This window comes from Isoptericola sp. MSGPD8_1_ISO-PGPR-S23-394, assembly GCF_058072785.1.
In genome coordinates this window covers 2,662,826-2,720,496 of sequence record NZ_CM176517.1, presented here as the reverse complement: position 1 = coordinate 2,720,496, position 57,671 = coordinate 2,662,826, and the positions used below count along the sequence as shown (strand labels likewise).

The window sequence follows — 57,671 nt, the reverse complement described above, 5'->3', positions numbered from 1 at the left end:
TACCCCGCCGGGGACTTCCTGACCGGTGACGCGGACGTCCACCTGGGCGACCTGACCGTGGCGGACACCTCCGGGGCCGACGGCACGGCGACGTTCACCGTGCCGGTCTGGATGAGCCGGGCCCAGTTCGCGTACTGGAGCCACACCCACCTGACCATCGACGTCGTGCCCGGCCGCGGCGCCGGGTTCAGCGTGGAGGCGCCCGAGGGGGTGCGGTTCCTCATCCGCTCGCGACTGTTCACCGACGCCGAGGCGGAGGCGCTGCGCGGCTGAGGTGCGGCTCACGAGGTGCCGCCGCGGGGTACCGCAGCAGGGCCCGGACCGGCTATGTTGCACTCCGTGAGCACCGAAGCAGAGGCCTTCCCGTCCGTCTCGTCGCTGCCGGCATGGCTCGTGCCGTCCGTGTACCTGAACTGGTCCACCGACTGGTTGAACGAGTCCATCGCGATCGCGACCCGTTCCCACGAGCACTCGCTGCCCGGCGGCCCGGACGGACCCAAGCGGGGCGACGTCGTGGTCACCGTGCTCGGCGACGCGGGCGTCGTGGCGTCCGTGGAGCTGATGGGGTCCTCCGACGGCGACTCCTGGGTGACCGACGAGCTGTTCGGGCCGGACCGGCCCATCGTGTGGGCCGACCTGTTCGACGGCGCGGACGCCTACATCGGCTCCTCGGGGTGGCTGCCCGCCGAGCACGCGCGGGCGGTGCTCGACGGCGTGGCCAACCAGTTCCACGACGGCCCCGTCCACACCATCGACCCGGGCGACTGCGCCGAGGGCACCGCGGCCCCCGACGTGCACGTCCTGCGCGTGCTCGGCCACCGGGCGGTGTCCGGCTGGGCGATGCGCCGCGAGGAGCGCTGCGCCACCTGCGAGCGGTTCGTCGACGTCCACGAGCTGCAGGCGCACGACGACGGCGCGGTGCGGCTGGGCACGACGACGGCCGGCGGGCGCACCCTGGAGCAGGTCATCCGCGACGTGCACCTCATGTGCCCGCAGTGCCACGACCTCATGCACGCCCACTCCGTCTCCGCCCAGCGTGCCCGGCTGCGGCCGCAGTGCCCCGGCTGCGGCGTGCGCGGCAAGACCAAGCGCATCGTGTGGGGCATGACGTTCTCCGACGACGTCGTCAGCTCCGAGCCCGACGTCGTCTACGGCGGCTTCGAGGTGCCGGTGCCGGCCCCGGACTGGTACTGCACCGAGTGCCACGCCAACTTCGGCTCCACCGTCGTCGCGTCGCGTGTGCTCGACTCCGAGGGCCCGGCCGTGCCGCAGCCCGTGACCGGGGCGATCGCGCGCGTGGGCGACAACGACCTCGGTGCCACGGCGGACGAGCCGGACGCCGCGGACCCGCGGTGGGAGCCCGTCGAGGGGATCTGAGCCGCGACCGCCGCTCAGGCGGCGACGGGCCGGGCGCGCCGGTGGCGCCGAACCAGGCCGTGGTCGAACGGCGGGACGTAGGGCGCCAGACGCAACGGCATCCCGGCCTCCAGCGGTGTGCGGTCGGCCTTGCGGTGGTTGCAGGGCCGGCACGCCGCCACCAGGTTCAACCACGAGCTCTCGCCCCCGCGCGACCGGGGGACCACGTGGTCCACCGTCTGCGCCGGACCGCCGCAGTAGGCGCACGCGCCGTCTCGCCGCTTGATGCCGTCCTTGGTCACTGCCGGGCGTCCGCCGCCGCGGTAGAGCCACCGCATGGTCACGTACCGCACCAGTCGCAGGACACGGGGCAGCGGGTACGGGCCGAACGACTCGCCCTCGACGAACTCCTCGACCACCGCGACCTCGCGCACGAGCATCGTGATGGCGTGCTTGACCGACACTCGGTGCAGCGGCTCGTAGCCGGCGTTGAGGACCAGCACGTCGGCCACGGTCCTGCTCCTTCCTGCGGTGCACCGGCCTGGCCGGGCCGGTGCGGTCTGGGCGGCTCCCTCGACGTCTCGGTGTCACGGTCGCGACGGGCCCGGGCAGGCCCGCCGGACGGGCGCGCTGTGGCGTCCGTCACGGAAAATGTAAGGGTCCACGGCGCGGAGGTCCAGGGCTTTGGCGGTGGGTCTGCGTCCCCCCGGTGGCCGAACGTCCCGGTTCGGCACGGTTTGGGCTCCAGAACGGCCCGGACCGATGCGTGCGGCGTGGCGAGCCCGGCATTCCGGGCGTCGATGAGCGACATCGAGTTGACTGGGTCGATGGACACCGATCACGGCACGGTGCGCGCACGCACCAGCGCATGGTTGCGGTCGCCGACGAACCAGGTCGACATCCTGCAGACCGCCAAGGCAGCCGTCGCGGCGATGGTCGCCTGGGCGCTGGCCGAGATGGTGCTCGAGCTCCAGCAGGCCTTCCTCGCGCCCTGGATGGCGCTCCTGACGGTGCACGCCACCGTGTACCGCACGTTCTGGCGCGGCACCCAGACGGTGCTGGCCGTCGGCACGGGCATCCTGGTGTCCTTCGTCGTCGTGCAGGCGTTCGGCACGACGGTGCTGTCCTTCGGGCTGGCGCTCGTGGTGGGGCTGGTCCTCGCCCGGGCCAAGATCTACCGCGACGAGGGCATGACGATCGCCACCACGGTGGTGTTCATCATCACCGTGGGATACGACTCCTCGACCGAGCAGACGATCGACCTGCTGCCCGAGCGGCTGCTCGCGACCGCCATCGGCGTGCTCGTCGCACTGGTCGTGAACGTCACCGTCCTCCCCCCGCTCAACGACCGCAGCGCCCAGCAGCAGATCGACGCGATCGACCGCGGGCTGGGGGAGCTCCTCGGCGACATGGCGACGCAGCTGCGGCAGCCCTCGGAGGAGCAGGAGGAGGACGACTGGATCGAGCGCACGCGTGACCTCTCGACCGACGTCGACGACGCCTGGTCGCTCGTGCGCACGGCCCGGGAGAGCGGCTCGTGGAACCCTCGACGACGGCGGCATCCCGGCGACGAGCTCGAGAGCTACCCGCAGGTGCTCGTGCGCCTCGAGGAGGGGGTGTCGTACGCGCGCAGCATCGCCCGGCTCGTCCGCGAGTCCGACCGTGACGCCCAGACGTGGGAGCCGATGTTCCTCGAGCGCTACACCGACCTGCTCGCGGAGGCGGGGCGCCGGGTGGCGCAGCCGGAGCCCGAGCTCGCCGCGCTGCGGGACGATCTGCAGGCTCTCGCGAACGACCTGTCGACGGAAGATCTCTCGGGCAAGCTCTGGCCGCTCTACGGCGCGCTCATCGCGAACCTGCAGATGATCGTCGACGTGGTGGACGACGTCGCCACGGCTCGGCCGGTGCGGACCTGAGCCGGCCGCCCGCCACCGACGCCGTCGCGGCCCTGCGCGGGCGGTCCTGGAGATCAGCGACCGGCGGCGACCTCTCGGAGGCGCTCGACGGCCTCCTGTGCCGCGTCGAGGTGCTCGAGCCCCCGGCGGGCCGCTGCCCGGGCGAGCCTGTCGTACGGGGCGCGGTCACCGCCGTCGTCGGCCACCGTGTCGGCGAACGCAGAGACCTGGGCGCTGAGCAGCAGCGCGTCGCGGTGGTCGCCCAGAGCGGACTGCACCAGCTTGCCGGCAGCACCCAGCTCCCGCGCGGCCCTGCCGAGGACCCTGGTGGGCTGCCGCGTCACCGCGCGTGCCGCGTGGGACACGCGACGACCGGCCTTGCGCAGCTCGTGGGCCGTGGCGGACAGCTCCTCCAGCTCGTCCGTGGGCGCCTCCCGCAGCCGGTCGAGGTCGACCTCCTCCGCGGCCCTCAGCGCCTTGGTGACCGCCTTGTCGAGGCGCTTCCGCGCCACCTTGCGTGCCGGCTGGTCGGCCTTCGGGCCCTGGGGAGGGTCGGCCACCCAGCGCACGAGGTCGGCAGTGAGGTCGGCCATCACCGGCCCGTTCGCCCACTCCACCAGCCGCCGATGGGCGTCGTCGTGGCGGACCGTCGGGTCATCGATCAGCCGAGTCCGGGCCTGCCGGGACACCCGCGCGTGCGCGCCGACGGCGTCGACGTCGGCGATCCGGACCTCCAGGTCCCGCACCGCGCCCAACAGGTCGCCGAGTACCCGGAGCCGGCCGCGCAGCGCGTTCGCAGGTGCCTTGCCGAACACCGGGCGATAGACGGAGAGCACCGTGCGCAGCCTGCGGACCGCGGTCCGCAGGCGGTGCACGGCGTCCGGTTCGTCGGCCAGCGCGGCCGGGACGCGCTGCTCGATGCGCCGGACGTGGTCGGCCACCACCATCGCGAACAGCTCGCCGGCCCTGCTGGAGCTCCAGGGGTTCGACACCCGTCCACGCTACGTCGGGATGCGGTCCACGGAGGGGTCAGCCGGCGTCGTCCATAGCCAGGGGCCGCACTGCGCCGCCGGCGGCGACGAACAGCCCGTGCAGCCGGAAGCCGTGCTCGGCGGCCTGGGCGCGCAGGGCGTCGTTCCAGGCGCGGTCGGCCGCGGAGACGGACCGCTCGCCGGGGCGTTCGAGCATGGCCACGACGGAGCCGCCGGGGACGGACTGCCGCGTGACGGAGGCGATCACGCCCCCGAACCGGGCGGCGTCGTCGTCGCTGGGGCGGTCGGGGACGTCGCGGACGGGCACGGCGATGCCGGTGACGCGGTCGTCGGCGTCGAGCCAGGCGAGGGTGAGCACCCGCTGTCGGGGCAGGACTCCGCCGCACAGGAAGGTCGCGAGCTCGAGGAGGGCGGCGTCGTCGGCGACCTTGTCGCCCGGGTGGAAGGAAGCGGTGGTGAGGTCCATGACGTCCACCCTCGCGAACCCGCGCCCACCCCGCCGCCGTCATCCACAGCCTGTGGACAGCCCCCTCCAGGTCCGGTGCCGAACAGGAGGTTGGGCCCGCTTTGCAAGGTCAAAGCGGGCCCAACCTCCTGTTCGGCACCCGCTCAGAAGTAGCGGGCGTACGCGCTCGTCGTGAGGAACGGCGGGAACTCGTCACCCATCGCCACCTCGCGGAAGATCGCCGCGGCGTCGTCGAGCCGGTCGCCGGCCGTCCGAGGTGTGGAGCGCAGCAGCTCGCGCAGCATCGACTCGCACAGCGCCCGGGTCACGGCGACGCCGTCGTCCGTCACCGTGCCGCAGTGGATCCACTGCCACACCTGGGACCGGGAGATCTCCGCCGTGGCGGCGTCCTCCATGAGCGAGTCCAGGGCCGCCGCCCCGCTGCCCCGCAGCCAGGAGGCGATGTACCGGACCCCGACGGAGATGTCGGTGCGCAGCCCGGCCTCGGTGATCGTGGCGCCCTCCCGCCGGGCCGAGGCGACGTCGAGCAGCTCCGCCTGGCCGACCGTCACGTCGTCCCGCAGCCGCTCGACCTGGTTCTCGCGCTCCCCGAGCACGGCGTCGAACGCCCCCCGCGCGACCGGGATGAGGTCGGGGTGGGCCACCCACGACCCGTCGAACCCGTCGCCGGCCTCGCGCTCCTTGTCGGCGCGGACCTTCGCGAAGGCCTGCTCGGTCACCTCGGGCGACCGACGGTCCGGGATGAAGGCGCTCATGCCGCCGATGGCGTGCGCCCCGCGACGGTGGCACGTCGCGACCAGCAGCTCGGTGTAGGCCCGCATGAACGGCGCGGTCATCGTCACCTGGGCGCGGTCGGGCAGCACGTAGGAGTCGCCGCGGTTGCGGAAACACTTGATGACGCTGAACAGGTAGTCCCAGCGGCCGGCGTTGAGCCCGGCGCAGTGGTCGCGCAGCTCGTAGAGGATCTCCTCCATCTCGAACGCGGCCGGGAGCGTCTCGATGAGCACCGTGGCGCGGATCGTGCCGCGCGGGATGCCGAGCGCCTCCTGCGCCAGCTCGAAGACCTCGTTCCACAGCCGGGCCTCACGGTGGCCCTCCAGCTTCGGCAGGTAGAAGTACGGCCCCCGCCCGCGTCCGATCAGCTCGTGGGCGTTGTGGAAGAGGTAGAGCCCGAAGTCCACCAGCGAGCCGGACGCCGGCTGCGTGGAGCCGTCCGTGCCGGTGTAGGCCAGGTGCGACTCGAACAGGTGCCACCCGCGCGGCCGGAACACGATGGTCGGCATCTCGGTGAGCTCCGCGGTCCGCAGCGCGTACCGCTTGCCCGGCGTCCGTCCGCCGTCCGACGACGCTGCCTCGTACGTCAGCTCGCCCCGGATCGCGGAGCGCAGCGCACGCTGGCCGCCGACGACGTTCGCCCACGTCGGGCTGGAGGCGTCCTCCGCGTCGGCCAGCCACACCTTCGCCCCCGAGTTGAGCGCGTTGATCGTCATCTTCGGGTCGGTGGGCCCGGTGATCTCGACACGGCGGTCCGAGAGCCCAGGCGCTCCGGCGCAGCCCGCGACGCGCCACGACGGGTCGTCGCGCACCGGGCGGGTGACGGGCAGGAAGTCCGGGTCCGCGCCGTCGGCGATCTCGCGGGTGCGGCGCTGCCGGGTGAGCAGCAGCTCGGTGCGCGCGTCGGCGAACTGGTCGTGCAGCAGGGCGAGGAACTCCAGCGCCGCCGGGGTGAGGATCTCCTCGGAGCCGGGCACCGTGGGTCCGACGACGTCCATGGTTCCTTCAGCGATGGTGGCGGAGTCGGCCAGGGCGGTGCCGCGCGGCGGCGTCGCGGGCGAGCCGGTCGAGCGGGCCAGGGTGCGGGGAGGGTCGGCGATCGTGGTCATGGTGTACCTCCAGGGTGCCGCGGCGGGACGCGGGGAGCGTCCCGCCGCGACGGGTGGTGAGCGAGTCAGAACTGAGCGGCCTCGGTGGAGCCGGCGAGCGCGAGGGTGGCGGCGTCGGGGTTGAGCGCCGTGGACACGCGGTCGAAGTAGCCGGTGCCCACCTCTCGCTGGTGCTTCGTGGCGGTGTAGCCGCGGGTCTCGGCGGCGAACTCGGCCTCCTGCAGCTCCACGTAGGCCGTCATCTGCTCACGGGCGTAGCCGTGGGCCAGGTCGAACATGGAGTGGTTGAGGGCGTGGAAGCCCGCCAGGGTGATGAACTGGAAGCTGAAGCCCATGGCGCCGAGCTCGCGCTGGAACTTCGCGATCGTGTCGTCGTCGAGGTGCTTCTTCCAGTTGAACGACGGCGAGCAGTTGTACGCCAGCATCTGGTCGGGGAACTCCGCCTTGACGGCCTCGGCGAAGCGCCGGGCGAGGTCCAGGTCCGGCGTCCCGGTCTCCATCCAGATGAGGTCGGCGTACGGCGCGTAGGCGTGGGCACGGGCGATGCACGGCTCGATGCCGTTGCGCACCTCGTAGAAGCCCTCACCGGTGCGCCCGCCGGTCAGGAAGGGCCGGTCGCGCTCGTCGACGTCCGAGGTCAGCAGGGTGGCAGCCTCGGCGTCGGTGCGGGCGATGATGACGCTCGGCACGTCGGAGACGTCGGCCGCCAGGCGCGCCGCGTTGAGGGTGCGCACGTGCTGCTTGGTGGGGATGAGCACCTTGCCGCCGAGGTGGCCGCACTTTTTCTCCGAGGCGAGCTGGTCCTCCCAGTGCACGCCCGACGCGCCGGACGCGATCATCGACTTCATGAGCTCGTAGGCGTTGAGCGGACCGCCGAAGCCCGCCTCGGCGTCGGCCACGATCGGCGCCAGCCAGTTGCGCGACGGAGGGTTTCCCGCGCTCTCGGAGACGTCGATCTGGTCGGCGCGCAGCAGCGCGTTGTTGATGCGACGCACGACGGCGGGCACGGAGTTGGCGGGGTAGAGCGACTGGTCGGGGTACGTCTGCCCGGACAGATTGGCGTCACCGGCCACCTGCCAGCCCGAGAGGTAGATCGCCTTGAGGCCCGCCTTGACCTGCTGCACGGCCTGGTTGCCGGTCAGGGCACCGAGGGCGTTGACGTAGTCCTCGGTGTGCAGCAGCTCCCACAGGAGCTCGGAGCCGCGGCGGGCGAGGGTGTGCTCCTCGCCGACGGAGCCTCGCAGGGCGACGACGTCCTCGGCCGTGTAGTCCCGCGTGATGCCGGCCCAGCGGGGGTCGGTGGCCCACTGCTCGGCGAGCGCGGCGGCGGTGGTCACCTGGTCGCCGGGACGACGCGTCGTCGCGGTGGTGCCGGCCGTCTGGGCCTCGGTCTCGAGGATCGCGGTCATGGTCCTGCCTTTCGTCGTTCGGCCTGCCGAGGGAATCGCCCTCGAGACCGACTCTGCGGCCTGCACAACCCCTGCGGCGAGGATCTGGGGGAAGAAGTTTCGCGGTTCTTCTGGTTGGCAGAAACCGTGGCGCATGTCACGCTGGGGCATGGCCATGACGACGACGTATCGGCCGCCGGCGGCGCCTCCCGCGCCGTCCCCGGCCACGGACGAACCGGACGCGCTGACGATCGGGCGCCGTGTCCGGCACCTGCGTCAGCAGCGGGGGATGACGCTCGAGGCGCTCGGAGACGCTGTCTCACGTGCTCCGTCGCAGATCTCCATGCTCGAGAACGGCAAGCGGGAACCGACCATCGCCCGCCTGCAGGCGATCGCCCGCGCGCTCGGCACCAGCGTGGACGACCTGCTCTCCCCGGAGGCCCCCTCGCGGCGCGACGCGCTCGAGATCGAGCTGGAGCGTGTGCAAAGAGGGCCGCTCTTCTCCGCGCTCGGCGTCAAGCCGGTCCGGGTCGGGAAGTCGCTGCCCACCGACGCCCTGGAAGCGATCGTGTCGCTGCAGGCCGAGCTCGAGCGGCTGCACTCCGAGCGCGCCCTCACCCCCGAGGAGGCGCGACGGGCGAACACCGAGCTGCGTGCCGACATGCGAGCCCAGGACAACTACTTCCCGGACCTGGAGATCGTCGCCCGCTCCCTGCTCGACGACGTCGGGCACACGCGCGGTCCGGTGCCGCAGCGGGCGGCGGTCGACATCGCCTCGCACCTGGGGTTCTCGATCCACTACGAGTCCGACCTGCCGCACTCGACGCGCGCCGTCATCGACCAGCGCCACCACCGGGTCTACCTGCCGAGCAACGGCATCCGCGGCCGGTCCGACGCCCGCTCGGCGCTGCTGCAGGCGCTGGCCTCGCACGTCCTCGAGCACGCCGAGCCGCGCGACTACGGCGAGTTCCTGCGTCAGCGTGTCGAGGCCAACTACCTGTGCGCGGCGTTGCTGCTGCCCGAGCGCGAGGCCGTGAAGCACCTGCGCGAGGCCAAGGACGCCCGGGCGATCTCCATCGAGGACCTGCGCGACGCCTTCGCGGTGTCCTACGAGACGGCCGCCCACCGGTTCACCAACCTCGCCACCCGCCACCTGGGCATCGGGGTGCACTTCATGAAGGTCCACGAGTCGGGAGCGATCCACAAGGCGTACGAGAACGACGGTGTGCGGTTCCCGGGCGACGCGCTCGGCACCGTGGAGGGTCAGCACGTGTGCCGGCACTGGACGGCCCGGGTGGTGTTCGACATCGCCGACCGGCTCAGTCCCTACTACCAGTACACCGACACCCCGACGGGGACCTACTGGTGCACCTCCCGGGTCTCGGACACGCCCGACGGCCGGTTCTCTGTCAGCGTGGGTGTGCCGTACGCGCAGGTCAAGTGGTTCCTGGGACGCGAGACGACGGCGCGCTCCACCTCGCGCTGCCCTGACGAGTCGTGCTGCCGCCAGCCCTCGCGCCCGCTGGCCGAACGGTGGGACGGGCACGCCCTGCCCAGCGCGCGCCCGCACGCCTCGATGCTCGCCGCGATGCCCTCGGGGGCGTTCCCCGGCGTGGACACCACCGCGGTGTACGAGTTCCTGGAGCGTCATGCCCCGCGCGACGTCTGACCCTCCCTCCCGAGCTGTCAGGCCCTCGTCGGCGTCCACCCCGTCCTCGTCCTGACAGCTCGGGGCAGTGCCCAGTTGTCAGACCCACGACCCGGTACGCACCGACCAGGATCTGACAGGCCGGGAGGGCTGACCGGTGGAGAGAGCGGCCCTTGGATAGCATCGAGACGACCCAGCCACGGTCGGCACCACCGATGCAGAACGAAGAGGTTCATGACCGACGACGCCGCCTCGGACCCGCAGATCCTCCGAGCCCTCGAGGCGTACCCCGACGAGGTGCGCCGCCGCGCGCAGCAGCTGCTGACGGCCTATACCGCCGAGGACCTCGCCGAGCGGGAGCCACGGGACATCGTCGGCGCCGTGGTCTCGACGGTCCGCTTCGCCGGTCACCGCGAACCCGGTCGGACGCTCGTGCGGGCGTTCACCCCGACGCTGCGGGAGGACGGCTGGACGTCGCGCCGCACGGTGGTCGACGTCTGCACCGACGACGCGCCGTTCCTCGTCGACTCCGTGGATGCCGCCGTCACCCGGCACGGCTGCACCGTCCACCTGCTCCAGCACCCCGTGGTCGGGGTCCGCCGGGACGAGCGCGGCGAGCTGCTCGAGATGGGCGCGCACGGCGGCCGACCCGAGTCGTGGATGCACCTGGAGACGGACCGGATCGCCGGGGAGGAGGACCGCGACGCGCTGGTCGAGCGGATCCAGGGCGTCGTCGGTGACGTGCACCGCGCCGTCGGCGACTGGTCGGCGATGCGGCGCGCCTGCCTCGACATCTGCACGGACCTGCGGGTCCAGCCTCCTCCCACCGCCGACCCGGACAGCATCGCGCCGACCATCGAGTTCCTCACCTGGCTCGCCGAGGACCACTTCACGTTCCTCGGCTACCGGGAGTACACCCTCGACACGCTCGACGGCGAGGACGTGCTGCGCCCCCTGCCCGACACGGGCCTGGGCATCCTGCGCCGGCCGACCTCCGCCGTCGTGCACCTGCGGCCCGAGGCGCGGCGCACCGCTCGCGAACCGCGGCTGCTGACCATCACCAAGGCGAACTCCCGCGCCACCGTCCACCGGGACGTCTACCTCGACTACATCGGCGTGCGCACGTTCGACGACGCCGGGAACGTGACCGGTGAGCGCCGGATCCTCGGGATGTTCACCTCCGCGGCCTACGCGTCCTCGGTGCTGACCGTGCCCATCGTCGCGGCCAAGGCGCGCGCCGTGCTCCGCGCGTCCGGGTTCGCACGCGACTCGCACTCCGGCAAGGACCTCCAGCAGGTGCTGGAGCTGTACCCGCGCGACGAGCTCTTCCAGGACACGCCGGAGCACCTCTACGAGGTCGCCAGCCAGGTCACCCGGCTGCGCGAACGTCGTCGGACACGGATCTTCCTGCGCAGCGACGAGTTCGGCCGCTTCGTCTCGGCGATCGTCTACCTGCCGCGCGACCGCTACAACACCACCGTGCGCCTGCGTATCGAGGCGCTGCTGCGGGACGCCTTCGGTGCAGAACGGGTCGAGCACGCCACCCGGGTGGGCGACTCCCCGCTGGCCCAGCTGCACTTCGTGGTGCGGGTGCCCCGGGACACGGTCGTGGGCGAGATCGACGACGAGGAGCTGCAGCGGCGGCTCGAGGACGCCGTGCGCACGTGGAGCGCGGCGCTCGTGGACGAGCTGCACCACGTCCACGGCGAGGAGGAGACCGCCGACGTCCTGGCCCGCTACGGATCGGCGTTCCCGGAGGCGTACAAGGAGCAGGTCGCACCCTCGGCGGCCGTCGGGGACATCGCCCGGCTCGACTCGTTGTCCGAGGATCGGCCCATCGCGGTGCACCTGTACGACCCGAACGACGACGACCCGCGCGAACGGCGCCTCACGGTGGCCTCCCTGCACGAGCAACGGCTCACCCGGGTGCTCCCGCTGCTCACCGACCTCGGCGTCGACGTCCTCGACGAACGGCCCTACGCGCTGCGTCTCGCGGACGGCACGACCCGGTACATCTCCGACTTCGGGATCACCGCGCCCGACCCGGCGCTGTGGGAGGCCGACGACGCCGCCGAGGCGCTCGAGGACACCTTCCGCGCGGTGTGGTCGGGTGCCGCCGAGAGCGACGAGCTCAACGCGCTCGTGCTCCAGGCGGGGCTGTCCTGGCGGGACGTGGTGATCCTGCGGGCGGTCGGGCGCTACCTGCGCCAGGCGGGCTCGGCGTTCTCCATGGAGTACATCGACGAGGCGCTGATCGCGCATCCGGACAAGGCTGCCGACCTGGTCCGGCTGTTCGCGCTGCGGTTCGACCCCGAGCTCGCCGACGGTCGGGACGAGGCGGTCCGGCGGGCCACGGACGCGTTCGTCGACGCCCTGGACGACGTCGCGAGCCTCGACCACGACCGCATCCTGCGGTCGTTCGTCGGCGTCGTCGACGCCACGCTGCGCACCAACTACTACACCCGGGACGCCGCCGGGTCACCGAAGCCCTGGGTGTCGATGAAGCTCGACTGCGCCCGGGTCCCCGACCTGCCGCTCCCGCACCCGATGGTGGAGATCTGGGTGTACTCGCCGCGGGTCGAGGGTGTGCACCTACGGTTCGGCAAGGTCGCGCGCGGCGGTCTGCGCTGGAGCGACCGGCGCGAGGACTTCCGCACCGAGGTGCTGGGTCTGGTCAAGGCGCAGATGGTCAAGAACGCCGTGATCGTTCCCACCGGCTCCAAGGGCGGGTTCGTGGCCAAGCGGCTGCCGGACGCCGGCGACCGCGCGGCGTGGCTCGCCGAGGGGCAGGAGGCCTACCGCACCTTCATCCGCGGGATGCTGGACATCACCGACGACCGCGCCGGCACCGACGTCGTCCCGCCGGACCGCGTCGTCCGTCACGACGGCGACGACCCCTACCTCGTGGTGGCGGCGGACAAGGGGACCTCGTCCTTCTCCGACATCGCCAACGAGATCTCCCGGGAGTACGGGTTCTGGCTCGACGACGCCTTCGCCTCGGGCGGCTCGGACGGCTACGACCACAAGGCGATGGGGATCACGGCGCGCGGGGCCTGGGAGTCGGTGAAGCGGCACTTCCGCGAGCTCGGCCACGACGTACAGTCGCAGGACCTCACGGTGGTCGGCGTCGGGGACATGTCGGGCGACGTGTTCGGCAACGGCATGCTGCTCTCGGAGCACATCCGGCTGGTGGCGGCGTTCGACCACCGGCACGTCTTCGTCGATCCCGACCCCGACGCCGCGACGTCGTACGCCGAGCGGCGCCGGCTCTTCGTGCTGCCGCGGTCCACGTGGGCCGACTACGACCGCGACCTGATCTCCGCGGGTGGCGGGGTCTTCCCGCTGACGGCCAAGTCGATCCCGGTGACCGCGCAGATGGCCGAGGCGCTCGGCCTCGAACCGGACGTGACCGCCCTGACCCCGAACGAGCTGAAGAGGGCCGTGCTGCTCGCCCCGGTCGACCTGTTCTGGAACGGCGGGATCGGTACCTACGTCAAGGCGGTCGGCGAGTCGCACGCCGAGATCGGCGACCGGGCGAACGACGCGATCCGCGTCGACGGCGCCGACCTGCGCGTGAAGGTCGTGGGGGAGGGCGGCAACCTCGGCGTCAGCCAGCGGGGACGTATCGAGGCGGCGATGTCCGGCGTCCAGATCAACACCGACGCGATCGACAACTCGGCCGGGGTCAGTACCTCCGACCACGAGGTCAACATCAAGATCCTGCTCGGCACGGTGATGCGTGCCGGTCGGCTGACGCCGGCCGACCGCAACGTGCTGCTCGAGTCCATGACCGAGGAGGTGGCCGAGCAGGTCCTGCGGGACAACTACGAGCAGAACGTCCTGCTGGGCAACTCCCGGGCGAACGCCGCGGTGATGCTCCCGGTGCACGTCCGGCTGATGACCTCTCTGGAAGCGCGCGGAGAGCTCGACCGGGACCTGGAGGCGCTGCCTGACGCCGCGGAGATCGCGGTGCGGATCGAGCAGCAGCAGGGCCTGACCCGACCGGAGTTCGCGGTCCTCATGGCGCACGCCAAGCTCGCGCTGAAGGCGGACCTCACCGAGTCGGACCTCGCGGACGACCCCTGGTTCGCCCGCACGCTGGCCGCCTACTTCCCCCGCGAGATCCGCGAGGGCTACGCCGACGACCTTCCGTCGCACCCTCTCGCCCGCGAGATCGTCGTCAACGCGGTGGTCAACTCGATGGTCAACCGCGGGGGGATCTCCTTCGCCTTCCGCGCCACGGACGAGACGGGTGCGCCGACGGAGCAGATCGCGCGGGCGTTCGTCGCGGCGCGGGAGATCCTGGACCTGCACGGGTTCGTCGACGCGGTCGAGTCCACCGACAACGTCGTGGCCACGAGCGTGCAGACCGACCTGTACCTCGAGTTCCGCCGGCTGCTCGACCGCGCCGCCCGCTGGTTCGTGCAGCACCGCGCGGACCGGGTCGACGTGGGTGCGGAGATCGAGGCCTTCTCCGGCCCGGTGCGCACGTACGCGTCGCGGCTGGACGAGCTCCTGCGCGGTACGGAGCTGGAGGAGTACACGGAGCGGGTGGCCGAGCTGGAGGAGGCGGGCTGCGACCCGGCGCTCGCCCGCCGGGGGGCGGGTCTGCTGGGGTCGTTGCCCCTGCTGGACGTCGCCGAGATCGCCGCCACCCGGGACTGCGACCTCGACGAGGTGGCGCAGACCTACTTCGCCCTCTCGGGTCGCATCGGCCTGGCCGACCTGCTCACCGCCGTGTCCGGTCTGCGGCAGGACGACCGGTGGGACTCGATGGCGCGCGCCGCGCTGCGCGACGACCTGTACGCCGTGACGGTGGAGCTGACGGCGTCCGTGCTGGAGCACACGGACGCCGGGCAGGACGCCGCCGCGCGGATCGAGACGTGGCTCGACGGCGGCGGCGCGACGACACGGCGGGCGATGGACGCCCTGGCCACCGCGCACGCCGTGGAGGGGCCAGGCCTGGCGGCCCTCTCCGTCGCGCTGCGCCAGCTGCGCTCCCTCGTGCGCTGAGGCTCACGCCTCCAGCAGCAGCGCCTCGCCCTGCCCGCCGCCGCCGCACAGCGCGACGGCGGCCCGCGCGTCCTCCTGGCCGGCGGTGCGACGCCTGGCGAGCTCGTGCACCGCGTGGACGGCCAGGCGCGCTCCGGACGCCCCGATGGGGTGACCGAGCGAGATGCCGCCGCCGTGCGGGTTGACGACGTCCGACGGCAGCCCGAGCGCCCGCGTCGAGACCGCGGCCACGACCGCGAACGCCTCGTTGATCTCGACGTGGTCGAGGTCCTGCGCGGACCAGCCCTCACGGCTCAGCGCCGCGGAGATCGCGTGCGCGGGCTGCGAGTGCAGCGAGGTGTCCGGACCGGCGACCTGACCGGCCGAGCGCACGGTGGCCAGGACCAGGACCCCGGCCGCCTCGGCGCGCGCCCGCGTGGTCAGGACCAGAGCCGCGGCACCGTCGGAGATCTGCGAGGAGTTGCCGGCCGTCAGGGTCCCGGAGGGGGAGAACGCGGGACGCAGCCGCGCCAGGCTCTCGGCGGTGGTGTCGGGCCGCACGCCCTCGTCGGAGGAGACGACGACGGGATCGCCCTTGCGCTGCGGCACCTCGACGGGTGCGAGCTCGGCGGTGAAGACGCCGTCCTTGGCGGCGCGAGCCGCCCGCTGGTGCGAGGCGGCCGCGACGGCGTCCTGCTCCTCGCGCGAGACGAACACGTCGTCGGTGTTGTGCTCCTCCGTGCTCAGGCCCATCGCCTGGCCGTCGAACGCGTCCGTGAGCCCGTCGCGGGCGACGGCGTCGAGCAGCGTCGCGTCGCCGTACCGGAAGCCGGAGCGGGCACCGGGCAGGAGGTGCGGGGCGTGGGTCATCGACTCCTGACCACCGACCAGGACGGCGGTGGCCTCGCCGGTGCGCAGCAGACGCGCGCCGTCGACGACGGCCGTCAGCCCTGACAGGCACACCTTGTTGACGGTGACGGCGGGCACGGTCATCGGGACGCCGGCGGCGACGGCGGTCTGCCGGGCCGGGTTCTGCCCGGCGCCGGCCTGCAGCACCTGGCCGACGATCACGGCGTCGACCGCCGCGGCGGCGTCCGCGGCGCCGGCGAGCGCCGCACGGGCGGCGACGGTGCCCAGCTCGACGGCGGACAGCGTGGCGAGGGAGCCGCCGAGACGCCCCTGCGGGGTGCGGGCGGCGGAGACGACGACGACGTCGTCGGGTCGGGGAGCGCTGGTCATGGCTGAGCCTTTCTCGGTGAGTCGGTGCCCGCGTCGATGCGCAACGGTGCCCCGGTGGCGGCGACGACCTCGTCCGTCGTCACCCCGGGGGCGAGCTCGCGGAGCACGAGGCCGTCGTCCGTCACGTCGATGACGGCGAGGTCGGTGATGATGCGGTCGACGACGCCGCGTCCGGTGAGCGGCAGGGTGCACTCGGGCAGAATCTTCGGGGACCCGTCTCGGGCGGTGTGGTCCATGAGGACGATGAGCCGGCGGGCACCGTTGACGAGGTCCATCGCGCCGCCGGGACCCTTGACCATCTTGCCGGGGATCATCCAGTTGGCCAGGTCGCCGGTGGCGGAGACCTGCATGGCGCCGAGGATTGCGGCGTCGATCTTGCCGCCGCGGATCATCCCGAAGCTGGTGGCGGCGTCGAACACCGACGCCCCGGGCAGCAGCGTCACGGTCTCCTTGCCGGCGTTGATCAGGTCCGGGTCGACCTCGTCCTCGGTGGGGTAGGGGCCCACGCCGAGCAGGCCGTTCTCGGACTGCAGGACGAGGTGGCGGCCGGGTGGGACGTGGTTGGGCACGAGCGTGGGCATCCCGATGCCGAGGTTGACCGACGAACCGTCGACCAGCTCCGCGGCGGCGCGCGCGGCCATCTCGTCGCGGGTGCGGCCCCGGCGGGGCGCGTCGGGCTCCGACGGCGGGGCGCCAGGAGCCGCGGCCGACGACGGCGCCCCGGCGGGCCGGGTGGTGCGCTTCTCGATCCGCTTCTCGATCCCGGTGCCCACCGGCACCACGCGGTGCACGTAGACGCCCGGCAGGTGGATCTCGTCGGGGTCGAGCTCGCCGGGTTCGATGAGCTCCTCCACCTGGGCGACGCACACGCGTCCGGCCATGGCGGCCTGCGGTGCGAAGTTGCGCGCGGAGCGGTGGAAGACCAGGTTGCCGTACCGGTCGCCCCTCGCGGCGTGCACGAGCGCGAAGTCGGTGCTGATCGCCTCCTCGAGGACGTACTCCGTCGCGCTGCCGTCCGGCGCCGCGGGATCGGCGAAGGTCCGCACGTCCTTCGCCGGTGAGGCGAGCGCCACGCCGCCGTCGCCGTCGTAGCGCTGCGGGAGTCCGCCGTCGGCGACCTGGGTGCCGATGCCGGCCCGGGTGTAGAAGGCGGCGATGCCGGAGCCGCCGGCCCGCAGCTTCTCGGCGAGCGTGCCCTGCGGGGTGAGCTCGAGCTGGAGCTCGCCGGAGAGGTAGCGACGCGCGAACTCCTTGTTCTCGCCGACGTACGACGCCGTGATGCGCCGGATGCGGTCGGCGGCGAGCAGGATGCCGAGGCCCCAGTCGTCGACGCCGCAGTTGTTGCTCACGACCCACAGGTCGCGCGTGCCCTGCGCGAGCAGGGCCTCGATCAGGGCGACCGGGTTGCCGCACAGGCCGAAACCGCCGACGGCCAGGGAGGCGCCGTCGGGGATGTCGGCCACCGCGTCGGCCGCCGCGGCGACGACCTTGTCGGGTCCCGGGTGCAGGGCGGTGGGCATGGCAACCTCCGGCGTCGTCGACAGGGCGTCACGTGCGATCGTCCTTCGATGGTCACAGGCACGCGATGTGCGCGCAACGCTCATCGAGGCACACCCGGTGTGCACAGATGCACGATCGACTAGCGTGGCGGCATGCCGACGCCGTCAGCCGACCACCTGCTCGTGCTGCTCGCCGTCGCGCGCACCGGGCGCTACACGACGGCAGCCGCCGAGCTCGGGGTCACGCACACCACCGTGGCGCGGACCGTCGCGGCCCTGGAGCGCAGCCTCGGCGACCGGGTGCTCGTGCGGGGCACCGACGGATGGGAGCTCACCGCGCTGGGGGAGCGGGCGACGCGTGCCGCCGAGGCCGTCTCGGACGCCGTCGGCCGTCTCGTCGCCGACGACGGCGAGGCCGACCCGGTCACGGGGGTGGTGCGGATGACGGCCACCGACGCGTTCAGCGCCTACGTGGTCCCGCCCGCCGTGGTCGGGCTGCGACGGGACCACCCCGACCTCGCGGTCGAGGCCATCACCGTGACCCGGCGCCCCGCCCAGCACCGGTCGGGCGTGGACATCGAGGTGGTGGTCGGCGACGCCCCCGCGCCACGGGCCCAGGTGGTGCCGCTCGGCCAGTTCGAGCTCGGGATGTACGCCTCGCGCGACTATCTCGCCGAGCACGGGACGCCGCGGACCGTCGCCGAGCTCGCCGGGCACGGGCTCGTGCACTTCATCGACTCGATGCTGCAGGTGGACGACCTCGACACGCCGCGCCGGCTCGTGCCGGGCATCCGGGACGCCATGACGTCCACCAACGTGTTCGTGCACGTGGAGGCCACGCGCGCGGGGGCCGGCGTCGGGTTCGTGCCGTGCCTGGCCGCCGACCGGCACCCGGACCTCGTCCGGCTGCTGCCCGACCAGGTTCGTGACCGGCTGCCGTACCGGGCGCTCGTGCACCCCGAGTCGTGGCGCCGGCCCGCCGTCGCAGCCGTCCTGGAGGCGCTGCGACGGCAGGTCGAGGTGCAGCGGGACGCGCTGCTCGGCCGCTGACGGAGCTCAGTGCTCCTTGCGGTCGTCCTCGTCGCCGATCACCGAGGTGACCTCGTCCGGCAGGTCGTCCCGGTTCATGTCGGGGCCACGTTCCTTCTTGGCGTCCCACCGCAGGGTCAGGGCACCGAGCGTCGCGGCGATGACCGACGCGATGAGGATAGCCGCCTTCGCGCCGAGGGTGTGCTCGGAGCCATGCCCGAACGACAGCTCCGCGATGAGCAGCGACACCGTGAAGCCGATGCCGGCGAGGAGCGCTACCGGCAGCAGGTCCCGCACGCCGATGCCCTGCGCCAGTCGCAACGGCGTCACCCGGGTCACGAGCCAGGTGGCGCCCAGGATGCCGATCAGCTTGCCGATCACCAGGCCGCCCACGATCGCCAGCACGATCGGCTGGCCGAGGATCTCGGCCGGCCCGCCGCCGTCGACGAGGTTGACCCCCGCGGAGAAGAAGGCGAAGAGCGGCAGCGCCAGACCCTGCGACCACGGCTTGATCGCGCGCTCGTAGTGGTGCGTGCGGGTCTCGGTCTCGCCGTGGATCGGACGGGCGGTCGCCGCGAAGCCCATGAGCACGCCCGCGATCGTGGCGTGCACGCCCGAGGCGTGCATGAAGGCCCAGGCGACGACGAACAGCGGGACGAGGAGCCACCACTTCGGCGACCGGGTGCGCATGTACCAGGCGAACACGGCGATCACGACGAGCGAGGCGCCGAGCCAGGCACCGTGGATCGCCTCGGTGTAGAACACCGCGATGATGATGATCGCGAGCAGGTCGTCCACGACGGCGAGGGTGAGCAGGAACGTGCGGATCGCCACCGGCAGGCCCTTGCCGAACACGGCGAGGACCGCGAGGGCGAAGGCGATGTCGGTGGCCGTCGGGATCGCCCAACCGTGCAGCGCGCTGGAGTCACCCAGGACGAGGATGGCGACGACGTAGAAGGCGGCGGGCACGACCATGCCGCCCACGGCGGCCAGCATCGGGACGCCGGCCTGCTTCGGGCTGCGCAGCGAGCCCGCGACGAACTCGTGCTTGAGCTCGAGGCCGACCGTGAAGAAGAAGATCGCCAGCAGCCCGTCGGCGGCCCAGGCGGCCAGCGAGAGGTCGAGGTGGATGTACACGTCTCCGAGGTAGGCCGGGCCGACGACGGTCTCGGTGAGCGTCGTGTACGCCTCCCGCCAGGGAGAGTTCGCGAAGATCAGCGCCACCACGGCGGCACCGATGAGAAGGGCGCCGCCGGTCGTCTCCCGCGAGAGGAAGCGTGACAGGCGGTGTCCGAAGGTCTGGGTGTCGACGTCGGTGCTCAGGGGAAGCTCCTGTTCGTTCGGGCGGGTTCGAGCCGGCGTCGCAGCCGGTACCGCCGACCAGTCTTCCCGGCTCACCTCGGCACAGCCTACCGGCCGCCGTGCCCGGGATGCCTGCGTGTGAACTCTCGATGACGAGTTCGCGACGCGCCGGTCCCGTGACGTCCGTCACGCCGACGGGGTCGTAGCGTGACGCTCAGGACGCACGCCCTGTGCGTTCCCGGGAGGCCATCTGATGGAGTGCTCGCTCCGTGCAGGAGGGCCGGCCCCGGCTCTGTCGCACGGTGTGCGCTCGGCCGGTCGCCCGCCCCGTCCACCGTCCCGCTCTGCGCGAGGAGCACATCGTGGCCACTGAGAACACCAGCACCGACCTGCGGACGTTCGTCGTCGACACGTCCGTCCTGCTGTCCGACCCGCGAGCCATCCACCGGTTCGCCGAGCACGACGTGGTGCTGCCCGTCGTCGTGGTGACCGAGCTGGAGGCCAAGCGCCACCATGCCGAGCTCGGCTACTTCGCCCGCAGCGCCCTGCGGGCGCTGGACGACCTGCGTATCCGGCACGGCCGCCTGGACGCCCCGATCCCCATCGGGAACGACGGCGGCACCCTGCGGGTCGAGCTGAACCACACGGACCCGGCGGTGCTGCCGGCCGGTTTCCGGCTCGGGGACAACGACACGCGCATCCTGTCGGTCGCCGCGAACCTGGCGGCCGAGGGGCGCGACGTCACCGTCGTCTCGAAGGACCTGCCGATGCGCGTCAAGGCCTCGGCCGTCGGTCTGCGGGCCGAGGAGTACCGCCACGAGCTCGCCGTCGACTCCGGCTGGACCGGCATGCGGGAGATCGCGATGGCGGACGACCAGGTCGCCGCGCTCTACGAGGGAGGGACGGTCGAGCTCGCCGCCCTGGACCCTCAGGTGGTGGAGGAGGCCGGCCCGTTGCTGTGCCACACCGGGCTGGTGATCCAGGGCTCCGCGGGGTCGGCGCTCGGCCGGGTCACCGCGGACAAGCAGGTCCGCCTGGTCCGCGGCGACCAGGACGTGTTCGGGGTGCACGGTCGGTCGGCGGAGCAGCGGATCGCCATCGACCTGCTGCTCGACCCGGACGTCGGCATCCTGTCGATGGGCGGCCGAGCGGGGACGGGCAAGTCTGCCCTGGCCCTGTGCGCCGGGCTCGAGGCGGTGCTGGAGCGGCGCCAGCACCGCAAGATCCTCGTGTTCCGACCGCTCTACGCCGTCGGCGGCCAGGAGCTCGGCTACCTGCCGGGCACCGAGTCGGAGAAGATGAACCCCTGGGCGCAGGCCGTGTTCGACACCCTCGGTGCCCTGGTCTCGCCCGAGGTGGTCGAGGAGGTCATCGACCGCGAGATGCTCGAGGTCCTGCCGCTGACCCACATCCGCGGGCGGTCGTTGCACGACGCGTTCGTCATCGTCGACGAGGCCCAGTCGCTGGAGCGCAACGTGCTGCTGACGGTGCTGTCGCGCGTCGGCCAGGGATCGCGCGTGGTGCTGACCCACGACGTCGCGCAGCGGGACAACCTGCGCGTGGGCCGGCACGACGGGGTCGCCGCGGTCATCGAGGCGATGAAGGGGCACCCGCTGTTCGCGCACGTCACGCTCACGCGTTCGGAGCGGTCGCCGGTGGCGGCGCTGGTCACGGAGATGCTGGAGTCCCTGGAGATCTGACCGCCGGCCGGGCCGGGCATGTCCGGGCCCGGCATGGCCGGGGAGGCGCGCCGGCCCAGGTGGAACCCCCCAGCCCCGCTCGCTCGGCGGCGCGCCTCCCGCGTGCCGCCGACAGTAGCAGGTGAGGTAAGGCTTACCAAAGCCCTCGTCCGCCCCCTGAGACGAAGCCCTGTGGGTGCACGACACGCCACTCTGCGATGCGTGTCAGTGGCGTGTCGTGCACCCACAGGGGAGTAGGGAGTCAGGCCTGCGGCGGGCGCGTCATCGAGAGCACGTCGAGCGCCTCGTCGAGCTGCTGCTCGCTGACCTCGCCGCGCTCGACGAACCCGAGTGCGACGACGGCCTCGCGGACGGTGATGCCGTCGGCCACCGCCTTCTTCGCCACCTTCGCCGCGGCCTCGTAGCCGATGACGCGGTTCAGCGGCGTGACGATCGACGGCGAGGACTCGGCGAACGCCCGTGCCCGCTCCTCGTTCGCCGTCAGACCCGCCACCGTCTTGTCCGCCAGGACCCGTGACGCGTTGGCGAGCAGCCGGATCGACTCCAGCACGCCCTGCGCGATCACCGGGATCTGCACGTTGAGCTCGAACGTGCCCGTCGCCCCCGCCCAGGCGACCGTCGCGTCGTTGCCGACCACGCGGGCGGCGACCATGAGCACGGCCTCCGGGATGACCGGGTTCACCTTGCCCGGCATGATCGACGAGCCGGGCTGCAGGTCGGGGATCGCGATCTCGCCCAGGCCGGTGTTGGGGCCGGACCCCATCCAGCGCAGGTCGTTGCAGATCTTGGTCACGGAGACCGCGACCGTGCGCAGCGCGCCGGAGAGCTCGACGAGCCCGTCCCGCGCCGACTGCGCCTCGAAGTGGTCGCGCGCCTCGGTGAGCGGCAAGCCCGTGTCCTCGCGCAGCAGTGCGATCACCCGCTGCGGGAACCCGGCGGGGGTGTTGATCCCGGTGCCGACGGCCGTGCCGCCCAGCGGCACCTCGGCGGCGCGGGGGAGCGCTGCCTCGAGCCGCTCGACGCCGTAGCGCACCGCGGCCGCGTACCCGCCGAACTCCTGGCCGAGCGTGACCGGCGTGGCGTCCATCAGGTGCGTGCGGCCCGACTTCACCACGCCGGCGAACTCCGCGGCCTTGGCCTCCAGCGCCGCTGCGAGGTGCTCCAGCGCGGGGACCAGGTCGCGCACGACGCCGGCCGTCGCGGCCACGTGCACCGAGGTGGGGAACACGTCGTTCGAGGACTGCGAGGCGTTGACGTGGTCGTTGGGGTGCACGTCGCGGCCCAGGGACGCGCTCGCCAGGGTGGCCAGCACCTCGTTGGTGTTCATGTTCGACGACGTCCCCGAGCCCGTCTGGAACACGTCCACGGGGAAGTGCTCGTCGAGCTCGCCCGACGCGACCCGGTCGGCCGCCGCGGCGATCGAGTCCGCCACGTCCTGCTCGAGCACGCCGAGCTCGGCGTTGGCCAGTGCCGCGGCCTTCTTCACCTGGGCGAGGGCCTGGATGTGCCCCCGCTCGAGCGGCGTGCCCGAGATCGGGAAGTTCTCCACCGCGCGCTGCGTCTGCGCGCGGTACAGGGCGTGGGCCGGCACGCGGACCTCGCCCATCGTGTCGTGCTCGATGCGGTACTCGGTCTCGGGCGCGTCGGCGCCGCCGGCGACGGTGTCGGAAGTCATGGATCTATCGTGCCGCACCCGTCGGGGCGTCGACGTGTGAGAGGTGTCACGCGGTGCGCGGGGTCCCGGGGACGGGCCCGGCGCACCGCGTGGCGCACCGGCTCAGCGCAGCGGCTCCTCGGCCACGTCGCCGGCGACCTCGACTAGCCGCGCCGACCCCTCGGCGAGGTCGTACTCGACGCCGACGATCGCCAACCGCCCCTCGGCGACCGCGGCGTCCAGCGCCCGGGAGTACCCGCGCAGCGTCTCGACCGTGTGACGCACGTGGGCCGTGCGCAGCCGGTCGGCGAACGGCGCGCCGTCCTCGTCCTCGGTGGACCCGTCCGGCAGGTCCGCGATCGAGGGGATCACCTTGTCCACCACCGAGCGCACGAATCCTGGCGGCTGCTCGCCCGTGCGCAGGGTGTGCGCCGTGGCGCCGACGGCGCCGCACGAGTCGTGACCGAGCACCACGACGAGCGGGGCGCCCAGCACCTCCACGCCGTACTCGATCGAGCCCAGCACGGTGGTGTCCACCACGTGGCCCGCCGTGCGGACCACGAAGACGTCGCCCAGACCCTGGTCGAAGATGATCTCGGCCGCGACCCGGGAGTCGGAGCAGCCGAACACCACCGTGTGCGGGTGCTGGGCGGACGTCAGCTCCGCCCGCCGGACCGACATCTGGGACCGCTCGGCGGGCTCGTCGCGGACGAAACGGTCGTTGCCGGCCCGCAACGTGGCCCAGGCTTCCTTCGGGGTCATGCTTCCTCCAGCTCGTCGGACCATGGCGGGTTCGCCCCCGCCCGGGACACGGTGACGGCGGCGACCGCGGAGCAGCGCTCCAGCAGCGCCTGGACGGTCGTCGGGTCGATGCCGCGCAGGGCCTCGCGGCGGTCCGCACCCAGCAGGTCGGCCGCCCACAGCCCGTCCAGCAGCGCACCCATGAACGAGTCGCCCGCGCCCACGGTGTCGACGACCGTGACCGCGCGCGATGCCACGTGCACCTCGCCCGAGCGCGTCACCGCCGTCGCGCCGTCACCGCCGAACGTCACCACGACGAGCGCCGCACCGAGGTCGTGGACCCAGCCGCGGGCCACGTCGAGCGGGGCCGTCCCGGCGGCCAGCCACTCCAGGTCCTCGTCGCTGACCTTCACGACGTCCGCGAGCCGCACGAGCGACTCCACGTGCGTGCGGGCCTGCGCCGGCTCGCCCATGAGGACCGGGCGGGCGTTCGGGTCGTAGGTGATCGTCGACGTCGACCGTGCCGCGTCGACCAGGGCCCGCACGTCCGAGGCGCCGGGTTCGAGCACCGCCGCGATCGACCCGGTGTGCACGGCCAGGGTCTCCGCGGTCGCCGCGGCCCCTGACGGGACTCGCCAGTCCAGGTCGAACTCGTAGGTCGCCGAGCCGGTCGCGTCGAGCGTGGCCCGGGCGACCGACGTGCGCTCGGCGCCGTCGCTGCCGGGCGTCGTCGTCACGTGGGACGCGGCGAGCCAGTCACGGACGGTGTCGCCGCGGGTGTCGCGTCCCAGCCACGTGGCCAGCCGGGCGTCCCGGCCGAGCCGTCCGAGGGTCAGGGCGACGTTGGCCAGCGAGCCGCCGGGGTGCTCGGCGACGGACCCGTCGGCCCGGCGCACGACGTCGACGAGCGCCTCGCCCACGGCCAGGACGTGCTGCGTCATGAGGTCTCCTCCGTGGTGGGGCTCGCGGCCGACTGCGCGGCGGCGAGACGCTCGCGGGCGCCGTCGAGCCATTCCTGGCAGCGGGCGGCGAGCGCCTCACCGCGCTCCCACAGGGCCAGGGAGGCCTCCAGCGGTTCGCCGCCGGCCTCGAGCCGTGCGACGACCTGGACGAGCTCGTCGCGGGCCTGTTCGTACGTCAGCGTCCCGACGTCGGGGACGCCGGACGGTGCGGAGAGATCTGCGTCGGTCACGGGGACCAGTGAACCGCACCGTACCCACATCGTGTCGAGCCGTCTCGCGCCCGGAGGCATATCTCGTTGCCCCGCGGTCGCCCGGCGGGGGAGGATCGGCGCCATGGGTCATCTCGAGGTGGCGCACGTCGAGTACGTGCTGCCGGACGGGCGCGCACTGCTCGACGACGTCTCCTTCCGCGTGGGGGAGGGGAGCGCGACGGCGCTCGTGGGACCGAACGGGGCCGGCAAGACGACGCTGCTGCGGCTGGTGACCGGCGAGCTGCGTCCCGACGCCGGGTCGGTCACGGTGAGCGGCGGCCTCGGCGTCATGCCGCAGTTCGTGGGGTCCGTGCGGGACGCGACCACCGTGCGTCAGCTGCTGGCGAGCGTCGCCCCGCCACGGGTCCGTGACGCCGCGCGAGCGGTCGAGGAGGCCGAGCTGGCCGTCATGGAGGTCAACGCCGGCACCGACGGGACGGCGGTGCAGATGCGGTACGCCCAGGCACTCGCCGACTGGGCCGAGGTCCAGGGCTACGAGGCGGAGACCCTGTGGGACGTGTGCACGACGGCGGCGCTCGGCGTGGAGTTCGAGCGCGCCCAGTGGCGCGAGGTGCGCACGCTGTCCGGCGGGGAGCAGAAGCGGCTGGTGCTCGAGGCGCTGCTGCGCGGGCCCGACGAGGTCCTGCTCCTGGACGAGCCCGACAACTACCTGGACGTGCCGGGCAAGCGGTGGCTGGAGGACCAGCTGCGGGCGACCCGCAAGACGGTGCTGTTCGTCTCCCACGACCGTGAGCTCCTGGCGCGCTCGGCGGACCGGATCGTCGCTCTCGAGCCGGGCCCCGCCGGGTCGGACGCGTGGGTGCACGGCGCGGGCTTCGCCACGTTCCACGAGGCGCGGCGCCAGCGGTTCGCACGGTTCGAGGAGCTGCGCCGGCGCTGGGAGGAGAAGCACGCCCAGCTCAAGAAGCTGGTCCTCACCCTGCGCCAGCAGGCGGCGAACAGCCCGGACATGGCCTCGCGCTACCGGGCGGCGCAGACCCGGCTGCGCAAGTTCGAGGAGGCCGGTCCGCCGCCCGAGCCTCCCCGCGAGCAGGACATCCGCATGCGGCTGCGCGGCGGCCGCACCGGCACGCGGGCGGTCATGTGCGAGGCGTTGGAGCTCGTCGGGCTCATGGAGCCCTTCGACCTGGAGGTCTTCTACGGCGAGCGGGTCGCGGTGCTCGGGTCCAACGGGTCGGGCAAGTCGCACTTCCTGCGCCTGCTGGCCGGGGACGACGTCGCCCACACGGGCAGCGCGCGCCTCGGCGCCCGGGTGGTGCCCGGCCACTTCGCGCAGACGCACGCCCACCCGGAGCTGGCGGGTCGCACGTTGCGCGACATCCTGTGGGAGGACCATGCGCAGGACCGCGGCAAGGCCATGGCAGCGTTGCGTCGCTACGAGCTGACGACGGCGGCCGAGCGGCCCTTCGACCGGCTCTCCGGCGGGCAGCAGGCGCGGTTCCAGATCCTGCAGCTGGAGCTGGGCGGATGCACGGCCCTGCTGCTGGACGAGCCCACGGACAACCTCGATCTCGAGAGCGCGGAGGCGCTGCAGGAGGGCCTCGAGGCGTTCGACGGCACGGTGCTCGCCGTGACGCACGACCGGTGGTTCGCCCGCGGGTTCGACCGCTTCCTGGTGTTCGGCGCGGACGGTGCCGTGCGCGAGACGCCGGAGCCCGTCTGGGACGAGGGCCGGGTCGAGCGGGTGCGCTGAAGCCCGGCGCCGCCGTCGTGCACTACGCCGGCGAGACGCCCGTCACCTCGGCGTCGAGGGCACCGGTGGCGAGCCGGACGCGGACCGCGTCACCCGCCGCGACCTCCGCGGCGTCCCGGACCACCGCACCGTCGCCGCGCTGGACGACGGCGTAGCCGCGGTCGAGCGTCGAGGCCGGCGACAGCGCCCGCACCTGTCCGGCGAGGCGGCCGATCTCGCCGGAGCCCTTGAGCAGGGCGGCGTCCAGGCAGTGGCGGGCGTGGCGCAGGTGCTGGGAGATCTCGGTCTCTCGGGCCTCGACCATGGTCAGCGGGCGGCGGAGCACGGGGCGTGAGCGGACGGCGTCGAGGCCGCGGCGCTCGCGGTCCAGCAGCGCCTCCACCGCCCCCCGCAGCCGGTGGCGGGACTGGGTCACCCGGTGCCGCTCCTCGGCGACGTCGGGCACGATCCGCTTGGCCGCGTCGGTCGGGGTGGAGGCCCGGTAGTCCGCCACGAGGTCCACCAGCGGGGTGTCGGTCTCGTGGCCGATCGCACTGACCAGGGGAGTGGTGCACGCTGCCGCGGCGCGGACGAGCGTCTCGTTGCTGAAGGGCAGCAGGTCCTCGACCGACCCGCCGCCGCGGGCGACGACGACGACCTCCACCTCGGGCCGGGCGTCCAGCTCGGCGACGGCCGCGCAGACCTCGCGCACCGCGTCGACGCCCTGCACCGCGACCTCGCGGATCTCGAAACGGACCTGCGGCCACCGCGCCCGGGCGTTGACGACCACGTCGTGCTCCGCCTTCGACTCGCGCCCGCACACCAGGCCGACGACGGCGGGCAGGAACGGCAGCGGCCGCTTGCGGTCGGCGTCGAAGAGACCCTCGGCGGCGAGGACCCGGCGCAGCTGCTCGATCCGGGCGAGCAGGTCCCCGACACCGACCTGCCGGATGGCGGAGGCGCGCAACGACATGCGCCCCGTCTTGACCCAGAACTCCGGCCTGGCCTGCACCACGACGTGCTGGCCGACCTCCGGCCTCGCGTCGAGCGCGTCGAACGCCCGGGTGAGCATGTGCACCGGCAGCGACGCCTCGACGTCCGTGTCGCGCAGGGTGACGAACTGCATCCCGGACGTGCGCCGGTAGGTGTGCTCGACCACCTGGCCCTCGACCCACACCGGGGACATCCGCGCGACATAGTCGCGGATCTTGGTCGACAGCAGACGCACGGGCCACGGCTGCTCCGCGGTCGTCTGCGCGGCTCGTTCGGGCAGGGGCCGGGGGGCTCCCGGTCCGGGGCTGGCGTCGATCACGCACCCCAGGATGCCGTACGCCGCCCACAGCGCATCGACGGTCGGTGCCGGGCCGTCACAGCGTCTCCACACCGGCCTCCTAGACTGGCCGGGTGACGACGACAGCTCCCGCCCCCGCCCGCACCTCGACCAAGCGCGTGCTGCTCGCCGCCCCCCGGGGCTACTGCGCCGGGGTGGACCGCGCCGTCGTCGCCGTGGAGAAGGCGCTCGACGCCTACGGCGCGCCCGTCTACGTGCGCAAGGAGATCGTGCACAACAAGCACGTGGTCGACACCCTGCGCGACCGGGGTGCGATCTTCGTCGAGGAGACCGACGAGGTCCCCGAGGGCGCCCGCCTGGTGTTCTCGGCGCACGGGGTCTCCCCGGCGGTGCGCGAGTCCGCCGCCGCGCGCAGCCTGGACACCATCGACGCGACCTGCCCGCTGGTGACCAAGGTTCACAAGGAGGCCGTGCGGTTCGCGAAGGACGACTACGACATCCTGCTGATCGGCCACGACGGTCACGAGGAGGTCGAGGGCACGGCCGGCGAGGCGCCCGACCACGTGCAGGTCGTCAACTCGCCCGACGAGGTCGGCAAGGTCGTGGTCCGTGACCCGGAGAAGGTCGTCTGGATCTCGCAGACGACGCTGTCCGTCGACGAGACGATGGAGACGGTGCGCCGGCTGCGCGAGAAGTTCCCCGAGATGCAGGACCCGCCGAGCGACGACATCTGCTACGCGACGCAGAACCGTCAGGTCGCCGTGAAGAAGCTCGCCCCCGAGTGCGACCTGGTGATCGTGGTCGGCTCGGCGAACTCCTCCAACTCGGTCCGGCTCGTGGAGGTCGCCCTGCAGGCGGGTGCCCGCTCGTCGTACCGTGTGGACCGCGCGACGGAGATCGACGACGCCTGGTTCGACGGCGTCACCACGGTCGGCGTGACGTCGGGCGCCTCCGTCCCGGAGATCCTCGTCGACGACGTCCTGCGCACGCTCGCCGACCGCGGGTACGGCGACGTCGAGGAGGTCCGGACGGCGACGGAGGACCTGATGTTCTCGCTGCCGCGCGAGCTGCGGGCGGGCCTCAAGGAGTCCGGCGGCCAGGACGACCGGCCGCGGCCGCAGAAGCGGCGCGAGCTGCCGATCCAGCCGGTCTGACCCGAGACGTCCTCGCCGGGTCAGCCGACGGCCGTCCGGATCAGCCGACGGCCGTGCCCGAGGCGTCGTCCTCGTCGTGCTCCGCCGACGCCCGCTCGAACGCGCGCCGGTCGGACTCGACCAGGTCCTCGACGGCTCGGTCCGTGCGCGAACCGTTCACGGACAGCGTGTCGATCGCCACGATCCCGCCGTCGTCGGCGGCCAGGAGCTCGGGCTTGGTGACGGGCCGGGTGGTCTCCTCGACGACCTTGAGCGGCTCGATCGTGTTCGTCGCGTCGACGACCTTCAGCTCGACCATGCGACGGGCCTGCGGGAGCACCCGGGTCTCCAGGGACCCGACGAACTCGTTGTACCGCTTGGTCGCCGTCGTCATGGACTGACCCAGCCGCGAGATCTTGTCCGTCATCGTGATGATGCGGCTGTAGAGCTCCTTGCCCACCTGGAGCACCTTCTGGGCGTCCTCGGCGATGGCCTCCTGCTGCCAGGCGTAGCCGACCGTGCGCAGCATCGCGATGAGCGTCATCGGGGTGGCGACCAGCACGTTCTTGCGGGCGGCGGCCTCGAGCAGGTCAGGCCGGCGCTCGACCGCCGCGGCCAGGATCGGCTCGGCGGGGACGAACAGCACGACGAACTCCGGGGCGGCGTCGAACTGCGACCAGTAGGCCTTCGCCGACAGCACGTCGACGTGCTTGAGCAGGTCCTTGGCGTGGGCGTCGAGCTGCTTGTCCACCTCGTCGCGCTCCGTGGCGGACTGGGCCTTGAGGTAGGCGCTGAGCGGCACCTTGGAGTCGACGACGATCTTCTTGCCGCCGGCGAGGTTGACCACCAGGTCCGGGACGAGAGCGTCGCCCTCGGCGCTCGTGACGTGCACCTGGACGTCGAAGTCGACGTGGTCCAGCATCCCCGCGGCCTCGACGACGCGCTTGAGCTGCAGCTCGCCCCACACGCCGCGCGTCTGGTTCGACCGCAGGGCCGCGACGAGGTCGGTGGTGCCGGTGCGCAGCTCGGTGTTGACGGCCTCGAGGTGGCGCAGCTGCTCGGTCAGCGTGCTCTGCCCCTGGCTGCGCGCCCGCTCGGCCTCGTCGACGCGCTGGTTCACCTTGTCGAGCGTCTTGCTCATGGGGTCCAGCAGCGCGCGGAACGCCTGCTCGCGCTGGGCGAGCGTCTCGTCGTTCTTGACGGTGCTCGCCGAGAGCTTCTGCTCCGCCAGGTCGAGGAACTGCTTGCTGGACGACTGCAGGGCCTCGCCGGCGAGCGCGCGGAACCGCTGCGCCATCTCCTCCTGGTCGCCCTTGGCCTCCGTGACCTGCCGCTCGAGGTCCGCGCGGACCTGCTGCAGGAACCGGTCGGCCTGCTCACGGGTCTCGGCGACCCGGCGGTCCGCCTCCTGGCGGGCCCGCTCGAGCTCGGTGGCGTACTGGGCACGTTCCGCCTCGAGCCGCCGCTGCGACTCGGCCGCGGTGGCCTCCAGCCGGTCTCGCAGCTCGGCGACGTCGCGCCGCGAGGCGTCGAGGTCTCCGCGCGCCCGCACCAGCTCGAACTCCTCGGAACGACGCGCACCGGCGGCGCGGGTCGCGTGCCAGAGCCAGCCGACGAGCACCCCCACGACGAGGGTCCCGAGAGCGATCAGCAGTGCGGTCGTCGTCTCCATGCACGTCAGGCTGTCACGAGGGTCCGACAACGCGCGCCCGACGCTCCGTCGTCGGCCAGGATCTGCGCTGATCTGCCGTGACCTGCACCGGGATGACCCTCTACGGTGGTCGGGTGAGCCTCCCGACGACCCCGAACCACCCCGAGCCGCCAGCCCCGGGCCCGGCCGCAGCACTGTCCGTGCGCGGCCTGTGGAAGCGGTTCGGCGACAAGATCGCCGTGGCGGGCGTCGACCTCGACGTCCCGGCCAGGTCGTTCTTCGGGCTCGTCGGCCCGAACGGCGCCGGCAAGACGACCAGCCTGTCCATGGCGACCGGCCTGCTGCGACCGGACTTCGGCACGGTCGTCGTCCACGGCACCGACCTGTGGGCCCGGCCCGACGAGGCCAAGGCGATTCTCGGCGTGCTGCCCGACGGGCTGCGGCTCTTCGACCGGCTCACGGGCGCCCAGCTCCTCACCTACGCCGGGCTGCTGCACGGCCTGGACCGGGCCACCGTCGCCGACCGCACCGAGGACCTGTTGCGCGCGATGGACCTCGTCGCCGACCGGGACAACCTCGTCGTCGACTACTCGGCCGGGATGACCAAGAAGATCGCGCTCGCCGCGGCGATGATCCACGCCCCGCGGGTGCTCGTGCTCGACGAGCCGTTCGAGGCGGTCGACCCCGTCAGCGCCGCCAACATCCGCGACATCCTGCACCGCTACGTCGACGACGGCGGCACGGTCGTGGTGTCCAGCCACGTCATGGACCTGGTGCAGCGGACGTGCTCCCACGTCGCGATCATCGCCGGCGGGCACGTGCTCGACGTCGGCACCGTCGACGCGGTGCGCGGCGAGCAGACGCTCGAGGACCGGTTCGTGGACCTCGTCGGCGGACGCAAGGAGTCGGAGGGTCTCGAGTGGTTGCGCACTTCGTCCGGCTCAAGCTGACGCTGCTCGGGAACACGCTGCGGCGCAGCGTGTGGCAGACGATCGGGCTGGCCGTCGCTCTGCTCTACGGGCTGACCGTCGTGACGTTCCTCGTCGGCGCGGCCGTCGCGGGCGGCCGGACCGACCCCGAGCTGACGGGACAGGTCCTCACCGTGGTGGGCGCCGTCGTCGTGCTCGGCTGGTGGGTGGTGCCGCTCTTCGCGTTCGGCGTCGACTCGACGCTGGACCCGCTGCGGTTCGTGACGTTCGCCATCCCGCGCCGCCGGCTGCTGGCGGGGCTGGCCGCCGCCGGGGCGGTGTCCGTCCCGGCCGTGGTGACGCTGCTGGCCGGGCTGGGGGCCGCCTTCGCCTGGGCGAGCGACCCCGCTGCGCTCGGCGCCGCGCTCCTCGGTGCCGTCGCGGCGTTCGCGCTGTGCGTGGTCGGGTCCCGGGCGACGACGACGCTGCTCGCCCCGCTGCTGGACTCGCGCCGGTACCGCGAGGTCCTCATGGTCGTCGCCATCGTCCCGCTGCTCGCCATCGGCCCGTTCTTCGCCTGGCTGGGCTCCGGCGCCGACAGGCAGGTGGACGCCTCCGGTGTCACGGTCACGGCGACCGGGCCCGGCGAGGAGCTGCTCGCCGGCCTCGCCACCGTGGCCGATCTCGCCTCGTGGACGCCGTTCGGTGCCCCGTGGGCGCTCGCGGGAGCGGTGCACGACGGCGCCTGGGGGGCCGCGCTGGCCCGGCTCGCCGTCGTCGTCGTCACCCTGGCGGTCGCGGCGTTCGTGTGGGACCGGTCGCTCGCGCGCACGCTCGTGACGCCGCGCGGCGACGGCGCCGCCACCGCCTCCCGTCGCGGGCTGGGCTGGTTCGCACGCATGCCCGCGACCCCCACGGGGGCCGTCGCCGCACGGTGCGCCACCTACTGGATCCGCGACCCCCGGTACGCGGCCAGCCTCGCGATGGTGCCGCTGCTGCCGGTCGTCATGGTCGCCGTCGGGATGAGCAGCGGTGCCGGCACCGGGCTGCTCCTGGTCGTCGCGCCGATCGCCGCGTTCATCCTCGCCATCGGGCCGTCGAACGACGTCGGCTTCGACAACACCGCGTTCGCGCTGCACGTGTCGGCCGGTGTCCCGGGACGCGCGGACCGCTGGGGCCGGGTGATCCCGGTGGCCGCCGTCGGTGTCCCGCTCGTCGTGGCGTTCGCGGTGGCGGCGGTGCTGGTCTCGGAGCGCTGGGACGCGCTGCCGGCGCTGCTGGGCCTGAGCCTGGGCGTGCTCGGCGTCGGGCTCGGGGTGTCGAGCGTGGCCTCGGCGCGCCTGGTCTATCCCGTGCCGAAGCCGGGCGAGAGCGCCTTCAAGACGCCCCAGGGGGCGACCATGGCCACCCTCGTGGCGCAGATGGTGGCTTTCCTCGTCGTCGCGGTCCTGACGGCCCCCACCGTCGTCCTCGCGGCCCTGGGGATCTTCGGTGTCGGGGCGGCGTACGGGTGGGCCGCGCTCATTGTGGGGCTGGTCAGCGCGGGCGCCGTCCTGGTGCTCGGAGTGCGCTGGGGCGCCCGCGTGTACGAGCGGCGTCTGCCGGAGCTCCTCACGCAGGTCACCGCGTTCGCGTGACGCGCCCCGCGCCCGGGCGTGTCGCAGCCACCTGCCACACTGGTCGGCGTGAATCCACAGAACGACCGCACGTCCGTGACCCTTCCCGACGGTTGGACGGCGGTGGTTCCCGGGCTGGCGGACGCGCCGCGGCTGGGTGAGCTGCGAGGCCTTCAGGCCGCGCCCTTCACGGGGTCCGCCGGCTACGACGCCGCGACGATCGAGTCCGAGGTCGCCGGTGCCGCGTCATGGACCCGCCGCCAGATCGCCGTGCAGGACCCGCAGGGCCTGATCCGCGCCTGGGCCCACGCCCACGACCGGGCCGCGGGCCGCACCGTGATCGGCCTCGAGATGGACCGGTCGCTCGAACCGCGGACCCAGGACGTGCTGGCGGGCTGGTGCTACGGCTGGCTCGCCGAGGTCGGCGGCGAGCTCGCCGGCCAGCGGGACGTGGCGACCACGCAGCTCGACGCGGGGGCGTACGCCGGCGACGACGCGGCCAAGGGCTGGTTGACCCAGGCCGGGTTCGCGCACGCCCGCACCTGGTGGCAGATGTCCCGGCCGGTCGTCGCCGAGGAGGCGGAGCCGGGCGCCCTGCCGGGGCCGAAGGCCGGCGTCACCGTGCGGCAGGTCGCCCGCCACGACAACGGGATGCCGGTGGCCGAGGACCTCAACACGGTGCACCGGGTGCTCGAGGAGGCGTTCGCCGACCACTTCAACTCCTACTCCGAGAGCTTCGCGGAGTTCGCCCAACGCCTGCGGGAGGACCCGGGGCACCGCTGGGACCACTGGTGGCTGGCCTTCATGGACGACCCGGCCGACCCGGACGCGGAGCCCGTCGTCGCCGGCGCGCTCGTGGGTTCGCAGCTCTCGGCGGACGACTCCGGAGTCCGCGGGAGCTATGTGGACTACCTCGGCGCGGTCCCGCAGGCCCGCGGGCGCGGGGTGGCGACGTCGTTGCTGCACGCCGTCGTCGCCGACGCCGCGGCGCGCGGGCGCAACCGGGTCGGTCTCGAGGTCGACGCGGACAGCCCCACGGGCGCCGAGGCCCTGTACGTCCACCTCGGCTGGCGCACGAAGTACACGACCGAGTCGTGGCACCGCGACCTGACCCTCTGAGCACGCGTCCGGGCGGCCGCCCGGCCGATGCGTAGACTGGGCCGACGTGGCACTCACTATCGGCATCGTCGGCCTGCCCAACGTCGGCAAGTCCACCCTGTTCAACGCTCTGACCCGCAACACCGTGCTCGCGGCGAACTACCCGTTCGCGACGATCGAGCCGAACGTGGGAGTGGTGCCCCTGCCGGACGAGAGGCTCGGCAAGCTCGCCGAGATCTTCGGGTCCGACCGCATCCTGCCCGCGACCGTGTCCTTCGTGGACATCGCGGGCATCGTCAAGGGCGCCTCTGAGGGGGAGGGGCTCGGCAACAAGTTCCTCGCCAACATCCGCGAGGCGGACGCCATCTGCCAGGTGACGCGGGCCTTCGACGACGGTGACGTGGTGCGCGTCGAGGGTTCGCAGGACGCCGCCGGCGACATCGAGACGATCTCGACCGAGCTCATCCTCGCCGACCTCCAGACGCTGGAGAAGGCGCTGCCGAGGATGGAGAAGGAGGTCAAGATCAAAAAGGGGGACCCGGTCCTGTTCGCTGCGGCGAAGCAGGCCCAGGAGATCCTGGAGGCCGGCACCACCCTGTTCCAGGGGGCGCGGGCCGCCGGTCTCGACCTCGCCGAGATCGCCTCGCTGCAGCTCATGACGGCCAAGCCGTTCATCTACGTCTTCAACACCGACGACGCCGGGCTCGCCGACACGGCGATGCAGGACCGCATGCGCGAACTCGTCGCACCGGCCCACGCGATCTTCCTCGACGCGAAGTTCGAGGCGGAGCTCGTCGAGCTCGAGCCCGACGAGGCCGCGGAGATGCTCGCCGAGACGGGGCAGGCGGAGGCCGGGCTCGACCAGCTCGCCCACGTGGGCTTCGACACCCTGGGCCTGCAGACGTACCTCACCGCGGGGCCCAAGGAGGCCCGCGCCTGGACCATCCGCAAGGGCTGGACCGCCCCGCAGGCCGCCGGCGTCATCCACACCGACTTCGAGCGCGGGTTCATCAAGGCCGAGATCGTGTCGTTCGAGGACCTGGTCGAGCACGGTTCGGTCCAGGCCGCCAAGGCGGCCGGCAAGGCGCGCATCGAGGGCAAGGACTACGTGATGGCCGACGGCGACGTGGTGGAGTTCCGGTTCAACGTCTAGCTGTACTGACCCAGACAAGGCGGACATCGCCGTGACGGGATCGGTCCGCCTGTCCCTCGACGCGGTCGAGGAGCCGGTTCTCGCCTGCGGACCGCCGTCCGGGCGGCAGGTGCGCGTCGCGGCGTACGCGCGGACGCGGAGGTGATCTGGTGAGTGACATCTACCGTCTCGGGCGCGACCAGTCGGACGAGTACGGCTGGGGCACGTTGCTGGGCGAATACCGTGCGCGAAGCGAGGGGTGGCTCTCCGAGCACGTCGACCTCGATCAGTTGCTCCCGATCGCGGGCACCGGGGTTCGACGAGTATGTCGACAGCTTCCTACTCGAGGCCGACCTCGGAGCGGAGAGCGTCCCCGCCGGGTTGTCGATGTGGTGGCGCGTCGGCGAGCGTCGCAGGATTCACACGTCCGGCGCGCTCCGGGTGAATCAGGGAACGCGCCGGTAGTGCATGGCGACCGCTCCGTTGCTCAGCGGTTCCGCCGAGACCAGCTCGAGCCGGCGCGTACTGGGTAGACCGTTCTGGTACAGCGTGGGGCCGTGCCCGGCGATCCTCGGGTGGATCAGGAACCGGTACTCGTCGATCAGGTCCAGACGGTCCAGCTCGACCGCGAGGTGACCGCTGCCGAGCAGCACGCCCTCCGGCGTCGCGTCCTTCAGCCGCTGCACGCCAGCGTGCAGGTCGCCCGTGAGGTGGTGGCTGTTGGTCCACGGGAAGTCCTGGCGCGTGGACGACACGACGTACTTGGGTTTCGCCTCCAGCGCGACGGCCCAGTCGCGCATCGCCGGCGGTGCTGCCTGCTCGCCGCGGGCGACGGCGGGCCAGGAGTCCTCCATCATCTCGTAGGTGACGCGGCCCCACAGCATCGCCCCGGAGTCGTCCATGAGCCGGGTGAAGACAGCGTGCGTCTCGTCGTCGGCGATCCCCTCCTCGTGATCGACGCAGCCGTCCACGGTGAGGTTGATGGCGAACGTCAGGAGCCCCATTCGGCGAGCGTACGGCCGCGAGTCGGGTCACCGCCAGGAATCGGCATTCGCTCGAATACAACTGTGCCTGTCGAGGCAAGGACATGTCTGCTCTCGTGTGCCACCCGAAGGAATTCTCCGCGCAGTACGGAGAACTCAGCCTGATGGCAGGCGCTCGGTCTGCTCGGGCTCTGGATCCAAGAATCCAGGTACCCGGCGAGATCGTCGAAGACTCTGATCTCAGAACCCGAGCAGGTGATCCGCAGTTCCTCGCGATCACCTCCTCGTGCTCTCGCCGGGCGCGCTTCGTGCGCAGTGCGCGGAACTCGCGTTGCCCGTCGGTCAGGTCGGGTGGGGGCGATGTCCGTGTAGCCGGTGTCGAACTCGTTCGCGCCATCGGTCGAGCTGGCGTTCACGGACGCCATCATCGACTCCCCGCCGCCGGTCCGCCGGCTCGACGCCGGGAATTGCGTTGCCTCCGGGCGGCGGCCCTGGCAGCGTCGCGGACGTGACAGACCCCGCGCGGCTCCTCGCCGCCTATGACGAACGGCTCCGCACCGACGCCGAGTGCTCGTCCGCCCTTCGCGTCCGGAGGCTCGGCCAGCTGTGGCTCGTGACGTTCGCGGGCGGGCACGGCTGCGTGACCTACCGGGACCTCGGCGGTGCCGACGCCGTGACGGTCCGCGAGCTCGTCGGCGCTGCGGTCGAGCACTTCCGTGCCGACGGGAAGATCGACCGCGTCGAATGGAAGGCGCGCGGCCATGACCACGCGCCGGGGCTGCACGAGGCGCTGACCGGTGCCGGGTTCGCCGCGGACGCCACCGAGTCGATCATGATCGGACCGGCCGAGGCGCTCGCGGCCGCCGACACCCCGCTGCCCGTCGGCGTGACGGTGCGCAGGATCAGCTCCGAGGCCGAGATACGGGCGATGCAGGCGATGGCGGACGAGGTCTTCGGGGACCCGCTGTCGGCTGGGAACGCCGAGGAGATGCTCCGGCGGCAGGCCGCGGACCCGGGCGTGGAGATGTGGGTCGCCGAGGCCGACGGCGAGATCGTGAGCGCCGGGCGGCTCGAGCCGGTCGCCGGCACGGAGTTCGCCGGGGTCTGGGGCGGGTGCACGCGCCCCGCGTGGCGTGGACGCGGCATCTACCGGGCGCTGACCGCGGCGCGCGCCCGTGCTGCGCTGTCGGCGGGCAGGACCCTGATGCACAGCGACTCCACCGAGTGCTCCCGGCCGATCCTGGAACGTTCCGGCATGCTCAAGGTCTCGACGACGACGCCCTACCGCTGGCGCCGTCCGGGGACGGAACGCCGATGAGTCTCCAGGAGGACCCGTTCGACCATCGGGTCACGAAGGACGGCCGCGTGCTCGTCAGCCGCGGTGGACGGCTCGTGGTCGTCGTGTCCGGGGCGAAGGCAGCGCGCCTGATCGCGTTGCTCGGGCAGGACGAGGAGCGTGACCAGGAGCTGCTCGCTCGGGCCACCGGCAACTACCGGCGCGGGAACGAGAGGCGTGGTCACCGGTCCTGAGGCGGAAGTTTCCGCTCGGATTCCCCTTTCCCGCTCTTTCCATAACACGGTTATATGACAACGGCATGATGGAACAGGACCTGCTTGTTTCGCTTGTGTTCCGATGCAACCGGCGAAATCGCGCACCATGCTTCTCGGCAGTCTCAGATCGGTAACGATCAAGTCCCAAAGTGTCGGGAAGGTGAATCCGGTCACCCGGGGCTGGGTACGGTGTGGCGAACACCACGGACCCTCCGAGGGTGAGACCGGACACAGCGAGCTGCGTACCGGTCGCGCACGGCGGGGGGTCCTTCCCCTTGAGGAGGAACCCAGTGAAGATCAGGCGAGCAAGCGCAGCCGTCGCGGCCGTCGCCGCGGGCGCCCTGCTGCTCTCGGCGTGCTCCAGCCCGGCAGCCGACGACGAGCCGCAGTCGGAGGAGTCGACGGCGGAAGAGTCGATGGACGCCGAGCAGATCAGCGACCCGTGCAAGGTCGACACCGGCACCACGGAGACGGCGGAGGGCGAGGTCAAGTACTCCGTCGGCGAGGACGAGTTCCTCGGCTACAACACCCTCACGCCCGAGACGTACTCGACGTACAACAGCGCCGTGACCGAGCGTATGCAGGGTGGTTTCTGGTACTTCGGCGTCGACGGCACGATCTGCCGCGACGAGACGTTCGGCACCTACGAGGCCCTCTCCGAGGACCCGCTGCAGGTCCAGTACACGATCGCGGACGACGCGGCCTGGTCGGACGGCACACCCATCACCTACGCGGACTTCCTGCTCGAGTGGGCGACGAAGGCCATCACCGCCGACGGCACGGTGACCGAGGACGGCACCGAGACCCCGCTGTTCAACAGCGTCTCCGGTCTCACGCTGGGCGACTACACGCCCGAGGGCCCGCAGGCCGATGCCGCGGACGCCAAGTCGTTCCAGTACGACTACGAGCGCATCTACGCCGACTGGGAGATCGTCATCGAGGCTCCGCTGCCGGCCCACGTGGTCGCCGAGCAGATCGGCGTCACCACCGAGGAGCTCGTCACCGCCATCCAGGAGCTCGACATGAGCGTCCTGGAGCCGGCCGCCGAGTTCTGGGCCACCGGCTGGCTCTCGGAGACGCCGGGCGAGCTGCCCGACCCGGCTCTGGTGCCTTCCTCCGGCCCGTACATGTTCAAGGAGGACGGCTGGGTTGCCGGACAGTCCATCACCCTGACGGCCAACGAGAACTACTGGGGCGCGCCGGCCGCGACCCGGGACATCACCTTCCGGTTCGCCGCTGCCGACACCCACGTCCAGGCGCTGCAGAACGGTGACCTCGACGTCATCGAGCCGCAGGCCACCGTCGACACGGTGGACCAGCTCGAGCAGCTCGGCTCGGCCGTGACCGTGACGACGGGTCAGACACTGACGTGGGAGCACCTCGACTTCAACTTCAACAACGGCGTGTTCTCCGACAGCCTCGAGGCGCGTGAGGCGTTCGCCTACTGCGTGCCGCGCCAGAAGATCGTCGACGACCTGATCAAGCCGATCGACGACACCGCCGTGGTCATGAACGCCCGCGAGGTGTTCCCGTTCCAGACGGAGAAGTACGACGAGATCGTGGCCGAGTCCTACGACGGTCGCTACGACGAGGTCGACCTGGACATGGCAGCGGAGAAGTTCGCCGCCGCTGGTCTCGAGGAGGGCACGGAGGTCCGCATCGGCTACTCCGCCCCGAACCCCCGCCGGGCCGACGAGGTCGCTTCGATCAAGGCATCCTGCGACCAGGTGGGCTTCGAGGTCGTCGACGCCGGCTCGCCGGAGTTCTTCGACAAGGACCTCCCGAACGGTGACTACGAGGTCGCGCTCTTCGCGTGGGCGGGCTCGGGTCAGAAGGCCTCCGGGCAGAACATCTACGCGACGAACCAGCCGCAGAACTACGGCGGCTACTCCGACGAGGTCGTCGACGAGGCGTGGGACACCCTCGCCTCGACCGCCGACGAGTCGGTCCACGTCGAGCAGACCAAGGTGATCGAGAAGCAGCTCTGGGACACCCTGTTCGGCATCCCGCTGTTCGCTCACCCCGGTGTCGGGGCGTACAGCTCCGACCTGGAGAACGTGCGCGACACGGCTGCGCAGTCGGGCATCGTGTGGAACGCGGAGCAGTGGGCTCGCGCGTCCTGACGTCCTGACCGCCTGAGAGGCACGCGTGCGGGGACAGGGGAGCTCCCCTGTCCCCGCACGCCTGCCCGATCGTAAAGGGGCACCTCGTGCTCAAGTTCATCCTCCGCCGCCTGGGCATCTCCGCCCTGGTCCTGCTGGCGGCGTCGTTCCTCATGTTCATCCTCACCGTGAACTCCGGTGACCCGCTGAAGGACCTCCGCGAGAGCAACGCGGACAACAAGCAGCAGCTCATCGACGCCCGCGAGGCCCAGATGGGCCTCAACGAGCCGGACGTGGTGCGTTACTGGGACTGGTTGACCGGCGTCGGCCAGTGCTTCACCGGCAGCTGCGACCTCGGCACCACCGTCACCGGCGCCGACGTGGTCGAGCTCACGGCACAGGCGGCGTCCTCGACGCTGCGCCTGGTCACCGCGGCCACCCTGCTGGCCATCGTCGTCGGGATCGCCGTCGGCATCATCTCGGCCATCCGCCAGTACTCGGGGTTCGACTACTCGGTGACGTTCCTCGCCTTCCTCTTCTTCTCGCTGCCCGTGTTCTGGGCGGCGGTGCTCCTCAAGGAGTACGGCGCGATCCGGTTCAACGACTGGATAGCCGCCGGGGACATGTCACCACCAATGATCCTCGGGATAGCCGTGGTGGTCGGCGTGGTCGTCGGCGCCGTGATGGGCGGCTCCTGGCGGCGCATCCTGACCACCGGGGCGGTCACGTTCGCGTTCGTGGCCCTCGTGCTGTGGGTGCTGAACATCCTGGACTGGTACCGCAACCCGTTCTTCGGGATCGGCATGGTGCTGCTCACCTCGCTGGGCGCCGCCGTCCTCGTGACCGCGATCGTCGCCGGCCTGGGCAACCGCCGGGTCCTGTACGCCGCGCTGACCACCGCCGTCGTGGGCACCCTCAGCTACCTCGCCTTCGCCGGGATCCTGCTGGAGCCGTCGTCGTGGTGGGTCCTCTTCGGGCTGTTCGTCCTCGCCATCCTCGTCTCGGTCGGCATCGGCGCCGCCTGGGGCGGCTACGCACGCAAGCAGGCGATGCTGATCTCGGGCGTCACCGGCGCCATCACGTCGTTGGTCATCGTGTTCGACATCCTCGTGGCCAACTGGTCGAGCTTCCTGCAGCTCAAGTCGCGACCGATCTCCACGATCGGTTCCGAGACTCCCAACTTCACGGGGGACTTCTGGGAGACGGCGCTGGACACCGGCATGCAGCTCGTCCTGCCCACCGTGGTCCTGACCCTCGTCTCGGTCGCGTCGTACTCGCGCTACACGCGGTCCTCGATGCTCGAGGTCATGAACCAGGACTACGTCCGTACGGCGCGGTCCAAGGGCCTGTCGGAACGCGCCGTGGTGACCAAGCACGCCTTCCGCAACGCCCTGATCCCGATCACCACGATCGTGGCGTTCGACTTCGCCGGCCTCATCGGCGGCGCGGTGATCACCGAGAGCGTGTTCGGCTGGAAGGGCATGGGCGCGATGTTCCGCGCGGGTCTCGACCGGGTGGACCCCGACCCGGTGATGGCGTTCTTCCTGGTGACCGGTACCGCGGCGATCCTGATGAACATGCTCGCCGACATCGCCTACGCCTACCTCGACCCACGGATCCGGCGGTGAGACCCATGACCGGAAACCCGTACGCCTCACACCCGCGGAGCGAGCCATGACCGACCTCCAGACACCTCCGGCACAGGAGCGGTCCTACAGCCAGGGCCAGCTCGTGCGGATGCGGTTCTTCCGCCACAAGGGCGCGATCGTCGCCATGGTCGTCCTGGCCGTCGTCGTCCTCGTCGCCTTCACCTCCATCGGGATCGGCCCGATCCCGGGGTGGTGGGACAAGGCTCCCGAGGCGCCGTACGAGAAGATCGGCACGGGTGCCCCCAGCTGGGAGCACCCGTTCGGACAGGACACCATCGGCAAGGACTACTTCGCCCTGGTGATGCTCGGCACCCAGAAGTCGCTCATCATCGCCTTCGGCGTGGGTCTCATCTCCACGCTCATCGGCACCCTCATCGGGGCCGTCGCCGGGTACTTCCGCGGCTGGCTCGAGTCGGTGCTCATGCGCCTGACCGACCTGCTCCTGGTCATCCCGCTGCTGGTGCTCGCGGCCGTGCTCGGCAAGATGGCCAGCGGGTGGGGGATCTGGGGCCTGACCATCGTGCTCGGCGTCGTGCTGTGGACGTCGCTGGCCCGCCTGGTGCGCGGGGAGATGCTCTCGCTGCGCGAGCGCGACTTCGTCGTCGCGGCCACCGCCGTCGGCACGGGCAGCGGCCGCATCATCTTCAAGCACATCCTGCCCAACGCCATCGGCACGATCATCGTCTCGGCGACGCTGACCATCTCCTCGGCGATCCTTCTCGAGACGTCGCTGAGCTACCTCGGCTACGGCGTGCAGGCTCCCGACACGTCGTTGGGCCTGCTCATCTCCGACTACCAGACGGCGTTCACCACGCGTCCGTGGCTCTTCTGGTGGCCGGGTCTGATGATCCTCACCATCGCCCTGACCGTGAACTTCATCGGCGACGGCCTGCGCGACGCCTTCGACCCCCGCCAGAACAGGACCAAGGCCTGATGACCACCCTCGACATCACCTCCTCCTCCGACGCCACGTCCACCGGCGGCGCCGTCCTGTCGTTCACCGACCTCGAGGTCACGTTCGGCACGGAGTTCGGCGACGTCCACGCGGTCAAGGGCGTCTCGCTCGAGGTCCACCCCGGCGAGGTCCTCGCCCTCGTGGGCGAGTCGGGCTCCGGCAAGTCGGTGACCTCGACGACGGCGCTGGGCCTCCTGCCGGGCAACGCCCGGGTCGCGGGCACCGTCCGGGTCGGCGACAAGGTCGTGGGGGACCTCGACCAGGCGGGGCTGCGCAAAATGCGCGGCAACGACATCGCCATGGTCTTCCAGGAGCCGATGACGGCGCTCAACCCGGTGCTGACCATCGGCGACCAGCTCACCGAGGCGCTCCAGCTGCACGGCATCGCCTACGGCAAGCAGGCGATGGCCCGCGCGGCGGACCTGCTCGAGATGGTGGGCATCCCGGAGCCCCGGCGGCGGCTCAAGCAGTACCCGCACGAGCTCTCCGGCGGGCAGCGGCAGCGCGTCGTCATCGCGATGGCGATCTCCTGCGACCCGAAGGTCATCGTCGCCGACGAACCCACGACGGCGCTCGACGTCACGGTGCAGGCGGACATCCTCGACCTGCTGCGATCGCTGAAGGACAAGCTGGACACGGGCATCCTGCTCATCACCCACAACATGGGCGTGGTGGCGGACATGGCCGACCGGGTCGCCGTCATGCTTCGGGGCGACCTCGTGGAGACAGGGACCGCCGAGCAGGTCCTGACGAACCCGCAGCACGAGTACACGAAGCAGCTGCTCGGCGCGGTGCCCCACCTGGGCGAGGGCGTCGGCCAGGCCGAGGTCGCCGCGGGACGGGCGAGCGAGCCCGGTCGCATGAAGCCGGCCCTGGCCCTCGACAACCTGGTCATCGAGTACCACCGCCTCGGCAAGCCGGCGTTCCGCGCCGTCGACGACGTCACCTTCACCGTGGGGCAGGGCGAGATCGTCGGACTGGTGGGGGAGTCGGGTTCGGGCAAGTCCACGATCGGCAAGTGCGCGCTGGGGCTCATCCCGGCGCGCTCGGGCAGCGTGCGCATCCTCGGCGAGGACTTCAAAGCGCTCGACAAGAAGCAGCTCAAGGCGTTGCGCCGACGGATCGGTGTCGTGTTCCAGGACCCGGCCGCCTCGATCAACCCCCGGTTCCCGGTGGGCGAGGCGATCGCGGAGCCGCTCGCCGTCCATCAGGTGGGCGACGCCGCCTCCCGCCACCGGCGGGTGCTCGAGCTGTTGGACGCCGTCGAGCTGCCGCGCTCGTTCTACAACCGCTACCCGCACGAGCTCTCGGGCGGGCAGCGACAGCGCGTCTCCATCGCGCGGGCGCTCACCCTGGAGCCGGAGCTCCTGGTCGCGGACGAGCCGACGTCGGCGCTCGACGTCTCGGTGCAGGCCTCCGTCCTGGAGCTCTTCACCTCGCTGCAGCAGGAGTTCGGGTTCGCCTGCCTGTTCGTCAGCCACGACCTGGCGGTCGTCGACCTCCTGGCCCACAAGGTGGTCGTGCTCCAGGACGGCCGCATCGTGGAGCAGGGCGACCGGGACACGGTGCTGCGCAACCCGCGTGAGGACTACACGAGGCGACTGCTCGCCGCGGCCCCGGTCCCGGACCCGGCCGAGCAGAAGCAGCGGCGTGAGGCCCGGCACCGGCTCCTCGCCGAGCTCGGCGACGAGGTGGTCGAGCTGCGCGTCGGCGGCTAGTGAGTCTGCTGCGGCGGCGGGCCAGGGCGCACCGCGGTCTGCTGAGCCTCGTCGCCCTCCTCGTCACCGTGGTCGCGGCGACCAGCGGGGCGATGCTTGTCTGCGCGCTTCCGTCGGTGACGGACATCACAGGCGGTACGGGCGGAAAGCGGTTGCGCAGGTCCTCGGGTTTCGGATGCGTTCCAATCGGGTCACGATCGGGGCTACGGGCCGCGGAAGGGTGACCCGGGACACGATCGAGGGGTTAGGCTCCTTCCCGCACCGTGCCTCGAGCGCCCATCCGCGCCCGGGCACCACCGCCGCCGGACATCCATGCCGGAGGCGTGCACACCTACTCAGGAGGACACGTGACACCTCGACGACGTCTAGCAGGCATCGGGGCCTTCACCCTGGCTTCGGCGCTGCTGCTCACTGCGTGCGGAGACTCCGGCTCCGACGACGGCGACTCGACCGCGGAGGGCGACGGCGCCAGCACCGGCGTCGTCTCCGTCAGCAGCGGCGAGCCGCAGAACCCCCTGACCCCCGGCATGACCAACGAGGTCTACGGCGGTCTGGTCGTCAAGAACATCTACTCCGGCCTCGTCTACTACAACTCCGAAGGCGGAGTCGAGAACGAGATGGCCGAGTCGATCGAGTCCGAGGACAACAAGACCTGGACGATCACGATCCAGGACGGCTGGACGTTCTCCGACGGCACCCCGGTCACGGCCAGCAGCTACGTCGACGCGTGGAACTACATCGCGAACCTCGACAACGGCCAGAACCAGCAGTACTTCTTCAACGGGTTCGCCGGCTTCTCGGCCGACGAGGCCTCGGAGATCGCGGTCGAGGTCGTCGACGACACGACCTTCACCGCGGAGCTCGCCGAGCCGTCGGCCGACTTCCCGCTCTGGCTCGGCTACACGGCGTTCTTCCCGATGCCCGAGGCCTTCTTCGAGAACCCGGACACCTTCGGTGAGACGCCGATCGGTGCCGGTCCGTACGAGCTGGAGAGCTGGGAGCACGACAGCCTCATCACGCTCATCCCGCGTGAGGGCTACGAGGGTCCGCGCGAGCCGGCCAACGGCGGCGTCGAGATGGTCGCGTACACCGAGGAGGACACGGCGTACAACGACATGCTCGACGGCAACCTCGACGTGCTGCCGAACGTGCCGTCGTCGGCCTTCGGCACCTTCGAGGAGCAGCTCGGCGAGCGTGCGGTCAACCAGCCGGCGGCTCTGACCCAGGTCGTCAACGTGCCCGAGTGGCTCGAGGAGTTCCAGGGCGAGGCCGGCGTCATGCGTCGCCAGGCGATCTCCATGGCGATCGACCGCGAGACCATCACCGAGACGCTCTACAACGGCTCGCGGACCCCGGCGCACGACTTCACGTCGCCGGTCATCGACGGCTACTCCGAGGACATCCCCGGTTCGGAGATCACCGAGTACGACCCGGAGGCCGCCAAGGAGCTCTGGGACGAGGCCGAGAGCATGGACCCGATCGGCGACTACACGCTCAACATCGCCTCCAACGCCGACTCCGACCACCAGGACTGGGTCGACGCGGCGTGCAACACCATCCGCCAGGACCTGGAGATCGGCTGCGAGTTCGCGCCGTACACCACGTTCGACGAGTTCCTCAACGCCCGTGACTCGGGCGAGGTCGACGGGCTCTTCCGTGGTGGCTGGCAGGCCGACTGGCCGTCGATGAGCAACTTCCTGGGCCCGATCTACGGCACGGGAGCCGGCTCCAACGACGCGCAGTACTCCAACGAGGAGTTCGACGCCAAGCTGGCCGAGGCAGGTGCGGCCCCGGACACCGAGACGGCGACCGAGCTGTACAAGGAGGCCCAGGAGATCCTGTTCCAGGACGTCCCGGGCATCCCGCTCTGGTACCAGAACGCCACCGGTGGCTACGCGGAGACGGTCGAGAACGTCGAGTTCGGCTGGGACAGCGACCCGATCCTGTACCAGATCACCAAGGAGTGACACCCCGCTGACAGGACGCCGCCCTCGCTCCGGCGAGGGCGGCGTCCTGTCGCGAGAGTTCCGTGTGGTCGGCGACGTCCGGTACGGTCTGACGTCGATCACTCGACGCGCTGAGCCGTGGCCGCGCCCACCCGACGCGCCACGGCCCACCCCGCTCGCGGCCACGCCGTGACGAGAAGAAGCCCGTAGCCTGGGGAGAACCTCCGGGCCCACGAGGAGACAATTTCGCATGCTCTGGTATCTCGGACGCAGGCTCCTGCAGGTGATCCCTGTGTTCCTGGGGGCTACCCTCCTGCTCTACGCCATGGTCTTCCTGAGGCCTGGCGACCCGGTGGCGGCGCTCGGTGGTGAGCGGGGACTTCCCGAGGCGGTGCAGGAGCAGATCCGCGCCGAGTACAACCTCGACCAGCCGTTCATCATCCAGTACCTGCTCTTCCTGCGCGGTGTGGTGACGCTCGACTTCGGTGTCGACTTCCGCGGCCGCGAGATCACCGAGGTGATCGCGAACGCCTTCCCGGTGACGATCCAGCTCGCCCTCATGGCGCTGGTCATCGAAGCCGTCTTCGGGATCGGCTTCGGGCTCGTCGCGGGGATGCGCAAGGGCGGCATCTTCGACGGCACGGCCCTGGTGGTCAGCCTGCTCTTCATCGCCGTCCCGACGTTCGTGGTCGGCTTCGTGATGCAGATCATCGTGGGCGTCCGGCTCGGCTGGCTGCCCGCCACCGCGGGACGAGATCCCGACTTCGTCAGTCTGCTCATGCCGGCGATGGTGCTCGCCGCGGTGTCCTTCGCCTACGTGCTGCGACTGACGCGGACGTCGGTGGCCGAGAACCTGTCCGCGGACTACGTGCGCACCGCCCGCGCCCGCGGCCTCAGCCGCTCGCAGGTCACCGGACGCCACGTGCTGCGCAACTCGCTCATCCCCGTGGTGACGTTCCTCGGCGCCGACATCGGTGCCCTGATGTCCGGGGCGATCATCACCGAGGGCATCTTCAACATCAACGGCGTGGGCGGCACGCTCTACGACGCGATCATCCGCGGCGAGAGCGTCACCGTCGTCTCGCTGACCACCGTGCTGGTGCTGGTCTACATCGGGGCGAACCTCCTCGTGGACCTGCTGTACGCCGCCCTCGACCCGAGGATCCGCTATGCCTGAGAACCGCTACGAGAACCCGGGCGGCACGGTGACGCCGCGCCCCGGCCAGGAACGCTACGTCGCGCCGGTCGACGAGGGCGGCCTCGGTGCCGTGGACGCGGTCGCGACCGACGAGGCCCCGACCAGCCTGTGGCGCGACGCCTGGCACCAGATGCGCAGCCGCTGGCTGTTCTGGGTCTCGGCCGCGATCATCGTCCTCGTCGTCCTCGTCGCGGCGTTCCCGGGCCTGTTCACCTCCCTGGACCCGCGGCTCGACTGCAACCTGTCCAAGGCTCTCGAGGGTCCGCAGGCCGGTCACCCGTTCGGCTTCGACCGGCAGGGCTGCGACATCTACACCCGCACCGTCTACGGTGCGCGGGCCTCCGTCGTCGTCGGTGTGCTCGCGACGTCCATGGTCGTGATCATCGGCACCGTCTTCGGTGCCGTCGCCGGCTACTTCGGCAAGTGGTTCGACACGATCCTGAGCCGCATCACCGACATCTTCTTCGCCATCCCGCTGGTGCTCGCGGCGATCGTCATCATGTCGGTGACGACCAACCGCACCTCGTTCACCGTGGCCTTCGTGCTGGCGCTGTTCGGCTGGCCGCAGATCGCCCGCATCACGCGCGGCACCGTGCTGTCGGTGAAGAACAACGAGTTCGTCACCGCGGCCAAGTCGCTCGGCATGGGCCGCCTGCAGATCCTCTGGCGCCACGTCCTGCCGAACTCGGCGGCACCGATCATCGTCTACGCGACCGTCGCGCTGGGGCAGTTCATCGTCGCCGAGGCGACCCTGAGCTTCCTCGGCATCGGGTTGCCGCCGTCGACGGTCTCCTGGGGCGGTGACATCTCCGCGGCACAGGGTGCGATCCGCACCGCCCCGGAGATCCTGCTCTACCCGGCCGGCGGCCTGGCCCTGACGGTGCTCGGCTTCATGATGATGGGCGACGTCGTGCGCGACGCCCTCGACCCGAAGGCTCGCAAGCGATGACCACCCAGTTCCCCGTGACGAACGAGGGCGCCGACGGCACCACTGGTCCCGCGCCCATCGACCCCAGCAAGCCGCTCCTCGAGATCCACGACCTCGAGATCTCCTTCACGACCGCCGTCGGTGAGGTGCGGGCCGTCCGCGGCGCCGACCTCACTGTCTACCCCGGGCAGAGCGTCGCGATCGTCGGCGAGTCGGGTTCCGGCAAGTCGACGACGGCCGCGGCGATCATCGACCTGCTGCCCGGCACGGGCAAGGTCACCGGTGGCTCCATCCGGTTCGACGGCCGGGAGCTCGTCGGGGCGCCCCGGGCCGAGAAGGAGGCCCTGCGCGGACGGGCCATCGGGCTCGTCCCCCAGGACCCGATGTCCAACCTCAACCCGGTGTGGCGCATCGGCACCCAGGTCGAGGAGGCCCTCAAGGCCAACGGCTTCAAGGGGTCCAAGGCGGAGCTGCGCGAGCGCGTGGCCGACGTGCTCGCCGAGGCGGGGCTGCCGGACTCGACGCGTCGCGCCCGCCAGTTCCCGCACGAGTTCTCCGGCGGCATGCGCCAGCGCGCCCTCATCGGGATCGGCCTGGCGTCGCGTCCGCAGCTCCTCATCGCGGACGAGCCGACGTCGGCGCTCGACGTGACCGTCCAGCGGCAGATCCTCGACCACCTCGGGGACATGACGCGCGACCTCGGCACGGCGCTGCTGTTCATCACGCACGACCTGGGCCTGGCGGCCGAGCGTGCCGAGCACCTGCTGGTGATGTTCAAGGGCAAGGTCGTCGAGTCCGGCCCGGCCCGCGACATCCTCGCGGACCCGCGGCACCCGTACACGCAGCGCCTGGTGGCGTCCGCGCCGTCGCTGGCGTCGCGCCGCATCCAGACGGCGCACGTCCACGGCGAGGAGTCCGCGGAGCTGCGTGCCCACCACACCGGCGAGACGCCGGCCGCGACCGGTCCCGCCGCCGTCGTCGAGGCGAAGAACGTCACGAAGGTCTTCTCGATCCGTGGCGCACGACCCGGGACGTCGACCGACTTCACGGCCGTGGACGACGTCTCGTTCACGCTCGCCCGCGGGCGGACGCTCGCGATCGTGGGGGAGTCGGGTTCCGGCAAGTCGACGGTGGCCAACATGGTGCTGGGGCTGCTGGAACCGACGGCGGGCACGGTGGAGTTCGACGGCGTCGACGTGGGCTCGCTGAACACCAAGGAGGCGTTCACGTTCCGTCGTCGCGTCCAGCCGGTCTTCCAGAACCCGTACGGCTCGCTGGACCCGATGTTCTCGATCTTCCGGTCGATCGAGGAGCCGCTCAAGCTGCACGGCGTGGGGACGGCGAAGGAGCGCGAGGCCCGGGTGCGCGAGCTGCTCGACATGGTCTCGCTGCCGCAGTCGGCCATGCGGCGCTTCCCGAACGAGCTGTCGGGCGGGCAGCGCCAGCGCATCGCGATCGCGCGGGCGCTGGCCCTCAAGCCCGAGGTGGTGGTGCTCGATGAGGCGGTCTCGGCGCTCGACGTGCTCGTCCAGGCGCAGATCCTCGAGCTGCTCGGCAACCTGCAGGACGAGCTCGGGCTGAGCTACCTGTTCATCACCCACGACCTCGCGGTGGTCCGCCAGATCGCGGACGACGTCGTCGTCATGCAGAACGGCAGGGTCGTCGAGCAGGCGACCACCGACGAGGTCTTCGACACCCCGCGCGAGCAGTACACCCGCGATCTGCTGGCGGCGATCCCCGGCGCGGGTCTCGTCGGCGACGAGATCGCCGGCTGAACGCGCTCGACCGAGCAGAACCGCAGCGCACGCCGCCGGACCTCATGACGAGGACCGGCGGCGTGTGCGGTTGCCGTGCCGGTCTCGGCAGGGAAGTGTGAAGGGATGACACGCCGACGTTCCACGCTCGCGCCCGCCGTGTTCTACCCGGCGGGCGGGCTCATCGTGCTGTTCGTCCTGCTCGCGTTCTTCGCGACCGATGCCGTCGCCGAGGTGCTGACCACGCTCCAGGCCAAGACCATCAACGGGTTCGGCTGGTACTACGTCGTCATCGTGGCCGCCTTCATGGTGTTCGCGATCTGGATGGGCGTGAGCCGGTTCGGTGAGATCACCCTCGGACCCGACGACGAGGAGGCCGACTTCAAGCTCCCCGTCTGGTTCGCGATGCTGTTCGCCACCGGGATGGGGATCGGGCTCGTCTACTACGGCGTGGCCGAGCCGCTGTCGCACTTCGAGACGCCCAAGCCCGGGGTCACGGGAGACGCTCCCGCGCTGGCGCAGGCGGCGATGGGCCAGACCTACGTGCACTGGGGCTTCCATGCGTGGGGCATCTACGTCGTCATCGGCCTGGCTCTCGCCTACGCGATCCACCGCAAGGGAAGGCCGGCCTCGATCCGGTGGGCGCTCGAGCCGCTGCTCGGCAAGGAGCGGGTCCAGGGCGGACTCGGCAACCTCATCGACGTGCTCGCGATCTTCGGCACCGTGTTCGGGGTGGCGACCTCCCTGGGGCTCGGTGTCCAGCAGGTGGCCGCCGGGCTCGAGTACCTCGAGGTGGCCGATGCCACGCTCGCCCTCCAGCTGGGGCTCATCGCCGGGATCACGGCCGTGGCGGCGATCTCGGTGGCCTCGGGCCTCGAGCGGGGCATCAAGTGGCTCTCCAACGGCAACATGATCCTGGCCGGTGCGCTCGTCGTCGCCGTCCTGATCATGGGGTCCACGCTCTTCCTCGCTCGTGAGTGGGTGCAGTCGATCGGGTACTACTTCCAGAACGTCATGATGATGACGTTCGACACCCTGGCGTTCCAGGGCGAGGACGGCCTGGCGTGGGAGTCCGACTGGACGATCTTCTACTGGGGCTGGTGGATGTCGTGGGCGCCCTTCGTGGGGATGTTCATCGCGCGCATCTCGCGCGGCCGGACGGTGCGCGAGTTCGTCCTGGGCACGCTGCTGGTGCCGATGCTCGTCACCACGGTGTGGTTCAGCGTGTTCGGCGGCTCGGCGATCCACCAGGAACGCAACGACCCGGGTTCGATGCTCGCTGCCGACGGCACGGTGAACACCGACACGGCGATGTTCCAGCTCTTCGAGTCGCTGCCCGGTGGCGGGGCGTGGATGGCTGTCATCGCGATCATCCTGGTCGTCGTCTTCTTCGTGACCTCGTCGGACTCGGGCTCGTTCGTGGTGGACATGCTGGCCAACGGCGGGGAGCAGAACCCACCGCTGTGGAGCCGGCTGTTCTGGGCGGTCCTCGAGGGCGGTGTCGCGGCGGCGCTGCTCTACGCGGGCGGGCTGAGCGCGCTGCAGACCGCGGCGATCCTCACCGCGCTACCGTTCTCCCTGGTCATGATCGGGTCGGCCATCTCGGTGTGGAAGGCTCTCGACGCCGAGTACCGCCAGATCACTCGTGCCGAGCGCAGGCTCCGGCGTCGTGAGCTCACGGAGCACGTCACCGACCGGGTGACGGAGCACGTCACCGAGAACTTCGCCGAGATCAGCGGGCAGTCGGCGGAACGCGGCGCGGACCCCGCTCCGCGGCGCTCGCGATGGAGGCGGGGCACCTCCAGGTAGGATGGAGCGGCCCCGGGTTCCCGGGTGCCCCCTCCCACGGAAAGAGAACCGTAGATGTCTGTGCGCTCCGACCTGCGCAACGTGGCGATCGTCGCCCACGTCGACCACGGCAAGACCACCCTGGTCGACGCCATGCTGCGGCAGGCCGGTGCCTTCGCCGCGCACCAGCAGGTGGACGACCGCGTCATGGACTCCGGCGACCTGGAGCGTGAGAAGGGCATCACGATCCTCGCCAAGAACACCGCGATCCGCTACGCCGGTCCGGCGGCCGCCGACGCGGGCGAGCCGGAGGGCATCACGATCAACGTGATCGACACCCCCGGTCACGCCGACTTCGGTGGCGAGGTGGAGCGCGGGCTGTCCATGGTCGACGGCGTCGTCCTGCTCGTGGACGCCTCGGAGGGCCCGCTGCCGCAGACGCGCTTCGTGCTGCGCAAGGCGCTGGCCGCCAAGCTGCCGGTCATCGTCGTGGTCAACAAGGTCGACCGCCCGGACTCGCGGATCACCGAGGTCGTCGCGGAGACGACCGACCTGCTCCTCGGTCTGGCCAGCGACCTGTCCGACGAGGTGCCGGACCTCGACGTCGACGCGGTCCTCGACGTGCCCGTGGTCTACGCGTCGGCCAAGGCCGGCCGCGCCTCCACGGAGCAGCCCGGCGATGGCGAGCTGCCCGCCAACGAGGACCTCGAGCCGCTGTTCTCGACCATCCTGCAGACCATCCCGGCGCCCACCTACGACGACTCGATGCCGCTGCAGGCGCACGTCACCAACCTCGACGCCTCGCCGTTCCTGGGGCGTCTCGCCCTGCTGCGCGTCTTCAACGGCACGCTGCGCAAGGGGCAGACGGTCGCGTGGGCGCGGCACGACGGCACGCTGGGCCAGGTGCGGATCACCGAGCTGCTGCGTACCGAGGCCCTCACCCGGGTCCCGGCCGAGTCGGCCGGTCCGGGCGACATCGTGGCGGTGGCGGGGATCTCCGACATCATGATCGGCGAGACACTCACCGACTCGGACGACCCGCGTCCGCTGCCCCTCATCACCGTCGACGACCCGGCGATCTCGATGACGATCGGCATCAACACCTCGCCGCTGGCGGGCAAGGGCGGCAAGGGCCACAAGGTCACGGCCCGTCAGGTCAAGGACCGTCTCGACGCCGAGCTCGTCGGCAACGTGTCGCTGCGCGTGCTGCCCACCGACCGTCCCGACGCCTGGGAGGTCCAGGGCCGCGGCGAGCTGGCGCTGGCGATCCTCGTCGAGCAGATGCGCCGGGAGGGCTTCGAGCTCACGGTCGGCAAGCCGCAGGTCGTCACCAAGCAGATCGACGGCAAGACGTGCGAGCCGATGGAGCGCATGACGATCGACGTGCCGGAAGAGTACCTCGGGGCCGTCACCCAGCTCCTGGCCGCCCGCAAGGGGCGCATGGAGACGATGGCGAACCACGGCACCGGCTGGGTGCGCATGGAGTTCGTGGTCCCGGCCCGGGGTCTCATCGGGTTCCGCACCCGGTTCCTCACCGACACGCGCGGCACCGGCATCGCGTCCTCGTACGCGGAGGGCTACGAGCCGTGGCACGGCCCGATCGAGTCCCGCTCGACGGGCTCGCTGGTCGCCGACCGCGCCGGCGTGGTGACCCCGTTCGCCATGATCAACCTGCAGGAGCGCGGGACCTTCTTCGTGGACCCCACCCAGGAGGTCTACGAGGGCATGATCGTGGGCGAGAACTCGCGCAACGAGGACATGGACGTCAACATCACCAAGGAGAAGAAGCTGACGAACATGCGGTCCTCGACCGCCGACAGCTTCGAGAACCTCGTGCCGCCGAAGAAGCTCACGCTCGAGGAGTCCCTGGAGTTCACGGCCGAGGACGAGTGCGTCGAGATCACCCCGGAGATCGTCCGGATCCGCAAGGTGAACCTCGACGCCACGGCGCGCGCACGGGCGACGGCGCGGGCCAAGCGCGGCTGATCCCGGTGGTCCCGACGGGCACGGCGCCCCCGCGGGCTGCCGTCCCGGCGGGCCCGGTCCGCCCGCACGGCACCCTCCTGGCGGTCCACGCGCACCCGGACGACGAGTCCCTCGCGACCGGGGCGCTCCTGGCCACCTGGGCAGCGACGGCGCCCGTGACCCTGGTGACCTGCACGCGGGGCGAGCGCGGCGAGGTGATCGACACCCCGTCGCACCCCACCGGTCTCGCCCGGCTGGAGGGGGACGGACCGGCTCTGGCCGCGCACCGCGAACGTGAGCTGGCGGCGGCGCTGGAGGCCCTCGGCGTCCGCGACCACCTGTTCCTCGACCGTTGTGGGTATGAGATCGACCAGGCTGAACACGTGCAGTCTGGAGATCTCCCACCCACAGCGGCCGGGGGAGGGCAGAGACGCTTCGAGGACTCGGGGATGGCCTGGGTCCGTCCCGGCATCGCCGGTCCGGCACCGGACTCCGGTCCGACGGCGTTCGCCCGGGTCCCGCTCGACGACGCGGCCGCACGCCTCGCCGGCGTCGTCCGTTCCCGCCGACCGGCCGTCGTCGTGACCTACGAGGCCGGTGGCGGGTACGGCCACCCCGACCACGTGCGCGCGCACCAGGTGACCGTCCGGGCACTGGAGCTCGCGGCCGACCCCGCGGCCGCCGTCGTCGGCACGCCATGGGCCGTCCCGGAACGCTGGGAGGTCGTCGAGCCGGCGGAGGTCGTGCGGTCCGCCCGCCGCGCCCTCGGCGACGACGCCGCGGTAGGCCGGCTCGTCGACGCGCACGGGCTGGCCCTGGCGGACCCGGACGGCACCCTGCCGCCGGTCGCGGTGGCGGAGCCGGAGCTCGAGCGGTCCGGCCGCGTCACGGTCGACGTCGCGCCGGTGCTCGACCAGGTCCTCGCCGCCCTCGCCGCGCACGCCACACAGGTCCAGCACGCCGGTCGGACGACCGTCGCGGACCGGCACGTGCTGGCCCGCTACGCCCTGAGCAACGGCGTGCTCGCGCCCCTCCTGGCGACCGCGCACCTGCGCCGGGCGCCGATGGCCGGGACGACGCCGGTAGGCTCGGCCCGGTGAGCTCGCCCGCCCCGTACGACGTGTCGTCCGCCCCGCACCACGCGTCCGTCGCGCCCACGACCCGGCGACGGTCCCTGCTGGGCCGCGCCGTGCTGGCGCTGCTGCTCGGCGGCACGGTCGGGGTGATCGGAACCGTGGCGCACCGCGCGGTGTGGGCAGGGCTGCCGACCGGCCTGCTGATGGCACTCGTGCTGACGCTGTCCACGGCGGTGCTGTGCCGGGCATGGTCCGGGACGGTGACGCTCCTCGCGGCCGGCGCGGGGTGGCTCGTCGCCGTCCAGGTGCTCGCGGCGACCGGTCCCGGAGGCGACGTGCTCGTGCCGGCGCAGACCGTCGGCTACGTCTGGACCTACGGCGGTCTCGTCCTGGTCGCCGCGACCGCGTTCCTGCCGCGCACCTGGTTCGTCGACGACGTCGTCGCCGAGGAGGTCGTCGCGGACACGGCCGTCGCTCACGAAGCCGTCGATGTCGAGGGCGGGGACGGCGGCGACGGACGGCAGCCGTGACGACCAGGCGCGCCGAGTAGGATTCGATCTCGCGCGGTGCTGCCGCGTCCAGACCTGACCCGGGGGGCACGGTTGGCCCCCACGAGACCAGCACGGAGCGTGTCGATGGGCAAGCCGGCCGAGAACGACGAGAACGCGCCCGCGCAGGGCGGCTCTGCGTCACCGGAGGCACCGCACGCGCCCGTGCCCCCCTCTGCACCCGACGAGCCCGACGTCCCCTACCAGCCGACGGTGCGCGCCTACGAGCAGCGGCGCGCCGCAGCGGCGGCGGGGCGGTCCCCGTCGGGAGCGTCGTCCGCGCCGCCCACCGAGGCGATCCCGTCGGTCACCGGGTCCGCGACGGCGCCGGACGCGTCCACGACGCCGGGGGAGGGATCGCCTCCCACGGGCGGTACCCCGCTCGACGGGCTGCAGGGCGACGGGGCACCGAGCCGCTGGCCGAAGGTGCTCCTCGGCGTCGGCGCCGGCGTCGTCGTGCTGGGCGGTCTCTACGTCGGGGCGCAGTGGTTCGTGGCCGACTCCGTGCCGTCGGGTACCACCGTGGCCGGGGTGGACATCGGCGGGCTCGACGCGGCCGACGCGGTGGCGGCGCTCGACGACGGTCTCGGTCCGCGGGCGGCGGAACCGGTCACGGTGCAGGCCGGCGACGTCTCGAGCACCCTGGACCCGGCCGAGGCGGGCCTGACCCTCGACGCGCAGGCCACCGTGGACGAGCTCACCGGGTTCTCCCTGAGCCCGGTCCGGCTCGTCGAGCACGTCGCGGGCGCGGGGGAGGTCGCCCCGGAGATCGACGTCGACCGCGCCGCGCTCACTGCGGCCGTGTCGTCCGTCGCGGAGTCGCTCGCCACGGAGCCGGTGGACGGCACCGTGCGGTTCGCCGACGGCGAGCCCGCCGCCACCGAGGCGGTCGACGGGACCGAGGTCGTCGTCGACGCCGCCGAGGACGAGGTGGTCGCGTCGTGGCTCGTCACCACCGGCCCCGTGAACCTGCCGACCGAGCCCGTGCCCCCGCAGATCGACCAGGACGCCACGGACGCGGCCCTCGCCGTCGCCGAGGAGATCGTGTCCGGCCCGGTGACCGTGGCCGTCGACGACCAGAACCCGGAGCTGCCCGCCCGGGTCCTCGCACGCTCGACCGCGTTCGTCCCCGAGGACGGCGCCCTGCGTGCCGAGCTCGACGGCGACCGGCTGACCAGCGCGCTCATCGACCGCACCGACGACCTGCTGAGCGAGCCGAACGACGCCCGCTTCGAGTTCTCCGGCGGCGAGCCCACCATCGTCGGTGGCGAGACGGGCACCACCCTCGACCCCGAGGCGGTGGCCTCGGCCGTCGGCGAGGCGGCGCAGGGCGAGGAGCGGCAGGCGAGCGTGGAGCTCGTCGAGGAGGACCCTGAGGACTCGGTCGCCTCGCTCGAGGAGCTGGGCGTCAAGGAGGTCGTCTCGGAGTTCTCCACCCCCCTGACCAGCGAGCCCGTCCGGACCAAGAACCTGGTCCGCGGGGCGGAGCTCGTCAACGAGACGCTGGTCAAGCCCGGGGAGACGTTCTCCCTGATCGACACGCTCTCCCCGATCGACACCTCGAACGGGTTCTACGCGGCGGGAGTGGTGAGCAACGGCGTGCACGTGGACGCCGTCGGCGGCGGGCTGTCGCAGATGGCCACCACGACCTACAACGCGGGCTTCTTCGCCGGGTACGACGACGTGGAGCACCGCCAGCACAGCTACTGGTTCAGCCGGTACCCGGCGGGCCGCGAGGCCACGATCTACGTCGGCGCGATCGACATGAAGTTCAAGAACGACACCCCGTACGGCGCGCTCATGCAGAGCTACGTCTCCGGCGGCCGGCTCCACGTGAAGATCTGGTCGACGGAGCACTACGACGTCGAGGAGTCGAGCTCGGGCAAGCAGGACGTCGTGCCCGTCAAGACGGTCGACAAGTCGGGCAGCCCCGACTGCGAGCCGTACGGCGGCGGGCAGGCAGGGTTCGCGATCACCGTCTACCGCAAGGT

The 57,671-nt window shown here is 71.8% G+C and carries 43 protein-coding genes and 1 pseudogene (2 of these 44 running past the window's edge); 28 read left to right on the top strand and 16 right to left on the bottom strand.

Translation table 11 applies throughout. From position 1 onward, the window contains the following. Together AC3RJ8_RS12535 and AC3RJ8_RS12530 are read left to right on the top strand one after the other, a co-directional pair. Nucleotides 1-273, top strand: partial view of a DUF779 domain-containing protein gene (locus AC3RJ8_RS12535; RefSeq protein ID WP_489712936.1) — the 3' portion only. It extends 129 nt beyond the left edge of the window; only the last 273 of its 402 coding nucleotides appear in the window; the start codon falls outside the window, past its left edge; it ends in the stop codon at nt 271-273. Nucleotides 274-339: 66 nt separating this feature from the next. Continuing rightward, on the top strand, nt 340-1,377 hold the full coding sequence (locus AC3RJ8_RS12530; protein WP_489712935.1) for a hypothetical protein: 1,038 nt from the start codon (nt 340-342) through the stop codon (nt 1,375-1,377). A gap of 14 nt (nt 1,378-1,391) precedes the next feature. On the opposite strand, the gene AC3RJ8_RS12525 is transcribed toward AC3RJ8_RS12530, so the two are convergent. Further along, on the bottom strand, nt 1,392-1,868 hold the full coding sequence (locus AC3RJ8_RS12525; protein ID WP_407318686.1) for an HNH endonuclease: 477 nt from the start codon (nt 1,866-1,868) through the stop codon (nt 1,392-1,394). A 315-nt stretch (nt 1,869-2,183) separates the two neighbouring features. Between AC3RJ8_RS12525 and AC3RJ8_RS12520 the strand changes: the two genes are divergently transcribed. After that, on the top strand, nt 2,184-3,272 hold the full coding sequence (locus AC3RJ8_RS12520) for an FUSC family protein (protein ID WP_489712934.1): 1,089 nt from the start codon (nt 2,184-2,186) through the stop codon (nt 3,270-3,272). 53 nt (nt 3,273-3,325) lie between these two features. On the opposite strand, the gene AC3RJ8_RS12515 is transcribed toward AC3RJ8_RS12520, so the two are convergent. The 4 genes from AC3RJ8_RS12515 to aceA all read right to left on the bottom strand — a co-directional run bounded on the left by AC3RJ8_RS12515 (nt 3,326) and on the right by aceA (nt 8,001). Further along, nucleotides 3,326-4,243, bottom strand: a complete 918-nt coding sequence (locus tag AC3RJ8_RS12515; RefSeq protein ID WP_489712933.1) for a CHAD domain-containing protein — start codon at nt 4,241-4,243, stop codon at nt 3,326-3,328. Nucleotides 4,244-4,280: 37 nt separating this feature from the next. Beyond that, on the bottom strand, nt 4,281-4,709 hold the full coding sequence (locus tag AC3RJ8_RS12510) for a hypothetical protein (RefSeq protein WP_489712932.1): 429 nt from the start codon (nt 4,707-4,709) through the stop codon (nt 4,281-4,283). A gap of 143 nt (nt 4,710-4,852) precedes the next feature. Beyond that, nucleotides 4,853-6,481, bottom strand: coding sequence for a malate synthase A (aceB, locus tag AC3RJ8_RS12505; protein WP_489715635.1), 1,629 nt, complete (start codon nt 6,479-6,481; stop codon nt 4,853-4,855). Nucleotides 6,482-6,657: 176 nt separating this feature from the next. Continuing rightward, the gene (aceA, locus tag AC3RJ8_RS12500) at nt 6,658-8,001 is read right to left on the bottom strand and encodes an isocitrate lyase (RefSeq protein ID WP_489712931.1); all 1,344 of its coding nucleotides are present in this window, start codon (nt 7,999-8,001) and stop codon (nt 6,658-6,660) included. 154 nt (nt 8,002-8,155) lie between these two features. Here aceA and AC3RJ8_RS12495 point away from each other — a divergent pair, with 154 nt between their 5' ends. Further along, a complete protein-coding gene (locus AC3RJ8_RS12495) occupies nt 8,156-9,649 on the top strand; it encodes a helix-turn-helix domain-containing protein (RefSeq protein WP_489712930.1) in 1,494 nt (497 codons plus the stop codon). A 213-nt stretch (nt 9,650-9,862) separates the two neighbouring features. Beyond that, nucleotides 9,863-14,641: an NAD-glutamate dehydrogenase gene (locus AC3RJ8_RS12490; RefSeq protein ID WP_489712929.1), complete on the top strand. Its 4,779-nt coding sequence runs from the start codon at nt 9,863-9,865 to the stop codon at nt 14,639-14,641. A 3-nt stretch (nt 14,642-14,644) separates the two neighbouring features. On the opposite strand, the gene AC3RJ8_RS12485 is transcribed toward AC3RJ8_RS12490, so the two are convergent. The 3 genes and pseudogenes from AC3RJ8_RS12485 to AC3RJ8_RS12475 form a co-directional block, all read right to left on the bottom strand. Continuing rightward, entirely contained in the window at nt 14,645-15,859 is a 1,215-nt protein-coding gene (locus tag AC3RJ8_RS12485) for an acetyl-CoA C-acyltransferase (RefSeq protein WP_489712928.1), read from the bottom strand. Continuing rightward, complete coding sequence (locus AC3RJ8_RS12480; RefSeq protein ID WP_407320858.1) at nt 15,856-16,500, bottom strand: 3-oxoacid CoA-transferase subunit B; 645 nt, start codon at nt 16,498-16,500, stop codon at nt 15,856-15,858. The genes AC3RJ8_RS12485 and AC3RJ8_RS12480 overlap by 4 nt, the downstream gene beginning before the upstream one ends. 63 nt (nt 16,501-16,563) lie before the next feature. After that, nucleotides 16,564-17,379 (bottom strand): annotated as a pseudogene (locus tag AC3RJ8_RS12475) (CoA transferase subunit A); the annotation flags it as partial. A 132-nt stretch (nt 17,380-17,511) separates the two neighbouring features. Between AC3RJ8_RS12475 and AC3RJ8_RS12470 the strand changes: the two are divergent. Further along, nucleotides 17,512-18,408, top strand: coding sequence for a LysR family transcriptional regulator (locus AC3RJ8_RS12470; RefSeq protein ID WP_489712927.1), 897 nt, complete (start codon nt 17,512-17,514; stop codon nt 18,406-18,408). Between the two features lie 6 nt (nt 18,409-18,414). On the opposite strand, the gene nhaA is transcribed toward AC3RJ8_RS12470, so the two are convergent. Continuing rightward, on the bottom strand, nt 18,415-19,785 hold the full coding sequence (nhaA, locus tag AC3RJ8_RS12465) for a Na+/H+ antiporter NhaA (RefSeq protein ID WP_489712926.1): 1,371 nt from the start codon (nt 19,783-19,785) through the stop codon (nt 18,415-18,417). A 266-nt stretch (nt 19,786-20,051) separates the two neighbouring features. On the opposite strand from nhaA, the gene phoH2 reads away from it, so the two are divergent. Next, the gene (gene phoH2 / locus AC3RJ8_RS12460; protein WP_489712925.1) at nt 20,052-21,389 is read left to right on the top strand and encodes an RNA 5'-3' helicase PhoH2; all 1,338 of its coding nucleotides are present in this window, start codon (nt 20,052-20,054) and stop codon (nt 21,387-21,389) included. A 241-nt stretch (nt 21,390-21,630) separates the two neighbouring features. Here the strand turns inward: phoH2 and AC3RJ8_RS12455 are convergent, their stop codons facing one another. From AC3RJ8_RS12455 to AC3RJ8_RS12440, 4 genes are all read right to left on the bottom strand, one after another. Beyond that, nucleotides 21,631-23,064 carry a class II fumarate hydratase gene (locus AC3RJ8_RS12455; RefSeq protein WP_489712924.1) on the bottom strand — a complete coding sequence of 478 codons (1,434 nt, stop codon included), beginning with the start codon at nt 23,062-23,064 and terminating at the stop codon, nt 21,631-21,633. Nucleotides 23,065-23,166: 102 nt separating this feature from the next. Then, entirely contained in the window at nt 23,167-23,805 is a 639-nt protein-coding gene (locus AC3RJ8_RS12450) for a carbonic anhydrase (protein WP_489712923.1), read from the bottom strand. Further along, a complete protein-coding gene (locus tag AC3RJ8_RS12445) occupies nt 23,802-24,725 on the bottom strand; it encodes a carbohydrate kinase family protein (RefSeq protein WP_489712922.1) in 924 nt (307 codons plus the stop codon). Before AC3RJ8_RS12445 ends, AC3RJ8_RS12450 begins: the two co-directional genes overlap by 4 nt. Continuing rightward, nucleotides 24,722-25,006 carry an exodeoxyribonuclease VII small subunit gene (locus AC3RJ8_RS12440; RefSeq protein ID WP_489715634.1) on the bottom strand — a complete coding sequence of 95 codons (285 nt, stop codon included), beginning with the start codon at nt 25,004-25,006 and terminating at the stop codon, nt 24,722-24,724. The genes AC3RJ8_RS12445 and AC3RJ8_RS12440 overlap by 4 nt, the downstream gene beginning before the upstream one ends. Nucleotides 25,007-25,079: 73 nt before the next feature. Here AC3RJ8_RS12440 and AC3RJ8_RS12435 point away from each other — a divergent pair, with 73 nt between their 5' ends. After that, nucleotides 25,080-26,711 carry an ABC-F family ATP-binding cassette domain-containing protein gene (locus AC3RJ8_RS12435; RefSeq protein WP_489712921.1) on the top strand — a complete coding sequence of 544 codons (1,632 nt, stop codon included), beginning with the start codon at nt 25,080-25,082 and terminating at the stop codon, nt 26,709-26,711. 22 nt (nt 26,712-26,733) lie between these two features. Here AC3RJ8_RS12435 and xseA read toward each other — a convergent pair whose 3' ends face one another. Continuing rightward, on the bottom strand, nt 26,734-27,999 hold the full coding sequence (gene xseA / locus AC3RJ8_RS12430; RefSeq protein WP_407320857.1) for an exodeoxyribonuclease VII large subunit: 1,266 nt from the start codon (nt 27,997-27,999) through the stop codon (nt 26,734-26,736). A 95-nt stretch (nt 28,000-28,094) separates the two neighbouring features. Between xseA and AC3RJ8_RS12425 the strand changes: the two genes are divergently transcribed. Then, the gene (locus AC3RJ8_RS12425) at nt 28,095-29,135 is read left to right on the top strand and encodes a 4-hydroxy-3-methylbut-2-enyl diphosphate reductase (protein WP_489712920.1); all 1,041 of its coding nucleotides are present in this window, start codon (nt 28,095-28,097) and stop codon (nt 29,133-29,135) included. 40 nt (nt 29,136-29,175) lie between these two features. Here AC3RJ8_RS12425 and AC3RJ8_RS12420 read toward each other — a convergent pair whose 3' ends face one another. Continuing rightward, a complete protein-coding gene (locus AC3RJ8_RS12420) occupies nt 29,176-30,786 on the bottom strand; it encodes a DNA recombination protein RmuC (protein WP_489712919.1) in 1,611 nt (536 codons plus the stop codon). 92 nt (nt 30,787-30,878) lie between these two features. Between AC3RJ8_RS12420 and AC3RJ8_RS12415 the strand changes: the two genes are divergently transcribed. The 4 genes from AC3RJ8_RS12415 to ychF are packed head-to-tail and all read left to right on the top strand — an operon-like array spanning nt 30,879 to nt 35,540. Beyond that, nucleotides 30,879-31,715: an ABC transporter ATP-binding protein gene (locus AC3RJ8_RS12415; RefSeq protein ID WP_489712918.1), complete on the top strand. Its 837-nt coding sequence runs from the start codon at nt 30,879-30,881 to the stop codon at nt 31,713-31,715. Then, the gene (locus AC3RJ8_RS12410; RefSeq protein WP_489712917.1) at nt 31,685-33,310 is read left to right on the top strand and encodes a hypothetical protein; all 1,626 of its coding nucleotides are present in this window, start codon (nt 31,685-31,687) and stop codon (nt 33,308-33,310) included. The genes AC3RJ8_RS12415 and AC3RJ8_RS12410 overlap by 31 nt, the downstream gene beginning before the upstream one ends. Before the next feature lie 48 nt (nt 33,311-33,358). Further along, on the top strand, nt 33,359-34,408 hold the full coding sequence (locus AC3RJ8_RS12405) for a GNAT family N-acetyltransferase (protein WP_489712916.1): 1,050 nt from the start codon (nt 33,359-33,361) through the stop codon (nt 34,406-34,408). A 46-nt stretch (nt 34,409-34,454) separates the two neighbouring features. Then, nucleotides 34,455-35,540, top strand: a complete 1,086-nt coding sequence (gene ychF, locus AC3RJ8_RS12400) for a redox-regulated ATPase YchF (RefSeq protein WP_489712915.1) — start codon at nt 34,455-34,457, stop codon at nt 35,538-35,540. A gap of 425 nt (nt 35,541-35,965) precedes the next feature. On the opposite strand, the gene AC3RJ8_RS12395 is transcribed toward ychF, so the two are convergent. After that, on the bottom strand, nt 35,966-36,523 hold the full coding sequence (locus AC3RJ8_RS12395) for a dihydrofolate reductase family protein (RefSeq protein WP_489712914.1): 558 nt from the start codon (nt 36,521-36,523) through the stop codon (nt 35,966-35,968). Between the two features lie 487 nt (nt 36,524-37,010). On the opposite strand from AC3RJ8_RS12395, the gene AC3RJ8_RS12390 reads away from it, so the two are divergent. The 15 genes from AC3RJ8_RS12390 to AC3RJ8_RS12320 form a co-directional block, all read left to right on the top strand. After that, on the top strand, nt 37,011-37,820 hold the full coding sequence (locus AC3RJ8_RS12390; protein ID WP_489712913.1) for a GNAT family N-acetyltransferase: 810 nt from the start codon (nt 37,011-37,013) through the stop codon (nt 37,818-37,820). Beyond that, nucleotides 37,817-38,032, top strand: a complete 216-nt coding sequence (locus AC3RJ8_RS12385; RefSeq protein WP_489712912.1) for a hypothetical protein — start codon at nt 37,817-37,819, stop codon at nt 38,030-38,032. The genes AC3RJ8_RS12390 and AC3RJ8_RS12385 overlap by 4 nt, the downstream gene beginning before the upstream one ends. Nucleotides 38,033-38,343: 311 nt before the next feature. Next, entirely contained in the window at nt 38,344-40,176 is a 1,833-nt protein-coding gene (locus AC3RJ8_RS12380) for an ABC transporter substrate-binding protein (protein WP_489712911.1), read from the top strand. 86 nt (nt 40,177-40,262) lie between these two features. Then, nucleotides 40,263-41,783 (top strand): ABC transporter permease, encoded by a 1,521-nt coding sequence (locus AC3RJ8_RS12375; RefSeq protein WP_489712910.1) that lies wholly within the window; start codon nt 40,263-40,265, stop codon nt 41,781-41,783. A 46-nt stretch (nt 41,784-41,829) separates the two neighbouring features. Beyond that, a complete protein-coding gene (locus AC3RJ8_RS12370) occupies nt 41,830-42,738 on the top strand; it encodes an ABC transporter permease (RefSeq protein ID WP_489712909.1) in 909 nt (302 codons plus the stop codon). Beyond that, nucleotides 42,738-44,477: an ABC transporter ATP-binding protein gene (locus tag AC3RJ8_RS12365; protein WP_489712908.1), complete on the top strand. Its 1,740-nt coding sequence runs from the start codon at nt 42,738-42,740 to the stop codon at nt 44,475-44,477. Before AC3RJ8_RS12370 ends, AC3RJ8_RS12365 begins: the two co-directional genes overlap by 1 nt. 347 nt (nt 44,478-44,824) lie before the next feature. Continuing rightward, nucleotides 44,825-46,444: a peptide ABC transporter substrate-binding protein gene (locus AC3RJ8_RS12360; protein WP_489712907.1), complete on the top strand. Its 1,620-nt coding sequence runs from the start codon at nt 44,825-44,827 to the stop codon at nt 46,442-46,444. A gap of 229 nt (nt 46,445-46,673) precedes the next feature. Continuing rightward, on the top strand, nt 46,674-47,600 hold the full coding sequence (locus tag AC3RJ8_RS12355; protein WP_489712906.1) for an ABC transporter permease: 927 nt from the start codon (nt 46,674-46,676) through the stop codon (nt 47,598-47,600). After that, the gene (locus tag AC3RJ8_RS12350; protein ID WP_489712905.1) at nt 47,593-48,570 is read left to right on the top strand and encodes an ABC transporter permease; all 978 of its coding nucleotides are present in this window, start codon (nt 47,593-47,595) and stop codon (nt 48,568-48,570) included. The genes AC3RJ8_RS12355 and AC3RJ8_RS12350 overlap by 8 nt, the downstream gene beginning before the upstream one ends. Next, complete coding sequence (locus AC3RJ8_RS12345) at nt 48,567-50,324, top strand: dipeptide ABC transporter ATP-binding protein (RefSeq protein ID WP_489712904.1); 1,758 nt, start codon at nt 48,567-48,569, stop codon at nt 50,322-50,324. Before AC3RJ8_RS12350 ends, AC3RJ8_RS12345 begins: the two co-directional genes overlap by 4 nt. A 105-nt stretch (nt 50,325-50,429) precedes the next feature. Continuing rightward, nucleotides 50,430-52,112 (top strand): BCCT family transporter, encoded by a 1,683-nt coding sequence (locus AC3RJ8_RS12340; protein ID WP_489712903.1) that lies wholly within the window; start codon nt 50,430-50,432, stop codon nt 52,110-52,112. Between the two features lie 54 nt (nt 52,113-52,166). Further along, nucleotides 52,167-54,077, top strand: coding sequence for a translational GTPase TypA (gene typA / locus AC3RJ8_RS12335; RefSeq protein ID WP_489712902.1), 1,911 nt, complete (start codon nt 52,167-52,169; stop codon nt 54,075-54,077). A gap of 5 nt (nt 54,078-54,082) precedes the next feature. Further along, nucleotides 54,083-55,156 carry a PIG-L family deacetylase gene (locus AC3RJ8_RS12330; protein WP_489712901.1) on the top strand — a complete coding sequence of 358 codons (1,074 nt, stop codon included), beginning with the start codon at nt 54,083-54,085 and terminating at the stop codon, nt 55,154-55,156. Continuing rightward, on the top strand, nt 55,153-55,662 hold the full coding sequence (locus AC3RJ8_RS12325; protein WP_489712900.1) for a DUF6113 family protein: 510 nt from the start codon (nt 55,153-55,155) through the stop codon (nt 55,660-55,662). Before AC3RJ8_RS12330 ends, AC3RJ8_RS12325 begins: the two co-directional genes overlap by 4 nt. A gap of 105 nt (nt 55,663-55,767) precedes the next feature. Beyond that, a protein-coding gene (locus AC3RJ8_RS12320) for a VanW family protein (RefSeq protein ID WP_489712899.1) crosses the window boundary here: on the top strand, nt 55,768-57,671 show its 5' portion. The gene runs 106 nt beyond the window's last position; only the first 1,904 of its 2,010 coding nucleotides appear in the window; the start codon lies at nt 55,768-55,770; its stop codon lies off the right edge, out of view.

Excerpts from the sequence above, each read along its gene's own strand:
- AC3RJ8_RS12520 (WP_489712934.1), top strand. The coding sequence starts at position 2,184 with ATGGACACCGATCACGGCACGGTGCGCGCACGCACCAGCGCATGGTTG.
- AC3RJ8_RS12510 (WP_489712932.1), bottom strand. The coding sequence starts at position 4,709 with ATGGACCTCACCACCGCTTCCTTCCACCCGGGCGACAAGGTCGCCGAC.
- aceB (WP_489715635.1), bottom strand. The coding sequence starts at position 6,481 with ATGGACGTCGTCGGACCCACGGTGCCCGGCTCCGAGGAGATCCTCACC.
- aceA (WP_489712931.1), bottom strand. The coding sequence starts at position 8,001 with ATGACCGCGATCCTCGAGACCGAGGCCCAGACGGCCGGCACCACCGCG.
- AC3RJ8_RS12495 (WP_489712930.1), top strand. The coding sequence starts at position 8,156 with ATGACGACGACGTATCGGCCGCCGGCGGCGCCTCCCGCGCCGTCCCCG.
- AC3RJ8_RS12490 (WP_489712929.1), top strand. The coding sequence starts at position 9,863 with ATGACCGACGACGCCGCCTCGGACCCGCAGATCCTCCGAGCCCTCGAG.
- AC3RJ8_RS12485 (WP_489712928.1), bottom strand. The coding sequence starts at position 15,859 with ATGACCAGCGCTCCCCGACCCGACGACGTCGTCGTCGTCTCCGCCGCC.
- AC3RJ8_RS12480 (WP_407320858.1), bottom strand. The coding sequence starts at position 16,500 with ATGGCCGCGCGCGCCGCCGCGGAGCTGGTCGACGGTTCGTCGGTCAAC.
- AC3RJ8_RS12470 (WP_489712927.1), top strand. The coding sequence starts at position 17,512 with ATGCCGACGCCGTCAGCCGACCACCTGCTCGTGCTGCTCGCCGTCGCG.
- AC3RJ8_RS12455 (WP_489712924.1), bottom strand. The coding sequence starts at position 23,064 with ATGACTTCCGACACCGTCGCCGGCGGCGCCGACGCGCCCGAGACCGAG.
- AC3RJ8_RS12450 (WP_489712923.1), bottom strand. The coding sequence starts at position 23,805 with ATGACCCCGAAGGAAGCCTGGGCCACGTTGCGGGCCGGCAACGACCGT.
- AC3RJ8_RS12445 (WP_489712922.1), bottom strand. The coding sequence starts at position 24,725 with ATGACGCAGCACGTCCTGGCCGTGGGCGAGGCGCTCGTCGACGTCGTG.
- AC3RJ8_RS12440 (WP_489715634.1), bottom strand. The coding sequence starts at position 25,006 with ATGTGGGTACGGTGCGGTTCACTGGTCCCCGTGACCGACGCAGATCTC.
- AC3RJ8_RS12435 (WP_489712921.1), top strand. The coding sequence starts at position 25,080 with ATGGGTCATCTCGAGGTGGCGCACGTCGAGTACGTGCTGCCGGACGGG.
- AC3RJ8_RS12420 (WP_489712919.1), bottom strand. The coding sequence starts at position 30,786 with ATGGAGACGACGACCGCACTGCTGATCGCTCTCGGGACCCTCGTCGTG.
- AC3RJ8_RS12415 (WP_489712918.1), top strand. The coding sequence starts at position 30,879 with ATGACCCTCTACGGTGGTCGGGTGAGCCTCCCGACGACCCCGAACCAC.
- AC3RJ8_RS12395 (WP_489712914.1), bottom strand. The coding sequence starts at position 36,523 with ATGGGGCTCCTGACGTTCGCCATCAACCTCACCGTGGACGGCTGCGTC.
- AC3RJ8_RS12385 (WP_489712912.1), top strand. The coding sequence starts at position 37,817 with ATGAGTCTCCAGGAGGACCCGTTCGACCATCGGGTCACGAAGGACGGC.
- AC3RJ8_RS12370 (WP_489712909.1), top strand. The coding sequence starts at position 41,830 with ATGACCGACCTCCAGACACCTCCGGCACAGGAGCGGTCCTACAGCCAG.
- AC3RJ8_RS12365 (WP_489712908.1), top strand. The coding sequence starts at position 42,738 with ATGACCACCCTCGACATCACCTCCTCCTCCGACGCCACGTCCACCGGC.
- AC3RJ8_RS12355 (WP_489712906.1), top strand. The coding sequence starts at position 46,674 with ATGCTCTGGTATCTCGGACGCAGGCTCCTGCAGGTGATCCCTGTGTTC.
- AC3RJ8_RS12350 (WP_489712905.1), top strand. The coding sequence starts at position 47,593 with ATGCCTGAGAACCGCTACGAGAACCCGGGCGGCACGGTGACGCCGCGC.
- AC3RJ8_RS12345 (WP_489712904.1), top strand. The coding sequence starts at position 48,567 with ATGACCACCCAGTTCCCCGTGACGAACGAGGGCGCCGACGGCACCACT.
- AC3RJ8_RS12340 (WP_489712903.1), top strand. The coding sequence starts at position 50,430 with ATGACACGCCGACGTTCCACGCTCGCGCCCGCCGTGTTCTACCCGGCG.
- typA (WP_489712902.1), top strand. The coding sequence starts at position 52,167 with ATGTCTGTGCGCTCCGACCTGCGCAACGTGGCGATCGTCGCCCACGTC.